Below are 57,550 nucleotides of genomic sequence, written 5' to 3'. Positions count from 1 at the left end.
GAGGCGAAGACGGGTCCAGATGACGGGGCGGCGGCTCCCTTAGCGCAAGGCCCCACCTCCGCCCAGGAGCTTCCGTCTCATCAACAGGAGCCGTCAAACCAGCAAGAACCTTCGTCAAACCAAACAACGAAGGCGGACGGCAATCCGATTTTAGGGATTTCGCTCAAGGATCTCCCGGCGACGCGCGAAAGACCGGTTTTCTCGCCGTCCCGGCGTCCGCCCGCTGTGGCCGCGCCTCAGGTTTACGTCCCGGAACCGCCGCCCGTCGAAAAACCGGCTGATCCCGAACGCCCGTCGCTTTCCCTGATAGGCACCGTCAAGGGAGGCGAGCACCAGATCGGAATCTTTTTGAGCCAGACCAACAACGAAATCATCCGGCTCCACATTGGCGAGGAATCGGCCGGCTGGAAATTGCTCTCGATCAATCGCCGGCAGTCGATCCTCGAGAAGGACAAACAGGCTATCACCCTCGAAATTCCCGCGCCCGGAACCGCCGCACCGGACGCCGCACCGCCCGGCGTTCCCGGCATGGGCGTCAATATGCCGCCCCCCGTTCAAAGGCCGCCGCCGGCGCCGCCGCCGTCCCAAATGCCCGGAACGCAAAGATTTCGCGGACGACATTCGGGGTGATCGGATCAGACGGCGCGACGTGCGCGAGCTTCAGTGCGCCAGACGCTCCAGGAGATCGCGCACGTGAACCTGGTCCGATTTATAATTTCCGGTCAGCGTGTAGATGACGAGGTTGACGCCGCCGCGCAGGGCGAGTTCGTGCTGGCGCCGGCCGCCCGGCGAAAGCGCGTACAGGCTTTCGCCGTCCGCATCGCTCGCCCAGCCCGCCGCCAGATCATTGGAGGTGATGATGATCGGCGAGACGGCGTCGCCCGAGCGGACAGGACGGGATTCGGCCTCGGCCGGATTTGGGGGCAGAGCTTCGATCCAAGTGGCGCCGGTTGTGTAGCGGCCGATGAAACCGCTGATCAGATAGAACGTCTTCGTGACGACGTGATCGGCCGGAACAGATTCCAGTTCTGGAACGTCGACCCCGGCCAGCATCTCGCGCAACCATTTCGCCTCGGGCGTCGGCCCGGCTCCCGCGCGAGCATCGGGCGCATCGCGGGTGTCGAAGATAATCGTTCCGCCCTGTTTCATGAAAGCGCTGATCTTTTCGATCGCGGCCTGGGGCGGAATCGGGCGATTTGCGACAATCGGCCAATAGAGCAGCGGATAGAAGGCGAGTTCGTCGCGGCCCGGATCGACGCCGACCGGTTCGCCCGGCGTCAACGACGTCCGCCGCGCCAGAACCCGCGAGAGACTGGCGAGCCCCTGGCGACTGACTTCGTCCACCTTGGCGTCGCCGCTCGCGACATAGGCGAGGCGGGTCGTCAGCGCCGAACTGAAATCCTTCTTCGAAACAGCAGCCTGCGCGTCCACCTTCTGCGGCGCCGCGGCCATCGCCCCCACAAAGGCGGCGAGAACGACCGCCGCGGCGGCGCGCCGCGAAAGTCGCGAAAACCCTCCCGAGAACCATAAGGACGCCAGCGCGTCGGCGCAAAAAAGCATCAGGGCCGCAGCGATAAGCCACGGTTTCAGGTCGACCGGCTCGACCCCGCGCAAAGGTTCGAGCGCCGCGCCTAGCCCCGAATAGTCAGCGGCGTCGAGTCCTTCCTGCGGACCAAGCGTGTTGACCGCAATCAGGGCGTCCGGTTGACCATACAGGCCGGGAGGGTGCTCGGCGTCGGCGATTCCAGCGAATTGAAGGGAAATCGGCTTCGCGTTGGGCGGGGGCGGGCCGAGGACGCCAAATCCGTCGAGCGTGCGCAGCGGCGGAATCGACGCATTCTGCGTCCCGCCCGAAGGTTCAGTCTCCCCGGAGATTGACGCCTGTCCCGAAAGGGTCACGATCTTTCGCAGCATTTCGACGAACAGGCCCGAGAGCGGAAGATTGGACCAGGTTGTGTCGGCCGTCACATGAAACAGGATATTGAGCCCTTTTCCCTCTCTTGCGGCGGTCACGAGCGGCGTCCCGTCGGACAGTTGCGCCCATGTCTTCGCCGGCAGTCCGGGATCGGGCTCGGCCAGAACCTGGCGCGTGACCGTCACTTCGGCGGGAACGTTCAGTCCGAAAAACGGACTTTGCCGTTCGAAGGGAGCCAGGTTTTTCGGCTTGTCCCATGACATCGCGCCGCCAAGGACGCGCCCGCCCCGGCGCAGACGGACAGGCGCGAGATCGTCGGACGACGCCGCGAGCCGCGAGCCGGCGAAACGGACGAGCACGCCGCCCTCATCGACGAACCGGCGCAAGCCGTCGCGCGCCGCGGGAGACACCGCGCCGACGTCGGCGAGGATCAGGATTGTGACGCGCTCATCGAGCAGGCCTTGAACGGGATCGGCGGCGCCTGGCCTTGGTTCAAGGACATCGGCGAAGGGCGCCAGGGCCTTCATCAGATAATATTTCGGCGAAAGCAGCGGTTGCGCCACATCCGCCGTTTCTCCGCTGAACAATCCGATCCGGCGACGGCGCCACCGTTCGTCGAGCAACGACACGGCTCCGGCGGAATGCTCGCCCACGATTTCGAGCCGCGACACCTCGTTGCGCAATTCGACCGGCAGTTCAAATCTGACTTTCGTCTCGATCGCTCCGGAAAAATCGAAAGGCGCAGACCCGATGGCGAGGCCCTTTGCATCGAGCGCCCTGACAGCCCCCTGTTCCGGTCCGTCCGGCGAGGACCGGAGCAGCCGCGCCTCGAGGCCGCCGGACTGATTGTCGGGACCGGCGAGAGCCCGCGCCGGGTCGGCGTCGACGATGATCGCAAGGTTGCCCGACGCCTGTTTCAGCCCTTCGGCGAAACTGCGGGCGTTCCCCCGTTCGACGCCATCGGCCAGCCAGAGGATCGACGTCCCGGACCGTTTCTCGCAAAACCGCGCAATCGCCCCGAGCACGGGCGTCCGGTCGGCGACATAAGGGGCGGGCTTCAGGGCGTGCAGACGCTCCAGCGCCTTTTCCGGATCCATCGGCGCGATGTCCCGGCCCGCGTCCGAGGCGGCGACGAGCGCCACAGGTTGCGAACGCCGCGCCGCCGCGTCGATGCGCTGCGCCGCGATCTTGACCCGCTGATCCCACGTCGGCGCGGCCGGCCATCCATCGTCCAGCACGATGACCAATGGCCCTCCGCCCGCTTGCGCCTCCGGCGCCGGGCGCCAGACCGGCCCGGCCATGGCGAATATGATGAGCGCCGCGATCGCGAGGCGCAACAGCAGCAGCGGCCAGGGCGTGCGCGAGGGCGTTTCCTCGGTCGGGCGCAAATCGAGAATGAGCCGCAGCGGCGGGAACGGCGTCCGGCGCGGCGGGGGCGGCGTGATCCGCAACAGAAAATACAGAGCCGGCAGAAGGGCGAGAGCGCCGAGGGCGAGGGGAACCGTGAACGCAAGCGGGAGGCCGAGCATCAGAAGGTGCCTCCCCGGGATTCCAATTCCTGGGCGGGCGCAGCCGGGTCGACGGCGAGGCCCGAAGGCGCCGGTTCGAAGACGGCTTCGACCTGCGTTCGCAGCTTCAGCAGGGCTTCCGACGCCGGCCGGTCGGTGCGATGCACGAGGCAACTCCAGCCCCGCGCCTTCGCCGCCGTCCGGATCGTTTCCCGATGAGCGGCGAGGCGGCTGATATATTCGCCCCGGATCGATTGCGCGTTGCCGACCCGCAATCTCGCAGGGGAGTCGACGTCGATCAGTTCGGTCCCTCCGGCAAACGGAAAGGATTCCTCGACCGGGTCGGCGATCATGACGATATGGCCGCGCGCGCCGCGTCCGCCGATCGTCTCGATCATCGAGCCGATGTCCGCCGGATCGCTCAGAAAATCCCCGATCAGGATCGCCTGGGTATGCCTCGCAAGGCTCGTCCCGGCAGGCAGTTCCTCCGGTTTGAAGCCGGCGGCTTTTTCCTGCGCGAGAAGGACCTCGGCGAAGCGTTCGACGATATTGCGAACCGCCAGGGGACGCGTCAGGCCAAGAAGGCCGACCCGCTCGCCGCCCCGCGTCAGCAGGTCGGCGGCGGCGAGACCAAGCACCAGGGCGCGGTCGATCTTGGATTGGAGCGCGAGGCTCGAGACGAAACGCATCGACGCGGACCGGTCGATCCAGATCATCACCGTATGGGCGGCCTCCCATTCGCGCTCTCGCACGTAAAGGCGATCGTCCCGGGCGGAGCGGCGCCAGTCGATCCTGCTTGCGGATTCGCCGTCGACGAACGGGCGGAACTGCCAGAACGTCTCGCCGACGCCCGCGCGGCGGCGCCCGTGCAGACCGTGAACGACGCTGGCCGCGACTTCGCGCGCGGCGACGAGGAGGCCAGGGAACCGGCGCGCCAAAAGGAGAGCGTCGTCCTCGCGGTTGACGCTGACGCGGCCTTCATGCGGATCAAGGAGCCTGACCTCCGGCATTCTCAGCCAAGCCGCCCGGCGATTTTCGCCACGAGACCGCTCACAGTCTCGCCTTCGGCGCGGGCCGAGAACGTCAAGGCCATGCGATGCTTCAGGACAGGCGCGGCGAGCGCGACGACATCTTCGATCGAGGGCGAAAGCCTTTCATCGAGCAGCGCGCGCGCGCGGGTCGCGAGCATCAGGGCCTGGGCGGCGCGCGGACCAGGGCCCCAGGCGATATGCTGCGTGATCTCCGGATCGCCTTCGCCCGGACGCGCGGAGCGGACGACGTCGAGGATAGCCTCGACGACGCTTTCGCCGACCGGCAGCCGCCGAACAAGGCGCTGAATTCCCATAAGTTCATCGGCGCTCATCGCCGGCCTCGCCTCGGGCGCCGCCTCGCCGGTGGTCTCGATCAAAATCCTGCGCTCGGCGACGCGGTCGGGATAGGCGACGTCGATCTGCATCAGGAAGCGATCGAGCTGCGCCTCGGGAAGCGGATAGGTTCCCTCCTGTTCCAGCGGATTCTGGGTGGCGAGAACATGAAACGGCTTAGGCAGGTCGTGGCGCGCGCCGGCGACCGAGACATGATATTCCTGCATCGCCTGAAGCAGCGCCGACTGGGTTCGCGGACTCGCCCTGTTGATTTCATCGGCCATCAGCAATTGCGCGAAAACCGGCCCCGGAACGAAGCGGAAGCTGCGCCGGCGGTCCGCCGCCTCCTCGAGCACTTCGGAGCCAAGAATATCCGCCGGCATGAGGTCCGGCGTGAACTGGACGCGGCGCGCATTGAGGCCAAGAACGGTCCCCAACGTCTCGACGAGTTTGGTCTTGGCGAGGCCAGGCACGCCGACAAGCAGGCCGTGCCCTCCGGACAGGAGCGTGACGAGGGCGCGCTCGACGACGTCGTTCTGGCCGAAGATGATCGTCTCGATCGAGGTTCTTGCCGCCGCGATCCGCTCCAGCGCTGTCTCTGCGCTGCGCGCCATGGCGGTTTCGAGGGAGGCCGCGATCGCTTCGGGCATGCAGGAGCCTTTCTGGGCTTGTAGGGCGAAGCAGCCGGTTTCACCCCGGTATGACGTTTATATTATGACGTATTAGATGAGGATCAGGTATCAATTTGTCGATCATCGCGTGGAACGAAACGCGGCGGGCGCCGGGACCATAGCCTGCCGCGAGACGATTGAGGAATAATCTCACGAGAATGCGGCGCGGACTATGGCTTATCATCACGCGCTTTGTCGCGGGTCCGAAGGTTCGGCAATGGCATGACCAATACGGCTTCACCCATCGAGACCTTGACCGAGCGCCTTGCGCCGCCGCGAAGCGCGCCTCCGGTCGAGTCGTGGACTCCTCCTTTTTGCGGCGACATCGATATGCGGATCTGCCGCGACGGCTCCTGGCGCTATCTTGGATCGCCCATTCAGCGTCCGGCGCTGGTCAGACTGTTCTCCTCGATCTTGCGCAAGGATCCCGAGCGCTTCGTTCTCGTGACGCCGGCCGAATGCGTGGGAATCATCGTCGAGGATGCGCCGTTCCTCGCCGTCGAACTTCTCGTCGAGGGAGGAGGTCCGCAGAAAATCCTGAGGTTCAGGACCAATGTCGACGAATGGGTCTCTGCTGACGCCGAACATCCCTTGAGGTTCGAAACGGCGGAAGCAGACGGCGTCAAACCCTATGTTCTGGTTCGCGGCGGGCTATGGGCGCTCGTCAAACGTTCGGTGGCCATCGATCTCATCGCGCTTGCGGAAGTCCAGGATCGCAACGACGGCCGCTTTTTCGGCGTATCCTCGGCAGGACAATTCTTTCCGATCTCTCCCGCGCCAATCTCTCCCGCTGGAGAGATCGAAAGTTCAAATTGAGATGAAAACGATGCAGGCTGCGGCGACGTCTGAGGAAAAGTTTTCGCCGCTGGCGGTGTTCGACCATGTCCGGGCGCGGCTGGAACGCGCGGCGGATCGTCAAGGAAACCGGCGGTCGTCGTCAGGCGCAGGCCTCTTCACGATGATGGACGGCTCGGTCGAGACCGTGGCTGAACCCGAGCGGTCGATGGCGGCGGCTGTGCTTGTCGGATTGATAGCCTATCCGGACGAGATCAAAATTCTACTCACCCAAAGAGCCGCCGCGTTGCGCGTCCATGCGGGGCAGATCGCATTCCCGGGCGGGAAGATCGAGCAGCGCGACGAAAGCCCGCTGGGGGCGGCGCTGCGCGAAGCGCAAGAAGAAATCGGCCTCGACGCCCGCCAGGTCGAGCCGCTCGGTTATCTTGAACCCTATTTTACCGGAACCGGCTTCCGTATCGTTCCAGCCGTCGTCAAGATCACGCCGCCCGTGGCGCTCACGATCAACCCGGACGAAGTCGAAGACATTTTCGAGGTTCCGTTCGCGTTTTTGATGGATCAGGCCAATCATGCGCTCCACACCAGGGAATTTGAGGGCGTCAGCCGCCAATTCTATGCAATGCCGTACGGTGAGCGCCATATTTGGGGCGTGACCGCGGGAATCCTGCGCAACCTTTATGAAAGGCTGTATTCCTGATGTGGAGAGTCCTCCTCGAACCGGCGCTTTTGTTCGGCTCGCCCTTCGCCGCCTACGCCGTCTACCTCGCCCTGCGCCGCACTTATCCTTTCGCTCTGGACCATTGGACCAGGGGCGCCGTCTCGACACTGACCCTGGCCGGGCTGATCATCGCCGCGACCGGAATGCTGGCCTTCGGTATTTTCGCGGAACGTCATCAGGGCGCTTATGCGCCGGCCCACATAGAAAATGGGACGCTCGTTCCCGGACGTCTCCAATGAGCGTCGCGGACGCCCCTCCGAAAAACAACCAATCGGGCGTCGCGCTGGCGCTGCAAAAATCATCGCTGATCCTGCAAAAAGCGTCACTGATCCGCGTCTTCGACGCTCTTGAACATCAAGGAGACGAGACCCGGGTCGTTGGCGGCGCCATCCGCAACGCCCTGCTCGACCGGCCGGTTCACGAAATCGACCTCGCCACCACGGCCGAGCCCGACGCCGTGATGGCGCGGGCGCGGAAGGCCGGGCTGCGCTGCATCCCGACCGGCCTTGAGCATGGGACGGTGACGCTGATCTCGGACGGCGAAACGTTCGAGGTCACGACCTTGCGCGAGGACCTCGACACCGACGGGCGCCGGGCCAAGGTCCGGTTTGGCCACGACTTCGAAGCAGACGCCGTGCGCCGGGATTTCACCATGAATGCGCTGTTCCTGGCGCGGGACGGCGAACTTTTCGACTATGTCGGGTCGCTCGAGGATATCAGACAGAAACGCGTGCGGTTCATTGGCGATCCCGCTCAACGGATCCGCGAGGACTATCTGCGCATCCTGCGCTTTTTCCGGTTCTCCGCTGATTTCGGCGAGGGGCCGATCGACGCCGCGGGGCTCCTCGCTTCGCTGCGGGAGCGCGCCGGCCTCGCGCGGCTTTCGCGCGAACGGGTGCGCGCCGAAATGTTCAAGCTCTTTTGCGCCCGCCGCGCCGCGGAGGCGACACGGGAGATGAGCGACGCCGGACTGCTCGGGCCGCTGCTCGCCTCGGCCCCGAACCCGGCCCGCCTGCGCCGGCTCGCCGCCGATCCGGAGGCGGCGAAGGATCCGCTGCTGGCCCTCGCAGCGTTATGTCTCGAACTGCCCGAAGACGCCGAACGTTTGCAGGAGCGCCTGCGGCTGTCGAACGCCGAATTCAAACGCCTCGACGCCGCCGCCTGCGCACGGATCGGCTTTCATGGCCGCGACCGCCCACCGAGCTTCGACGAATTGCGCATCGGGCTGTTCCGGCGCGGTCGTCAGGCGATGCTCGACGCGCTTGCCCTCGCCAAGGCTGGAGCCCGTGAAGAATATGGCTGCGAATGGGAGGCGGCGCGGGACGTCCTGCGCGCCGAACCCGAGCCGCGCCTGCCCTTTTCTGGCTCGGATCTCGTCGCGCGCGGCGCGCCTCCCGGGCCAGCGATCGGCAAGGCGCTGGAGCAGCTGCGCGAGCATTGGGTCGGCGCGGGATTTCCAGATGACGCGGCGGCGCTTTCACGCCTGCTGGATCAGGTGGCGAAAGAGGTCGTGAAAGACCCCAAATCCTGAAAGATTCCAGATGCTGAAAGATTTTTAAGGTGAGCACGGATCACAGGTCGCCAGCCGATGTCGCGCGGCGTCTTGGCCAGCGCGCAAAACAGCAATCGCACGGAGCGTGGCGGCGCGAGACCTACACCCTGCCCCGCGAGGACGCGCGGGAAAAGGCGCGCGAATGGTTCAATGCGTTTCCGAAAGCCGCCTATATGACCGAGATCGAATCATGGCGCGAGATGCCGGACGGGCAAATCGAATTCACCATCAGGCGCCTCCCCACCGCGGACTGATCCCATTCCTACCGCACGATATCCGGGGTCAACCAGCCAAGGTGCTGTCCGGCGTCGACCGCGATCATTTGCCCGGTCACGTTGCGCGCGCCCGCAAGATACAGAACCGCGTCGGCGATATCGTCCGGAGCTATCGACCTCCGCAGAGGCAAGCCCTCCACCTCGCGCGCGAAGCCGGCCTCGCCCTGTCTCTCGTTCGGAAGCGCCGGACCCGGACCGACCGCATTGACCCGGATCTTTTGGGGCGCGAAGGCCTGCGCCATGGTGCGCGTCGCGGTCCAGAGCGCGGCTTTACTCAACGTGTATGAAAAGTACTGGGGCGTCAGGCGGAATACCCGCTGGTCGATGATGTTGACGATCGCCGCCTCCATCCCGGGCGGCAGCTCGCGGGCGAAATCCCTGGAAAGCACCGCGGGCGCGCGCAGGTTGACGCCGAAATGGCGGTCCCAAAGTTCGAGATCGAACGAGGCGGCGGCGTCGTCCTCGAACACAGAAGCGTTGTTGACCAGCAATGTCAGCGGGCCGAAAATGGCGCGCGCCTCGGCGATGACCCGTGAAAGCTCGCTCTCCACCGATAGATCGTGCGCCAGCGCGGCCGCCCGGCCGCCTTGTCCAATGATCTTGTCGGCGGCCTCCCGCGCCGAGTGCAGCGAACACGGACTGCATTCGAGCACGACGGCGTAACCCGCCGAGGCGAGCCGCTCGGCGATGCGCAATCCGATCCGCCTCGCAGCCCCGGTGACGACCGCCGCGCCGTTCATGGCAACGATTGGTCGAGAGCGCCGCGCCAAAGGCGCCCTTTCACAAAATTGAGCCCAAGCTTGAGCGGCGAGAAAAACAAAGAGTCTTTTCCTTTTTTGGCGTGTTGGACGCTTTGCCGATCCAGCGTCGGGAAAGCATCATATAACGCCAATGGGCGTTTCCCACTTTATTTGCTAATGTCCGCGTCGGCCTGGGAGCGGGGCGTTTCGAAGGTTAAATCCCGAAATCCGCACCGAAGGCAAGTTTCGGCGTCAAAGCGAAACAGGAGTCCAAGGACATGGGTCTATTAAGCTTTGCCAAATCGGTAGGCGCGAAAATTTTCGGCGGGAGCGAAGCGGCTCCGGCGCCTCCAGATGAATTGAAGAAAGAAGCCGAGAAACACGGTCTCGACCTCTCCAAAGCCGACATCAAGGTCGAGGGCGACAAGGTTATTCTTTCCGGCAGCGCTCTCTCGACGGAAGAAGCGGAAAAAATCGCCCTTGCGATCGGCAATTCCGTCGGCGTCTCGAAGGTGCAAAACGACCTTGTCGCGGCGAATGCGATCACGGAATCAAAATTTTACACAGTGGTCTCGGGCGACACCCTCTGGAAGATCGCCGAAACCGAATATGGCAAGGGTCATGGCGCCAAATATACTTTGATCTTCGAAGCCAACAAACCTCTGCTGTCCGACCCGGACAAGATCTATCCGGGGCAGGTGTTGCGGGTTCCGCCGCTCACAGCCACGGTCTGACCGGAAAGCCGAAGCGCCGCGTTTCTGAAATTGGCGAGCGCTTGATTGTCTCGGGGGCCGGCCACTCCGGCCCCTTCGCCCCGTGATCTCTTCCTCGTCCTGCCCGCGCCACGGTTAAATTAGCGCCCTCCAAAAAAGACACGCCATGGAGGCGCCGCCGTCTCATTGACGTCCGCGTTGCGGCGGCCAAGGCGTCGGCGCAACGCGTTCGCCTTGACAGTCGGGCCTCCGAGGCCTATTTCCCACAGGCCGTTAGCACTCACCTCGCGAGACTGCTAACAGGATCCTTATCAATCCACATCCGTGGAGGTTCCGGCATGGCCGGACGCCTGCCGTGGAGGCCGACCAGGGAATCAGGAAACATGAGCTTTCGTCCTTTGCACGACCGCGTCGTGGTCAAACGTCTAGAGGGTGAGGAAAAGACAAAAGGGGGAATCATCATTCCCGACACCGTCAAGGAGAAACCGCAGGAAGGCGAGATCATCGCCGTTGGTCCCGGCGGACGCGATGACAGCGGCAAGCTTACGCCGCTCGACGTCAAGGCCGGCGACAAGGTCCTGTTCGGCAAATGGTCGGGCACCGAGGTCAAGATTGACGGGCAGGATCTGCTCATCATGAAGGAAAGCGACATTCTCGGAATCGTCGCCTGATCGGCCGGTTCTCACTTAGATTTTCAGACTGATTCAGGAGTTTCCAATCATGGCAGCTAAAGACGTCCGCTTTTCGTCGGATGCTCGCGACCGCCTGCTTCGCGGCATCGAGATTCTCAACAACGCGGTCAAGGTCACGCTCGGCCCCAAGGGCCGCAACGTCGTTATCGAAAAATCCTTCGGCGCCCCCCGGATCACCAAGGACGGCGTGACGGTCGCGAAGGAGATCGAGCTTTCCGACAAGTTCGAGAACCTCGGCGCGCAGCTGATCCGCGAAGTCGCCTCCAAGCAGAATGACGCCGCGGGCGACGGCACCACCACGGCGACCATTCTCGCCGCCTCGATCGTGCGCGAAGGCACCAAGGCGGTCGCCGCCGGCCTCAACCCGATGGATCTGAAGCGCGGCATCGACCTCGCCGTCACCGCCGTCGTCGGCGATCTCAAGGCCAATTCGAAGAAGGTCACCTCGAACGAGGAGATCGCCCAGGTCGGCACGATTTCCGCCAACGGCGACAAATCGGTTGGCGAAATGATCTCGACCGCGATGCAGAAGGTCGGCAACGAGGGCGTCATCACGGTTGAGGAGGCCAAGAGCCTCGAGACCGAACTCGACGTCGTCGAAGGCATGCAGTTCGACCGCGGCTATCTCTCGCCCTATTTCATCACCAACGCCGAGAAGATGATCGCCGAACTCGAGGATCCCTACATTCTCGTCCACGAGAAGAAGCTGTCCTCGCTGCAGGCGCTGCTGCCGGTGCTTGAAGCCGTCGTCCAGTCCGGCAAGCCGCTTGTCATCATCGCCGAGGACGTCGAAGGCGAAGCCCTCGCGACTCTCGTCGTCAACAAGCTGCGCGGCGGACTGAAGGTCGCGGCCGTGAAGGCGCCGGGCTTCGGCGATCGCCGCAAGGCCATGCTCGAAGATATCGCGATCCTGACCAACGGGACCCTGATCTCCGAGGAAATCGGCATCAAGCTCGAAAACGTCACCCTCCAGATGCTCGGCCGCGCCAAGCGCATCCGCATCGACAAGGAATCGACGACAATCATCGACGGTGCCGGCGCCAAGACCGACATCGAGGCCCGGATCAGCCAGATCAAGGCCCAGATCGCCGAGACGACCTCCGACTACGACCGTGAGAAGCTGCAAGAGCGTCTCGCCAAGCTCGCTGGCGGCGTTGCGGTGATCCGCGTCGGCGGCGCGTCGGAAGTCGAAGTGAAGGAAAAGAAGGACCGCGTCGACGACGCTCTCAATGCGACCCGCGCGGCCGTTGAAGAAGGCGTGCTGCCGGGCGGCGGCGTCGCTCTGCTTCGCGCTATCAAGGCCCTCGACAATATTCAGGTCGAGAATTCCGATCAGAAGACCGGCGTCGATATCGTCCGCAAGGCGATCCAGACCCCGGCCCGCCAGATCATCGACAATTCGGGCGGCGACGGCGCCGTCGTGGTCGGAAAGCTGATCGAGAACGCTTCCTACGCCTACGGCTACAACGCGCAGACCGATGAGTACGGCGATCTCGTCAAGCTCGGCATCATCGATCCGACCAAGGTCGTTCGCACCGCCATTCAGGACGCGGCGTCTGTCGGCGGCCTGCTCATCACCACCGAGGCGATCATCACCGAACAGCCGAAGAAAGACGCTCCGGCGATGCCGGGCGGCGGCGGCATGGGCGGCATGGGCGGCATGGATTTCTAATCTCTCGCCGGAGAGCGGTTCGCCGCTCTCTTCCGTCCGGGCGCATGAGCTCGATTCTGAAGGCCCCGGTTCGCTCCGGGGCCTTTTTTTTGCCCTGTCCGTTCTCCAGTCATGTCCGCGCGGACCTTGGGAGGCCGCGAGCGCCGGCGAGGGATCAGGTTTTCACCCGCCGCGAAAAATGCTCTATGATCGTCCTTAATGAAAACAAGGGGGGGGTCGAAGTCGGTGCGTCATGCGTCTGAAACGCGATCGAACGCGGGCCTTGTTCGAAGGACCGCCACCAGAGCTGATCTCCTCGACGCCGTTTATGGCGCCTGCCCCACCCTCTCCCGCGTCCAGGCGAGGGAGATTTTCGAAATGGCGCTCGACGAAATCACCGACGCGCTGGTTCAGGGCGAGGCCGTCAAGCTCCGCTCATTCGGGCTTTTTTCCGTTCGCGAGAAACGCGAACGCATCGGGCGCAATCCCCGGACCGGCGTCGAGGCGACGATCAAATCCCGGCGGGTCCTGACCTTCAAGCCCTCCCCTGTGCTCGCGGCCTGCGTCAATGGCGTGGCGCCGGCGCCTGTAGACGACCAGTAACGATAGGCCGGCGCGCAACCTTACCACTTTTCCTCGCCGCTTTGTTCACGGTTTGTTTTTGACAGCCCACGCCCGCTCGCTCACCCTGTCCGTCCATACAGGAGGGGATTTGCGTGGGCGGAATCGATCTGTTGGAGGCGGAGTTTCGGCAGCGTCCCTTGCGCCGCCATCTGGAGATTGCCGAGGCCGGCCTCGTGCTGGGCGCCGGGACGGTCATCGCCCCGCTGCGGCGCGAGGGGCGCGGCGCGAGCCTCGATGTGTCCGGCGAGGATCGCGTGCTGGCGCTGCTGCGCGCGGGTTTTTCCGCGCCGGTCGACGCGCGCATCCTGCCGAAACTGCGCCGCGCCGTGAACTTTTCACAAAGGGCGAAAAGGCGCTGGCGCATATCCATCTGGCGCAGCTCGGCCTGCCGGCCATTGGCGAAGATCAGGCGTTCCGGCTGGCCCTCGCCGACCAGCTGATCGGAAACGGTTTCGATCCCGCCGCCCTGTGCAAAAGCCTCGGGCTCGATCTGCCGGCGGGCCTCAGGAAATACGATCCCGACCAGCCGCGCGACGAGCATGGCCGCTGGACCTCAGGCGGCGGCTCATCAGCGGCCGTTTTGTTGGACGATCTGCGGGAAGGCCGCTCCGTGTCGCCGGGCGGGCCGCATGGCGGCGATGAGAGCGAGGACGACAAGCTCGAAGACTTCAAATCGAAGTTCGAGGAGGACACGCCGCAGGAGGATATGCGGCACGGCCGCCCGATCGATCCGCTCGGCCCGACGCCGGTTCCGATCGGCGGCCCAAGATACACTGCCGCAGGAAACAACTACAGCCTGAAGCAAGGACAGCAGGACAAGCACATTGAAGGGACGAATAATTTCACCGAAGACAAGAGTATTCTCGCCGACCCCAACCCGCAAAGCCTGCTCGACGAGTTTGCGGGTAGGGGACAACCGGCAAACGCGATTCCCGCAGGACAGCCCGGCTACAGGGAACGGGTCGATTTTGGGAGAATAATCGGACAGTTCTTTGATGAAAGAACTAAGAAGCTCTTTCCGACAAGCAAGGGCATCGTTCACTACGGCAAGAACGGCGCGCACATAGTTCCATCAGAACCTTAATTCAAAATCTAGAGGAAAAACATGGCTCGTGTAGCTGACTATCAATCGGTCATCACTTCGACATGCCGCGCCTTACGCGGCGCCGTGTCCAGCCACTTGCGTTCCGTGCAGGTGGAATGGAATGATCACCAGATCGACATCTATTGTTTCTTCGACGGCCCTATCTCCGAGGACGACGAGGAAGACATGGGCGTGGCCGCATCCGAGGTCGCCGCCGACTTTTCCGGCCACATGGTCGACGAGCATTGCATCCGCGCCGACTACCCCGAGCGGATCATCCCGACGAATAACGACCGTCATATCGTCTTCCTGCGAAAGGAAGCGAGCAGCTGATCAACGATCTGAAAGCGCGGCGACCCTGGCGTGACGTCGGCGATATGCCTCATCTCATGCCAACCGGCGCGTTCACCTCCGGCCCAGAGGCCGCGTAGGCGGGATCGCAGCCGCAGCAAGCTCTTGGTCAAACTGCGCCGCACGGTGAGCTTTTCGCGAAGGGCGAAAAGGCTCTCGCGCACATCCACCTCGTGCAACTCGGCCTGCCCCCGCTCAGCGAGGAACACGCATTTCGGCTTGCTCTCGCCGACCGGCTGATCGCGGGCGGCTTCGATCCCGGCGTTCTGTGCAAAAGCCTCGGGCTCGATCTACCGGCGGAAGTGCAAAAATTCGATCCGGGCCAGCCGCGCGACGAACAGGGTAGATGGACCAGCGGCGGCTCTGGCGTCGCCGAAGGCCGCTCCGTCTCGCCCGGCCCGCACGGTGGCGACAAGAGCGAGGACGACAAGCTCTAAGATTTCAAATCGAAATTCGAGGAGGATACCCCGCAGGAGGATTTCTAGCACGGCCGCCCGATCGATCCGCTCGGCCCGACGCCTCTTCTCTTTACTTGGCCGCGGCCGGTTGCGTCTGGACCGAAGCCGTCCGATTTTGTCGGGCAGGATTTTGGGAAATATGGGGTAGGCGTTGAAAAGCCTGATCTAAAGATTCGATATCAGACTCGCCATTCGGTTGAGAAGGAAGACAGGCAGCCTCTATCACGGGAAGAGGTTTATGACGTTATTTCAAATCCGTTGCTCGTGACTCGCCAGTCGAATAGCAGATTTTACTTCTTAAACGACAACGGCGCGGTTGTCGTCGATGATGGCGGAAGGGTTGTTACAAATTACGGATCGTCAGATTTCAAGCAAGGCGTGCTTGATATGCTCACGCGTGTCCATTCAGGAGGGAAATGATGGAAGACACGGCCGAATTCATGTTGATAAGAGCGGTGTTGATTCGCGATTGGGAGCCGATTGTATGCAACGAACTCCTTCCTGACGGCGAGTACGATTCCTATATTCCACGGATTCTCCACCTTCTCTGTTCGGACTGCTCATCCGAGAAATTGGCGGCTTATTTGGCGCATGTCGAGCGCGATTACATGGAAGTCGGGACCGACGCTGAACGTACGGACCGCGTCGCAACCAATCTACTTGCCGCCTGGAAGCAGAGGACGAACTGATCCTTCATTGTCGTCGACGATGTCTACCTGAAGTAAGGAATTAGAGGGCGTGGCGCCGAAACGCAGCCGCCTGTGAACGAGCGTAGGAGCAGGCGTTCTCGGCTCGCTCTGGAACGACCAACCGGGCGGCAGAGCAGAAGCGGAAGCGCTGTTCGAGCAACTCGCTGGGGGAATGAAGTCCGTTCGACATGTTAGCCTCCCTCAACGCATCTGGACTGAGGATCGCTCCGTCCAGCTTCGGATCAAGGCCAATGGCGACATCCGGATTGAACGTCAAATCGACATTGGCGGACAACGATTCGACACTCCCGCTCGCTTGCCATGAGCACGAGAGTCGGGTCCTTGTCTTCCGATTACTTCACGAACTTCGCCGATATTTCAACCGGCTACTCGGTCGAGCCGGATCCCGCCATCATCGCCACTCCCGCCTTCAAGGCGGCTCTGCTGGCTCTCGCCGAGAGTTTCGACGCGACCTATTGCCGCGCCTATCCAGCGAAGATCATGGATGCGTGGGATAAAAACCGCCCTCTCCGCCTCGCCTGGATGCATTATATTGGCCCGCGCTTCGCGCCGCTGATCACGCCGCCGCCTTCCGCGATCGTGGAGCGCAGCGCGCGCGGCGCCTTGCTGCTGTCCGCCGTCGATCAAACCTTTTGCGTCGACAACCCCGCGCACATGGCCGCCGCCAGAGAGATTCTCGAAGCGCTTGCGCCTTTCGAGGCGCTGCCCTGGCCGCCCGACGCCCAGCCGGAATAGACGGAAAAGACGCGGCAGCCTGCGCCTGACCGCGAGCAACCTGGCGGAGTTCATTTCGACAGTTCTGAGCGCATCCGGGGGCGGCGCAAAACCTTCTCAAAGCCCCCCTCTTTGAGCCCTTGCCCTGACCGCACGACAAGAACCGGCGTGAGGCGCGGGCTCCCTACGCACATTTAAGATGCGCCGGGGCTACAAATGACGATAGGAAGACCGGCGGCGGACATTGCTGTTTCGCGGCTGTTTCGCGGCTGTTTCGCGGCTGTCTCGCGCGGAAATCTGATATCCAATAATTTGACCGAATTATCCGCGAGAGAGAGCGTCAAACCTGTTAAGTCGCCGGATGTCGTCGCGACCCCCAAATGGCCATCGCGGTTCCCGCCCCGAGTAAAGGCAAAACATGAAGATTCTCGCCGCTCTCGTCGCTCTCGTTTCCGTAGCCGCCGCGATCATCGGCGTCGTCAAAGGCGACAATACGCTGCACCTTGTCGCCGCGGCGGGTCTGCTGTGCGCATACACGACCTTCCGTTCTCCGGACATCTCACGTTTTCTGCAGATTTTCGTCTCGATCTTCGCCACCGAGACGATCCTCTTCGGCGTCCTGTTCCTTGTCGCGCAAATCGGCTTCTGGCCCGACTCGCTGGACGATTACGTTCTGCCCGAGAGCCTTCCGCTGACCGTCGCGATCTTCGCGATCCTGGTCTATGCGCTGTCCTTCGTTCCCGTCGTGCGCTCCATGACCGCCATCGCCGATCGTTATTTCAATGCGGGCGATCCGACCCGCGCGCGGGTCTGGCCCTTCCCGTCGTATTCCGGGACGGAACGCGGCGTCGCCGTCGCGATGGTCGTGCTTCTCGTCCTCATCAACCAGGCGCAGGTCGGCGTGCAGGTGCGCCTCTCCTTCTTCTCGCGCGACTGGTTCAACGCCGTGCAGAACAAGGATGAGGCCGCCTTCTGGGCGCAACTGATCTCGGTCTTCCTCCCTTGGGCGTTTTTGTACATCGGGATGGCGGTCGTCGAATATGTCGTGCAATCGACGCTCATCATCCGCTGGCGGCGATGGCTCACCGACAATTACGTCGGCCGATGGCTCGACCGCCACACGCATTACCGGATCTCGCTGGAAGGCGGACTCGCTGACAATCCGGATCAGCGCATCGCCGAGGACGTCAACCGATTCATCGACGGCGGCCAGACAGGTTATGGGATTTATTCCTTCTCGATCCTGCTGATTTCGACCCTCAGTTCGCTCGTCTCCTTTGCGATCGTTTTATGGGATTTGTCCCGAAACTTCACTCTGCCGGGCACCAGCATCGCCGTGCCGGGCTTCCTTTTCTGGGTCGCTTTGATCTATGCGGGCGTCGGCACGCTCATCACCCATCTGATCGGCCGCCCGCTGGTCGCGCTCGCTTTCGCCCAGCAGCGCTATGAAGCCGATTTCCGCTTTTCGCTCGCGCGGCTGCGCGAATACGCCGAACAGGTGGCCCTGCTCGCGGGCGAGCCCACCGAAAAAGTTACGCTGAAATCGAGGTTCGGCGCGATCGTCACGAACTACTTCAGAATCGTCGGCGTGCGGAAAAATCTGACGGCGTTCACGGCCTTCTACGGCCAGCTCAGCCCGTTCATTCCGTACATCGTGGCGGCGCCATTCTATTTCGCCGGCAAGATCACGCTCGGCGTGATGACGCAGACGGCGCGGGCCTTCAGCTCCGTCGAAGGCGCCTTGACCTTCTTCATCACCTACTATGTTTCGCTGGCCGAATTCAAAGCCGTGCTCGACCGCTTGACCTCCTTCGACACCTCGATCGAAGCGGGCAAGAGACTCGGCGAGCCCTCCGCCCGCGCCGCCGGCGCCGGCGCCGATCTCACCCTTGACGATTTGAGTCTGCGTCTTCCAAACGGGCGTCAGATCGTCAAGGACGCGAGCCTTAGCCTCGCGCGGGGCGAATCGGCCCTGCTCACCGGCCCGTCAGGCTCAGGCAAATCGACCTTATTCCGGGCGATCTCGGGGATCTGGCCTTTTGGCGAAGGCCAGATCGACCTGCCGGCCGGGGCGCGGGTGATGCTCCTGCCGCAAAAACCCTATGTCCCGATCGGCTCCCTGCTCGCCGCGGTGACTTATCCTGCGGAGCCGGAAAGCTTCAGCGAAGATAAAATCAAGGACGCCCTCGCCGAGGCGAAATTGAGCGCCCTGATCAGTCAGCTTCATGTCGAGGACAATTGGGCGCAGCGGCTCTCGGGAGGCGAGCAGCAGCGGCTCGCGATCGCGCGGGCCCTTCTCGCCAAACCCGACTGGCTGTTTCTCGACGAGGCGACCGCCGCCATGGACGAGGCGATGGAAGCGGAGATTTACGAAATCCTGTTCAAGGCGCTGCCCGAGACGACCATCGTGTCGATCGGTCATCGCGCCAGTCTGATGCAGTTCCACCACCGTCGCCTGCAGATGAAGCCCGCCGGTGATGGAATCTTTACGCCCGTGGCGGATGTGAAGGCGGCCGAATGAGCCCCCCGATCGCGGGTTCTCCCGGGTCAGAGGTTAGCCTTTCTCCCATGTCAGCTTCACCTTGAACTCGGCCGGTCCGCCGGCCGGAACGATCCAGAGGTCGCAATCCCTGCTGAGGGTTGCGCCGAATTCAAGTTCGAGCTTCCCCGGCCCGTTGGGCAACGCGGAGATCGAATCCTCGAACATTTTGGCCACCAGGCCGAGCGAGGCGAACGCCGCCTGAAACGTTTCCGCCGTCGACCGCGAGAAATCGTCGCTCAAGCCGACATCAGGGGCTCCCGTGACCGGGCCGCCGCCGAAAAGAATGATATTTCCGTCCGCGAGTTCGACGAGCATGCGCGCTGACATCCGCTTTCTCCCTAAATCAAATGAATTATAACGATAATCAACAATCAATTCGATCTTTTGTCATGCGGCGGCGCAATTGTCCCGCGCGTGCATTCAGGCGCGGTTTTTGGGCAGGCGCTCGATCAGCTTTCTGTAAAGCGGGTTGGCCGCCGTGAAGACATAATCGAGCGCGGCCACGGCGACAAAATCGGCGCCGCGCACCGTCAGCCAGTCGGCCAGCGCCGCGACCTTTCCCGCAGGGCAATTGAAGGTGATGCGGGCTTCGCCAGCGCCGGAGCGCGGCTGAACCGCGAACAGCGCGCGAGCCTCATCGAGCAAGGCACCGTTCCAGCCAGGGAGAACCGTCGTCACCTCGCGCGTGGTTCGGGCGGTTTCCTCGGCGGCGATCCGCGACAGGATGATCCTTGCGTTTTCCCGCGCCGCCGGACCCCATTTTGCGCCAAGGGACGCGACAAGGTTCGCCTGCGAGCGCAAGATCACGCCGTCGTCGAGAATTTTGAGCGCATTGGCGTCGAGCGTCGCGCCGGTGGTCGTGATGTCGACGATCAGTTCGGCCTGCCCCGCCGCCGGGGCGCCTTCGGTCGCGCCGGAACTCTCGACGATGCGGTAATCGCCAACGTGGCGCTCGGCGAAAAAACGCCTTGTGAGATTGACGTATTTGGTGGTGACGCGCATCCGCTCGCCGCGCCTCGCGCGGAACGCCGCCGCGACGTCCTCGAGGTCCGCCATGGTCTTGACGTCGATCCAGGCCCGGGGGACAGCGACGACGACATTGGCGCCGCCGAATCCGAGCGGCGTCAACAGCGCGACGCGTGCGTCCGCGCCGGGTATGGTTTCGCGGACAAGATCCTCTCCCGTGACGCCCATATGCGCCGCGCCGCTTGCGAGCTGCGCCACAATGTCGGCGGCCGAGAGAAAGGCGACCTCGACGCCCTTCAGTCCGGAAAGTTCGCCGCGATAGTCCCGCGAGCCGCGTCCCTTGACGATATCGAGTCCCGCCCGCGCGAAGAAGGCCGCCGCATTTTCCTGCAGCCGTCCCTTCGAGGGGACGGCGAGCACTAGCGGATCTTCCGTTGCGGCCGTCATGACCGCACCCCGCCAGAGGCCGGGCTCAGCCGGTCGATCCACAGCGCCGCGCCGACGGCCGGGATCGCTCGCCCCGCGCCGAGCGTTTGCAGCAGCTGGTCATAGCGCCCGCCTCCGGCGAGCGGCCTTCCGGCGGGATCCGCAGCGTCAAAGGCCTCGAACACAAAGCCGGTGTAATAATCGAGATTGCGGGTGAACGCCGTCGCGAAGGACAGGCTGGCGACGTCGAGTCCGAGCGCGGCGATGAACCCCAGCCGCAGGTCGAAACTGTCGAGGATGGCGGCAAGGTCGAGACCCGCGTCCCGCGCCAGAATGCGCAGCGCCTTCGCCGCTTCGTCGGGATCGCCCTCGACGCCGAGGAACGCCTCGAGGATCGCGGCCTTTTCCTCGGAGAGGCCCGCGCCGGTCCGGATCGCCGCCTGTTCCAGGAAGCGGTCCGCGATCTCGGCCGGCGTGCGCCCGCCGACCGCCGCGATTCCCGCGATCGAGAGCAGATCCTCGACCAGAGCGCGCGCGCCCTTTTTGTCGGCGCCGTCGAGCAGGGCGAGAACACCGGAATGGTCGCGGCCCTGATCGTTCAGGGGCGCATTCAGGATCGCGGAAAGCGACTTGCCCTGAATGTGCCCGCGCGTGATCCGCCGTCGCCATTGCGGCGCGAGATCGAGCGCTTCGAGAAGGCCGGAGAAGAGCGCCGTGTCGCCGATCCGGATCGTTAGCTTTGGGACTGGCGCGAGCCGCGCCGCCTCGAGGGCGAGGGTCAGGATTTCAGCGTCCGCGGCCTCTCGGTCGAGCCGACCGAAACTTTCGATACCGGCCTGGATGAATTCGTTCTTGTCTCCGGCGCGAAAGCGGAACACCGGGCCGAGATAGGAAAACGCGGCGCGCTCGCCCGCCTGCGGGGAGGCGAGATAATGGCGCGACACCGGAATCGTATATTCGGGCCGCAGGCAATAATCCGCGCCCGACTCGTCCGCCGTGAGATAAAGCCGCCCGCGCAATTCCTCGCCCGAATCGAAAAAGATCGCGGCCGGCTGAAGGATCGGCGGCTCGACGCGCGCATAGCCCGCAGCCGAGAGGCGCGCGAGGAGAGCTTCCGTATATTCGCTGACAAGAAACAAGGGCGGCGCTCGGTTTGGCTTCTTCAGGAGTCTTTAGCAACCCGTGAGCGGGGCCGCGACAGGTTTCGCGCAACAGCGTGAACGCGCGCGGAGGGAAACCTTGGCGCGACCCGTCAGCGCGAGAGGTTAGCGATGGCGGCCGAGAACCTCCTTGACCGCCGCGATGAGCCCCGTCTCGGGAACGGTGAACTGCGCCCTTGCGCGCAATTCGAGATAATCGGCGCGGTCCTTGGTCGAGGCGGCAAGTTCCGCGCCAAGGATCAGATCGCGGATCGCGACCTCGCCTTTCTCGCGCTCGTTGGAGCCCTGGATCACCGCACAGACCGAACCGCGCTTGTCGGCGTATTTCATCTGCGCGTTCATGCCGGAGGAGCCGAGATAGAGTTCGGTGGCGACATTTTCCGCGCGAAGTTTTGCGACGAAGCTTTGATAGCGGGCCAGCGCAGCCGGGTCCTTGTCGAGGACGAGGACCACCACGGGGCCGCGATGGACCGCGCCCGCGACGATCCGTGAATTGATCGCCTTCAGCGCCGAATAGAGCCGCGAGACGCCGATGGAGAAGCCGGTCGCGGGCACATTCTCGCCGCGAAAGCGGCCGACGAGGCCGTCATAGCGCCCTCCCCCGCCGACGGAGCCGAAGCGGATGGGACGGCCCTGCTCGTCGTTGACTTCGAAGGTCAGTTCGGCCTCGAAGACCGGGCCGGTGTAATATTCGAGGCCACGCACGACGGAGGGGTCGATGCGGATGCGGTCCGGACCGTAACCGGCTCCTCGCACGATTGTTTGGATCGCAGAAAGCTCGATCAATCCCTCGAGTTCGATCTGATGGCCCTCTGGTAAATTTCCGTCCTTGGCATTCGCGACAATCATCACCCCGGCGGGTGGACCTCCAATATCTCCGGCGACATCCGATGTTATGCGGTCCATCAAGCGTCGGATTTGACCGTCGCCCAGCCCCGCGCCCCTCGTGAAATCACCGCTCTCATCCTTACGTCCCGGCCCCAACAAAAGCGCGACGCCTTCAGGCCCCAGCCGGTCCAGCTTGTCGATCGCCCTCAATACCGTCAGCCGCCGCCCGGCGTTTTCCTCGCCGCCGAGCCCGATCGCCTCCATCACGCCGTCGAGCACCTTGCGGTTGTTGACCTTGATGACGTAATCGCCGCGCTTGATCCCGAGCTTTTCCAGCGTGTCGGCCGCCATCATGCACATCTCGGCGTCGGCGGCGACGGAGGCCGACCCAACAGTGTCGGCGTCGAACTGCATGAACTGGCGGAAGCGCCCCGGCCCCGGCTTCTCGTTGCGAAATACATAGCCGGCGCGATACGAGCGGTAGGGCTTCGGAAGCTTGTCGAAATTCTCCGCCACATAGCGGGCGAGCGGCGCGGTCAGATCATAGCGCAGGGACAGCCAGCTCTCGTCGTCGTCGCGAAACGAGAACACGCCCTCATTGGGCCGGTCCTGATCGGGCAGGAACTTGCCGAGCGTGTCGGTGAACTCGAAAAACGGCGTCTCGACCGCCTCGAACCCGTAAAGTTCGTAGCTTTCGCGGATCGCGGCGAGCATTTTCTCGGTCGCTGCGATGTCGGCCGGGCCGCGGTCCTGAAGCCCGCGCGGCAGTCTCGCCGCGCGCAGCGCATCTTTTTGAATTTCGGTCATATCCTGGGAAACGCCTCGCGTGAGTTCAGGCTTCTTAAGGGGGCCGGCGAGGCCCGGCAAGCGCCGCCCGCTGAAACAAGCCGGGTCAACGGCCTTGGCGTGCGGCAAAAAGCCCCTATATTTCGCGCGGCGGGACAAACCGCCGATTTCTGGGAGGGTCCGATGCCGTTGTCACCCGAAGAACGCCAGTTGCTGACAGGCCTGTTCGACCGCATCCGCACGGCGGGCGTCAATCCGCGCGACAAGGAAGCCGAGGCGCTTATCGAGGACGCGGTGAGAGCCATGCCCTATGCGCCTTATCTCCTCGCGCAGACCGTCATCGTTCAGGATCAGGCGCTGCAGGCGGCGAACGCCCGCCTTCAGGAGCTTGAAGCGCGGGCGGAAGAGCTTGAGCGGCAAGCAGCCAGCCAACCGCAGCAGGGCGGCTTCCTCAGCGGACTCGGCTCGCTGTTCGGCGGCCCCTCTCCACGCCCGCAGGCCCCGCCCACCGACCGCTGGGGACAGCAATCGGCGCCGCCGCCGGGTTGGCGACCGCCGCCGCAGCAGGGCTATGGCCAGCCGCCGCAGCAGCCTTATCCGCCCCAGCAGGCGGGGGGACCCTGGGGCGGCCAGCCCCAGGCGCAGCAGGGCGGTTTCCTGAAAGGCGCGCTCGGCGCGGCGGCGGGGGTCGCGGGCGGCGTCCTTCTGGCGGATTCGATCCGGGGCCTCTTCGGCGGCCACAACAACGCCCTTGGCATCGGCACAGGCTTCAGCCCGGGGCTTGGCGGCGGAGGTCTTGGAAGCGGTCTTGGCGGGTTCGGAGGCGAGACAACGACCATCAATAATTACTACGGGTCCGACGACCGCAACCTCGCCCAGCAGGATGCGCAACAGGACGCGGATCAGGACCAGGACGATATCCAGGACGCCAGCGATTACGACCAGGACTTCAGCTCGGGGGACGACGGCAGCTACGACACCTGATTAACGGGGCGCATGCGCCAAAAGAACGTCGACATACGCGTCGGCGCTGTGTTTGCGCGCGAATTCGGGAGCAAGTTTCATTGCGCGGCTTCGGCTCTCGGGGAACCGCGAGGCTACGCGCAGGATCGCGGCGGAGAGGTTGCCCGCGTCATAGGGGGAAAAAATCTCTCCCTCCGCCTGTCCCGCTTCGATGCTGGCGGCTGCGAATGTTCCGGCCGAAGCAACAAGCGGGCGCCCTGCCGCTACCGACTGGGTGAATATGCCCGATCCGCGCATGCCGAACAGGGCGGGATCGTAGGGCAAAAGCATCACGTCGATCTGGCTCGTCTCCTCGATGTAGGCGTCTTCATCGAGCACGCCTTCGATGAGCCGGACGCCGCTGACCTTGCGGAGAGCCTCCTCGGCGGCGACCGTCTCAGGCTCCCATCCGCTGTGCTGGAGCTGGATCGTGAAATTGGCGGCGATCCCTGCCTTGCGGCAATTCTCGATCGCCCGCGGCAGGAGGTGAAATCCTTTGTCGCGTTTTGAATAACCGAAAAAACCGAACGTCGGCGCATCGCGGGAGCTAGCGGCAGGCGGAGCGTCGCCGAACGGCACCGGTAAAATCTTGGCGTCGACCCCGAACTCGGTCTGATAAAGGCGCCCGAGCGCTGCATTTTCGGTCATGAAAAAGAGCGTCTTTCCGATCAGCGGCTGGGCCAGCGCAAAGGATTTCCTGTAGAACTCCTTTCCAAGTCGCGCCGGAAGGCCCCATGAGGTCCAGGTCGGCGGAAACATCAATTGGCAAATGACGCGCGGGCGCCGCGCTTCCGGCTTCGCGAGCAGAAAACGGATGAGTCCGAAAAGCTCGTTTTGGGACAGTCCGGGAATAACGACGAGGTTGCCTGCGCACCAGACGTCGGCGGGCAAGGCGTCCAAATCCCGTTCAAATGACCGATTCAAGATCTGCCACGTCGCGCGCTCCGCCGAACGAACCGGCTCCCATTCCAACCGCGCTATTCTAGAAAGGAGCCGGCGAGACTGTTTCGAATAAAGAGTAAAGTTGAAATGAGGCTCAGCGCCGAGTTCAGCGGCGACTGACGGAGCCATGGATTTCGCTCCAAATGTCCGGAACCGCAAACCGCGGCCGGCCAGTGAGGAACCGGTCCGTTTCAGCAAACTGTAGCTGTGCTCTCCTCTGCCGATCAGCCCGTTGTCCAAAAAAATAACGTCCATTGGTCGTCCGAGTTCGTAATAGTCACGCTTGGCGAGTGCGTCGTCCGCAATCTCAAGAATTGTGCTTTGTGATCTTGTTCATAGCCCCGGATCGAGTCTCGAGCCTTTTCTTGTTCAGACGCTGCTTCAATCCGGATGGGCGGCGCCGATGTCGATGTAAAAGCCGCGGCGCGCTTCGTCGAAAAGTCGCGCAATCATGACGTCTTCGAAGTTCTGGGCGTATGATATCATTTCTTCCTCGATTGAGCGTCGCTGCGTCAGAGCCTGTAGACGAAAGAGCGTCTTGGTCCCTCGTTAATCTATGCTTTGCACCACAAAGGGACGGGCGCACAACCGCCCGGCAAGCGATCGGACGTGAGCCGCGAGCTTCGCGCCTGTCAAAGGACCATTGATCCGGCAGGCGCTCATTAGTTGAAGGGACCGAGGAAGCTGATGCGCCAATGTTCCGCCCAGAACGCCCTGGCCCCAAGAAATGGCAATGCGCACATCGGCCAGCGCTCGCAGATCCAGGGACCGTCATAATGACGCCGCAAGATGCGATATGAGAAGCCCGCCTTCGCGTATCTCGTTGATGCTCTCGAGCGCGTTTCCTTCTCTCTCGGCGACAGGGACGAATCTATTTCCTCGCGATAACGCGTCATGTCGCTGCTGAGTTGACCAGACCGGAATCGAAAACATCCCAAAATGGCGTTGACGACAACAAGGTCGCTGCGCGCCGCAAAACGCCGCCACAGATCGAAGTCTCCGGCGAACCGGAAATTGGCGTCGAGGCCCCCTGTCTTTTTCCATAATTCGGGCCGCCAGAAGGTGCCTTCCTGCTGAATGAACGGCCGAGCGAACCGCCCGTCGAAAATCCCGGCGGCTATGCATTCTCTCGGGAAAGCGGTGAGCGGCGAAATATCCAGCATTTCACCGCCTTCGTTAATGGTCGTCGGACGTCCCATCACCCAGTCAATGTCCGGATGACCCTTGAAAATCTGAGCCACCGTCGCAAAAGCGCCAGCCTCGTATCGATCGTCAGCGTTGATCCAGGCCATCGCATCCGCGTCGCCGCAGGCTGCAAATCCACGATTCACGCCATCATAGAGTCCGCGATCAGGCGCGCTGGCGAAAGAAAATTCAATCCCAGCGCAATTGAGAGGAAAGTCGTTTGCAAGGCGATGTTGCCAGGCGGCCAAAAGCTTCAACGTTGAATCCGTGGATCCGGCGTCCTGAACATGGTAGCGAATCGTGAAGTCGCCGGCCTGGCCTACAACGCTCAAAATGGTTTCGTTAATAAATCTTTCCCCGTTGAGAACCGGTGTTACGATGGTAAATCTCATCTTCATCCAGCCATATCGTCCTGAAGTTAGTCGCTGACTCCCAGACACAAAATGTTTCGGGGAAAAAGGCAAGTTTTTTCTACTTGCGGCCAGATCAGTAAACGGGCTCCTTTCCCATTCTGTAGAAGCGTCGCTCAAAAGGCTCGCGGAACGAATAGATAGACTTTAAACATCTGCGGATGCGGCTTGACTTTTTTGAAGCGCTGCGATAGTTCTCTGGTGCGGATGCTAATGCCTCGGTTGCATGCAGAACACTCATTCCTCTTTGTCGCGTTAGCGTAATTTGTTCTCTGGCCCAGACACGCATGGCGCCGCCCTTCTATCACGCCGCCGCAATATGATGCTGCGCGTGATCGCTCAACGAAAGATCCACGAATTGCAAGACTTTCCCGGACTCGGCCTCGCCGCGCCCCTTCTTATCGCCTTGAAAAAACAAGGCTATTCCAAGCCGACGCCGATCCAGGCGCAGGCCATCCCCAGCATTATGGCGGGCCGCGATCTCCTCGGCGTCGCCCAGACCGGCACCGGCAAGACCGCCGCCTTCGCCCTTCCGATCCTACATTTCCTCGCGACCAATCCGCGGGAGGCCCCAAGGGGCGGCTGCCGCGTTCTGGTCCTCAGCCCCACCCGTGAACTTGCGAGCCAGATCGCTGAAAGCTTCCGCGCCCTCGCGTCGGAACTGCCGCTCTCCGTCGCGGTCGTCTTTGGCGGCGTCCCGCATGGCGCGCAGATCAAGGCGCTCGCGCGTGGCCTCGACGTCCTTGTCGCGACGCCGGGGCGCCTCGTCGATCATCTCGATTCGCGCGTCGCGCATTTGAACAAGACCGAGTTTTTCGTCCTCGACGAGGTCGACCAGATGCTTGATCTGGGCTTCGCCAAAGCCATCCGCCGCGTCGTCGGCGCATTGCCGAAGCAGCGCCAGAATCTCTTCTTCTCGGCGACGATGCCAAGCGAGATCGCCAAACTCGCCAATGACCTGTTGAACAATCCGGCGCAGGTGTCCGTCACCCCCGTCGCCAAGACGGCGGATCGGGTGGAGCATCAGGTTCTGTTCGTCGAGACCCATCGCAAACGCGATATTCTCGTCGAGCTTTTCGCCGACGTCGCGATGACCCGCGCGATCGTCTTCACGCGGACCAAGCGCGGCGCGGACAAGGTCATGCAGCATCTCGACAATACCGGGATCGCGGCTCTGGCGATCCATGGCAACAAGAGCCAGGGGCAACGCGAGCGATCGCTCGAAGCGTTTCGCGCGGGCCGCGTTCGCGCACTTGTCGCAACGGATATCGCCGCGCGGGGAATCGACATCGACGGCGTGACGCATGTCGTGAATTTCGATCTGCCGGAGGTGGCGGAAGCCTATGTTCACCGGATCGGGCGCACCGCGCGCGCGGGCGCCGAGGGTATCGCCATCTCGCTCTGCGACGGCGCGGAGCGCGAACTTTTGCGCAACATCGAAAAGCTGACCCGCCTCAGCCTTCCCGCGACAGACCGGCGTGATCCCAACTCTCCGGTTCCCGCGACGCGCGCCTCGCGCCCCCCGCAGCGCGCCGAAACGCGCCCGGGCGCCGAGGCCCAGAACCGGCGCCCCGGCGCTCCGGGGGCAAGCCGTCGCCCCAACAACGGATCTGGACCGCCACAGGGGCGCGGACGGTTCAGCGGCGCAAGACCAAATCGCGACGGCGCCCGGAGCGGCAGAGACGGCGCCCGGACCAATTAGGGCGCGGCCTTTCTAGGCGCTTCCTGAAGATCAAGGACTGGGCCGCCAATCCTTGAAATTCCCCCGTCAAATCCCCCGCCCGGCCCGCGCCCGGCGGGGGATTTTGTGAGGGGATGCAGGCGCCCATTGAACGTCGCGCGATCATTCTGGCCCGCACTGTCGCTAGCCGGGCAAGGTTGCTATAGTAAATTTATGACGACGCATCGATCCTCCCGCGAAGAACCGGTCCAGCACGGGCCTTCGCCAGACAGGGCGGGCCCGTGCGGTCCGGCGGCGAGGCTTCCTTCCGGGGTCGCGTTGACACCGGGCCGGCGCCGCATCCTCGAGATCCTCGCCCGCGAAGGCCGCCCCCTCGGTGCCTATGAAATGATCGACCGCGTGGCGCAGGACACCGGCAAGCGCCCTGCTCCGATTTCGATCTACCGCGCGCTCGACTTTCTCCTTGAAAACAACCTCGTGCACAGGCTCGCCTCGTGCAATTCCTATCTCGCCTGCGCGCATGCTCACGCCGCCCGCGACCCGATCGTCTTTCTCATTTGCGAGACTTGCGGCGACGTCATCGAGGCGACGTCGGAGGCGATACAGACGAGCCTCGCCGAACTCGCCCACAACGCTCGCTTCGCGCCGCGGGCGCAAGTGCTCGAACTGGCCGGCGTCTGCCGGAGTTGCGCCGGCGCCTCTGAACGCTCCCCCTAGCGCTTTCCGATCGCATGAAGTCATGCGATCGATCAGAATCTGCTCCAGGGTCAAAGACTTGAGCATAGTCTTCTCGATCGGATTGATTCAATCCGATCGGAATATGCTCTTGGCCACACCATGCCGCGCACGCCTTGAAATCCGGAGAGGTCATCACCATCCATGATTGGGCTGCGCATCACCGGGAGGCCGCGAATGGAACTCTACCAGATCAGACATTTCGTCGCCGTTGTAGAGACCGGAAGTTTCACTCGGGGCGCGCAACGCGCAGCGGTCTCCCAGCCCGCGATCTCCGCAAGCATTGCAAGGCTGGAGAGCGAGTTCGACGTCAAACTGCTCGACCGGCGCCATTCTTCTGTGGCGCCGACGCCGGCGGGAATGCGGCTGCTGGAATCGGCGAAGGCCATTCTCTTTGAATGCAACGCCGTCAAAGCCGACCTCCAGGCTCTGGGGGCGCCTAGTCTTTTGAGAGTAGGCGTTCTGCAATCCCTCTCGAGCTGGCAGATCTCGAAGCTGATGAGCGCGTACCGGCGCACCAATCCCACCGTCGAGATCGAGGTGACCGACGGCTCATGCGACGTCCTCATCCGGCTGCTTCAGGAACAACGTCTCGATACGCTTCTCACAATCCTTGACGATCAGGCGGAGAAATTCGGCAACCGTGTTCTGTTCACTGAGCCCTATGTTCTCGCCGTACCGAAAGATCATCGCTTCGGGCAAAGACAATCCGTGCATCTCGCCGATCTACACGACGAACCATTCATCGTCAGGTCAAAATGCGATTTCTACCAGGACGCTACGGATGCGCTGAACGCCCGAGGCATCAGGATCCGCGTCGTGTATCGCACCGATCAGGACGACCGCGCGTTCGCTCTGGTCGCCGCGGGACTTGGCGTCGCGTTCATTCCCGGCCATTTCGACGTGCCTGCGGTGAAACAGGTGCCGGTCTCGGATCTTGGACTCGAACGCACGATAGGTTTGCTCTGGATCAGCGAGCAGGCCAATGAAAATCTGTATGAATTTTCGCGATTTGCCGAAAGCCATAGCTGGAGGCTTTAAACGCGCCCGCGCGCAAATGATTCCCCCCAGAGAATCCGCTGGCGAAACCGACGGTTTCTACTCCTGACAACATTCTCCGCGCCTTCAAATGAGCGCAGGAAAAGTATCTATTTTGAGGCGGCACGGAGCTCTACCAAATCACATATTGATAGTTGTTGTTACAGTATCGCTGACTGGAAGCTTCACTCAAGCTGATCGCGCAAGCGTCTCGCAACCGGCGATTTTCGTGAAAACGTCGGGCGCTCAAAAACAATTCCCCGCCGGAGCCAAAGCTCCAGCGGGGAAAAGAGACGCCGTCGACCAATGTTGAAGCCTTGTGACGAGGCGTCCGCCCCACCGGACCCTTGCGCCGGATTACAGGGGCGTATTTCGAGTTGTTGTTCTCTTCAAAATCTGAGCAAACCGAAACCGTCCGCCTGTTCTTTTCGTCGGTAAAAAAAAGCGAACATTCTCGGTCATCGAAGGCGGGTAAGGAGGGATGCTCGCCCGCCTTCATCGTTGTGAGACTATTCCGCCGGAATGGGGGCGCCTTCGGTCAATTCCTTGACGCGGCCAAGGATCTGAAGCGACACGCCGAACACGGCGAGAGCGAACCAGCCGAAGAACACGAACATCCAGTGCAGCGGCGCGACGAACAGCTCTTCCATGAACCAGAACGTATGGCCCCATTCATTGAGCGCGACATTGGGGAAGATCATGAACGGGCCGACGAAGAGCAGCACGTAGGCGACCGACCAGCCCTTTTTGGCGAAGGTCGGCAGACGGGTGCGGGCATAGATGAAGCCGCCGACGCCGACGATGATGTACATCGGGTAGCTCATGTAGAACTCGATGATGTGGCTGGGCGTGAAATCGTTATCGCGGATAACGGTCTGATGCCAGGTGCCGTCCTGCTCCGTGAAGAAGCTGGCGCCCCAGTAGATTGCGACGCCATAGACCAAAATCCATGACAACAGATTGAAGATGCGGCGCAATTCTTCACGCGGCGCGACATTGCCGACGTCTTTGTCGCGGGTCTTCCAGAGATAGCCGACGAGGGCGAGGAAGGAGATCAGTTCGACCGGCTCCTCGATGTAGAGAATCGTCATCCAGTAGGTCTGGAATTCGGGGGTAAACGAGTCGAGACCCGCGTACCAGCCGAAATATTGCTCATAAATACGAACGAGCACGTACCAGATGCAGATGGCGGCGGAGCCAATCGCGAGCGGCACGGGATTGAAAATAGGCCGCTCGGCGGAGGAGGCTTCGGCCCCCGCGCGTGCGGCTGATGTATCGGTGACTGAACTCATGAGCGTTGCCTCATCTGTTGTATAACCCAACGGACGGACGTCTTATCCGTCTTCGAGCGGCCAAACGCTACGAAAGCGGCTATGCAATTGAAAATCGTTTGTTTTTATCATCTCGATAACCGCCGCTTATAGAAAACGTCGAATTCCTCAAAGAGGCTGATAAAGAACGGAGATTTCTTCGCTGCTGTTCGCTGCGAGCGGCTGGTTTCTCGCAATTCTGCGTTGATTTGACACAGCTGCGATTGTTGAGTCCGAGGCGGTGCTCGCGACCGGAGTCTGTAGGAGCTTGACCACTTGTGGCCGGGGAAGCGGCGCAGCTTCAACTCCTCCACTTGCTTCAACTCTTTCACTGGCTTCTGCGGGCATTTGCTTCTGCGTGGTCCGCGTCAGCTCTCCGGCGCACGACAAGTTGACGCCGCTCAAGATTTTGAAATCCGATCAAGGTTTTGGAGATGGCCGTCTAGGATTCTTGCTTTCCTACTCGAAGATTTTTGACTTCGATCTTTACGATATTCGCGACAAAGCCGCCTTGCTTGTCGCCCGGAGCGACGATGCGCCATCATCGGATTCAATATCTATATCAATATAGGTACAGCTGAATACGCCATGAATAATATCTATTTACTCACAATAGTTGTTATAATTTGTTCATCATGATATTTTGATTTGTCGTGTCACAAGTCAAAGGCAAGTCGCCAAGGGCCTGCAAGACGGGCGCGTAAGTTCGGCAGGCGGTCGGCGGCGAAATTCAAACGCGCTTGATTTGAGCAAGCGTGCTCCCGATTTTGTCGCCCGTCCGGCCATCTTCGCGGGCCGCCGCGCTTGCGTGAACTTGAGCGAACTCGGGCGGAACTTGACGGCAAATTTTTTTTGAGCCTCCTTGACCGCCGGCGCCCTCGGAGGCGATGTACAAAAGTCGGCTTCCTTTCTGCGCTCCAGGACATTCCGCCTATGACCAAGGCCTCAAACGCTCCGTCCTCCTCCGATCCGGTGCCCGCCGAGGAGGGTCAGCCATTGGTTCGGCGGCGCTCTGTCGGCGTCCTCATCGGCGCCGGCAAAGGCTCGGTTCAGGTTGGCGGCGGCGCCCCCGTCGTCGTCCAGTCCATGACCAATACCGACACCGCCGACATCGAGGCGACGGTCGCCCAGGTCGCGGCGCTGGCGAAGGCCGGCTCGGAACTCGTGCGAATCACCGTCGATCGCGACGAGGCCGCCGCGGCCGTCCCGCATATCCGCGACCGGCTCAGGAAGATCGGGTGTTTCGCGCCTCTCGTAGGTGATTTTCACTATATCGGACACAAGCTCCTTGCCGATCACCCGGCCTGCGCCGACGCGCTCGACAAATACCGCATCAACCCCGGCAACGTCGGCTTCAAGGACAAGAAGGACCGGCAATTCTCGGCGATTGTCGAGATGGCGCTCCGGCACAATAAGGCGGTGCGGATCGGAGCCAATTGGGGCTCGCTCGACCAGGAGCTTCTGACGTCGCTGATGGACGCCAACGCCCGTGCGGCGGCTCCCGCCACGGCGGGCGCAGTGATGCGCGAGGCCATGGTGCAATCCGCCCTTTTATCCGCGGCCCGCGCCGAGGAAATAGGACTGCCGCGGGACAGGATCGTCCTCTCCGCGAAAGTCTCGAACGTGCAGCATCTCATCGCGGTCTACCGCACGCTGGCGCGCCGGGCCGATTACGCGCTGCATCTTGGCCTCACCGAAGCGGGCATGGGTTCAAAGGGAGTCGTCGCCTCGTCGGCCGCGATGGGCATTCTCCTGCAGGAAGGCGTCGGCGACACGATCCGCGTCTCGCTCACGCCCGAGCCGGGCGGAGACCGCACCCTCGAAGTGCAGGTCGCCCAGGAGCTTCTCCAGACCATGGGCTTTCGCACCTTCGTGCCGCTCGTCGCCGCCTGCCCCGGCTGCGGACGCACGACGTCGACCGTGTTTCAGGAGCTCGCGCGCGACATCCAGACCTATATCCGGGATGAAATGCCGCTCTGGCGGATCCGTTATCCCGGGGTCGAGACGCTGAACGTCGCGGTCATGGGCTGCATCGTCAACGGGCCCGGAGAATCGAAACACGCCGATATCGGGATCTCGCTCCCCGGAACTGGAGAAACGCCGTCGGCTCCCGTCTTCATCGACGGCGAAAAGGCGATGACCTTGCGCGGCGAGGGCATAGCCGCCGAATTCAAAACCATCGTCGAGGATTATATCGAGCGCCGGTTTGGAGAGAAAAACGCGGCCGCATGAGGTCAGGGTTCAGACGATCGGGCAGAACCCGCCCTGATTTGAGCCCACTCAGGTTCGCTCGCGCAGGTTCGGCCCATCATCGCGGCGAACCAGCCCCAGCCGGAATGCTCTCGATCATTTCGCCAGCGCGCAACGATGGTCGAGCATATCCTCCGCGTGGGCGAGAGCGCCGCGGCCCGCGCGGCCTACCAGAAGAACGAAGCCTTCTTTTCCGTCCCGAAAGCGCGCCCCGATCACGCCGATCGTCACCTCCCCCATCGGCGTCGATGACGCCCGGGCGTCCTCTCGGACGAGATCGAACGGGTCCTGTTTCAGCTCTTCGCCATCGAGACGCCGCGCCTTGTAGACCTGGCCTGCGAGGCGAACGGGAAGCACCGACCATTGCGCCGTGATGGCGCGGGCATGGCGCGAAAGCTTGTCGCTCACGTCCGGACGAACGCAGTCGACATGGATATGCAGCTGGTCTTGGCTGCGCGTCACGGAGGAATTGATCGCCATGCCGAACGTCTCGCGCGGGAGATCCTTCCCGCCGTCGAGGGCGATCCGCGTCCGCGCGTTCCAGGCGTCCGCCCAGTAGTTCGGCAGGCCACCCGTTCCCACCAGCGGATCCTCGACCCCGCTGAGGCGGCGGGTGGGAATGAGCAGAAGATGCGACCTGCTGCGAATATCCCTGAAAATCGCAAATCCGGCATCCTCTCCGCCGGAAAGGTCGACCTCCGAACAGGGGAACGCGAGGCCGGTCGCCTTCTTGTCGCGAACGCAGAGGTCGTGAACCATCGTCCACAAGGCGTCGCGGTCGCCCGCATAGCCAATGCCTTCGACGGCGATCGCGGCGAAAACGATGGCCGCGGCGGCGCGCAAAATCCGCCATCGGCCCCGCGCCGCCAGCGCAGGGCGGCTCGCCGCGATGTTCAGATTCGGCATGTTGGCGCGTTCATCCGTGGGGCGTCGTTCCAAAAATGAGCGGCGTGGGCACGGCTTGCTGCGATGCACTATAGACCTAGATAATCGCTTGATCGCTGCTTTTCCAATAACAATCGATCACAAAACAATTCGGATGCTGGAAAAAGCGGCGATCGAGCGCTAATCGGAAGCTGTAGCGCTGATTCGCGCGCCGCAAGTCAACCCAAGGAAGAACGTCAAATGAAAGCATCGCTCGCGCGTCCCGGCGTCCTGCTCGCCGCCGCCCTTCTCACTCTCCCGGCGGGCGCCGCCTCGGCAAGGTCCATCAAGGCCGGCCTTCTGACCTGCAATGTCTCTGGGGGAGCGGGATTTATCGTGTTTCAGGACCAGTCGCTGAGCTGCGTGTTCAGGAACAAGGCGGGCGGCCCGCCCGACCGTTACACCGGCTCGTTCCGCACTTACGGCGTGGCCCTTGGCGGCGTCGCGCAGGGACGTCTCGGCTGGGCGGTGTTTTCCGCCATCGGCGGCGTGCCGCGGGGCGCTCTTGCGGGCAATTTCGCCGGCGTCGGCGGCCAGGCGACGGTCGGCGCGGGCCTCGGGGCCAATGTCCTCGTCGGCGGCTCCAACCGGGCGTTCTCGCTTCAGCCGCTTTCGATGTCGGCGCAGACGGGACTCAATGTCGCCGGCGGAATCACCGCGGTGACGCTCGTTCCGGCGCCCTGAGGCCAAGGGCGTCACTCACGTCCTGAGGGAAAACGCACGGACTGAAGGAAAACGCACGGCGGGGAAACGGCTCGGCCGCCCCCCCGCCTGACGTTTAGAGCGCTTTCCGATCGCATGTAGTCATGCGATCGATCAGAAATCGCACCAGAATCAAAAGCTTGAGCATATTCTTCTGAATATGCTCTAAGGTCCGAGAGCGCCGCCGCCTTCGCGCCGAGACCTGCACAACGACCTTACTCGGGCCGAGCGTGAGGCGGAAACTGTCGCCGCCTCCGAAACACCTGCCAGAAGGCGCCAGGTTCCAGCGTGGGCGCGGATTAATCCGCGCCGCGCTCACCGAGGCTGGCGCCGCGCAAAGGATCGACGCGCTGGTGGCGCGGTTGCTCGACGGAACCTGAGCGCTCCGCAGGAACGTTTCACGCCGTGAGATATACGCAATATTTTGACGCCGTTCGTTCCCGTCCCGACCGCTCGATCATCAAGGACGAATGGATCGAACGCGTTATCGCCTGTCCGGAACGAGAACAAATCCAGACGGACGGCCGGGTCCGGCTTTGGGGAGCCATTGGCGAGAACGAAGGCCGGTGGTTGCGGGTGGTCCTTTTGCCGGACCGCGAGACGGTCCATAATGCGTTCTTCGACCGGGGTTTCAAACCATGAAAGTTCAATACTTCGCCGAGACCGACACCTTGTACATCGAGTTTCAAGATCTAAAAATCGTCGAGACCAAGGATCTCGACGAGAATACAGCGCTTGATCTCGACGCAAATGGCCGCGTCTGCGCGATCACGGTCGAACATGCCAGCGAGCGCACCGATGTCCATCGGCTGACGGTCGAAGGGATCGCCGCCTGATCGCGGATTGGCTCCGCCCCCTACCTCGAAAATTTCTTGTACTTCATCCGGTGCGGCGTCAGGCTGTCCTGGCCGAGCCGGCGCTTCTTGTCCTCTTCGTAATCGGCGAAATTGCCCTCGAACCATTCGACATGGCTGTCGCCCTCGAAGGCGAGCATGTGGGTCGCGATGCGGTCGAGGAAGAATCGGTCGTGCGAGATGATCACCGCGCAGCCGGCGAAATCGGTCAGCGCCTCCTCCAGCGCCCGGAGCGTGTCGACGTCGAGATCGTTGGTCGGCTCGTCGAGCAGCAGGACATTGGCGCCCTTTTTCAGCATTTTGGCGAGATGAACCCGGTTGCGCTCGCCGCCTGACAGCTGGCCGACTTTCTTTTGCTGGTCCGAGCCCTTGAAGTTGAATGCTCCCGTATAGGCGCGCGAATTGATCTCGCGTTTGCCGAGATAGATCACTTCATTGCCGCCGGAGATTTCCTCCCAGACGTTTTTCTTGCCGTCGAGCGCGTCGCGCGACTGATCGACATAGCCAAGCTCGACCGACTCGCCGATCTCGATGGTTCCGGAATCGGGCTTGTCCTGGCCGGTGATCATACGGAACAAGGTGGTCTTGCCGGCGCCGTTCGGACCGATGACGCCAACGATGCCGCCCGGCGGCAGTTTGAACGACAGATCCTCGATCAAAAGCTTGTCGCCGAACGCCTTGGTGAGATGATTGAACTCGATGACATTGTTGCCGAGGCGTTCGGCGACGGGAATGACGATCTGGGCCGTCGTCGGCGCCTTGTCGTTCTGCTTCTGCAGCAGGTCCTCATAGCGCTGGATGCGCGCCTTGGATTTCGCCTGGCGCGCCTTCGGGCTCGAGGCGATCCATTCCGATTCGGCCTCGAGCGCGCGCTGCCGGGCCTCGTCCTCGCGGCCCTCCTGCTGGAGCCGTTTCTGCTTCTGCTTCAGCCACGAGGAATAATTGCCCTCGTAGGGAATGCCGCGGCCCCGGTCGAGTTCGAGAATCCAGCCCGTCACATTGTCGAGAAAATAGCGGTCATGGGTGACGATCAGGATCGCGCCCGGATAGGCGCGCAAATGGCCTTCGAGCCAGTTCACTGTCTCCGCGTCGAGATGGTTTGTGGGTTCGTCGAGAAGGAGGAGTTCGGGCTGTTCGAGCAGCAGGCGGCAGAGCGCGACCCGGCGGCGTTCGCCTCCCGAAAGCTTGGTCACCGGCCAATCGTCGGGCGGGCAGCCGAGAGCGTCCATCGCGAGGTCGACCTTCGCGTCAAGATCCCAGAGGCCGAGCGCCTCGATCTCGTCCTGGAGCTTCGTCATTTCGTCGGCGGTCTCGTCCGAATAATTCATGGCGAGATCGTTGTAACGGTCGAGAACCGCCTTTTTCGACGCGACGCCCAGCATCACATTGCCGCGCACGTCGAGCGTTTCGTCGAGCGGCGGCTCCTGCGGGAGGTAGCCGACCTTCGCGCCCTCGGCGACGAATCCCTCCCCGGTGAATTCCTTGTCGATCCCGGCCATGATCCGCAAGAGCGTCGATTTACCGGCGCCGTTCACGCCGAGGACGCCGATCTTGGCGTCGGGATAGAAGGAGAGATTGACGTTTTCGAGAACCTTCTTTCCGCCCGGATAGGTCTTCGTCAGCCCTTGCATATGATAGATGAATTGGCGCGCCATGAGTTTTCAGGTCTTATGGTCAGAGGAGATGTTTTATTTCAATAAGTCAGGCGTTGTTTTCGAGTTTTGACGCCGCGCTGGGCTAGATTGCCCTTGGCTTCGCCGCCTGGCCGGATTCACCGCACAGAAAAGCGTCTGACGTCAAGCCGATCCGGAGGCGAGGTTGAAATTTTCGGGGGGCGGCCGGGTTCGCCGCGCCCCGCGCCGGTCGATCTCCGCACGGTCCATCGGCCACGGCAAGGATTGATCTTAAGAGCGCTTTGATCGCATGGAGTCATGCGATCGATCAGAAATCGCTCCAGAGTCAAAAGCTTGAGCATATTCTTGTCGATTGGATTGATTCAATCCCATCGGAATATGCCAAGGGCCCGCTTAAGGCCGTCGCCGAGAGCCGGCGCAGCGCGCGCACTTCTCGAGAATGGCCTCGCCTGCGTCAGAGGCGCACGAAACGCGCTCATCTCGTTTTTGGCGCAGAGAGATGAAATTCGACGCGCGGCCTAGACGTCCATGGGATGCGCGGCGGCGGGCTTGACCGGCGGATCGGACCGCGCGCTGGTTTACGCTACTCAAGGCGAGAGGGGCAGAGCGACGCCGACGATCATTCGGCCATAAGCGCTCTTGACCGACATAAACGTCCGCCCCTCCTGATCATTGTTGTAAAACTGGCTTACCTGCCGGTAACGTTCGCTGGGAACTCAGCGCCGCCCGCCGGCTTGGCTGAGTGATTGACGGTCGAAAACGCAGTTACGCCAGTCGGAGAGGCGCATGCTGGGTCGGATGAGGCGAGCCGCGCAACCTGCACGGTGAAGTCGGCGTAAATGGAGCTGCCGTTAAAACTCGACAACCTCAGAATATGCCAGCCGCGTTTGGTCGTTATCGCCTTGATCAGCGGCCGGAGCGAGCCGTTGCCGTCGTCATCCTGCCAGACGCGGCCGTCAGGAGCGACAAGGGTCCCTTCAAGATCGCCGCCCTGCGCCGTGACTGCAATTCGCAGGCATTCGTTGCCGGTGGAAAACAGCTCCACCGTAAACGGATCGACGTTGTTGCTGGGATTGTCTACCGTTCCGTTGAACGTAATGGTCTGCCCGAGATACGCGAAGATCTTTGGGCCCGCCTGAGCTGTTCCGCTAAGACCGAATGCGGTTCCAAGAATTGCCGCCCCGTACAACGCGCAGCGCGCGAAAGAATTCGACTTCGGGGATAAGTTTAGATGCTTCATGATTTCCTCCATTTAGACAGAACGCTCTTTTCAAAACGCGAAATGCGTCTGATCAGCGCGACAGAGGCTAGATCGCGCTCGACTCTTGGTCTTTAGGAGATTGTTAATAAGTTCTTATTTTCGATGATGTAAAAAAAGTAAACACTTCTTGAGAGAGGCTTAACGACAGAAAGCTCCCCGGCGGATACAGATCGGTTGTGGAGGTGGTTGTGGGGGCGCGCGTGATTCGGACAGTGTTTCATGAGGCAATCCAACATCAGTCAGTTTCGTCAGTTCATCAAAGGTGAAAGAAATGAAAAAGGTTCCGTTTTTTTGTGCTCTCGCGGTCGCGGGATTGTTTCCGGAAACCTACATCTGGTCGCAAACGGCGTCGCAATCTCACGTCGCGCACGCCCGCATGTTTGCGCCGGGAACCATCGTGAGTCCTTCCTCGAACGCGCGAATTCGGAATGAAGACGGCGGCAAAGCGAGTACAAACCTGAAGATTTTGTCTCTCGCCGATAACGCCGCCCCGCCTCATTTGAAAGCCGCCGCAGTCTCTGTTCCGCCTGTAGCCGGGTATTTTTTTGAAACCCCCGCCTCGCTCGCCTGCGTCTACCAATTGGTTCCCGTCACGCAACCGGGATGCAACCCGAACCTTGTGGCCACGAACGTGACGGGCGGTTCGAGAGCAATCGCTATTGTCGACGCCTTCGACTATCCCGCCGCGATGTCTGATCTTGCGAGGTTTTCCAGCCAGTTTGGCTTGCCTGCGCCTACATCCTCCAATTTCCAGGTCGTCTTCGCGGCGGGAACGAGGCCGCCGGACGGAAGTGGATCGGGTTGGGATATCGAGGCCGCCCTGGATATCGAATACGCTCACGGGTTGGCGCCAAAGGCGAAACTTTATCTTGTCGAAGCCGCTTCGGACGCTTTCAGCGATATGTTTGCGGCGGTCAAAAAGGCTTCACAACTGGTGGCCGCCGCCGGAGGCGGAGAAGTCTCCATGAGTTGGGGAGGCGCTGAATTCGCCTCTGAAAAAACGCTCGATTCGCATATGACAACCCAAAACGTGGTCTATTTCGCCTCATCTGGAGATTCGCCCGGGACCAGCTATCCTTGCGTTTCTCCGAACGTCGTATGTGTGGGCGGCACAGGCAACAGCCGCAATCAAGTCACCGGAAAACTCGGGGGAGAAGTCGCCTGGAATGATACCGGAGGCGGCACCAGTCTCTATGAGTCCCGACCGGAATATCAAAATCCTATAAGCTCCATCATCGGGTCCAAGCGCGCCGTCCCTGACGTTGCGGCCGTCGCCGATCCGCGCACTGGCGTGTGGGTTTATAATTCAACGTATGACGGCGCCGGCGCGTGGTTCACCGTGGGCGGCACGAGCGTCGCATCGCCAGTCATGGCGGGAATCGTCAATTCATCGGGACATTTTCACCAATCCAGCATCGCCGCTCTTACCAGCATCTATTCGACAGTGGGGGCGGTTGGGGCTGGTTGGAACGATGTAACGAGCGGGGCATGCGGATATTATGACGGCCTGCTCGCAAAACAGGGATGGGATGCCTGCACTGGTGTAGGCACCCCGCGAGGAACCTCATTCAAACTCGCGTTCTGACCCGTTATGATGAGCGGAGTCCGCCGGAGCGATCTGAGAGGGAGGATCTGACAATCTCAGGGGGAGGACCTGATTTTTTTGACTTATGATCAGAGATCGATTGGCCACTCTATAGCGGCGCGCGCCGCACGGGTCGAGACAAACCGCGCGATCCTCCCGGGCGGTTTGAACCCCATGGTCTTGTCGAAGTCATAATCCAATGCCTATCTGACCGCGCGCGACGGACTTGACGGTTCGAAATTAAGCGCGGCCCGAGCATATTTTGGAGAATTCATTTGGCTGAGATCGGTTTTCGCGATTCCGGAAAGATGTTCCCGGGGCCCCGCGTCCCGGACCGCAATGCAGCGCCCCCTTCGACCCCGCCTTTGCCGGACCCGGCCGCCGAGCCCGCTTCCGATTTGCCCCAGGCCTCGGTTTTCGCGTCCGACCATCCCGGATCGGCCGACGCGCTAGGATTTGAGGCCGCCTTGCGGCCGCTTGCGGAAATGATCGCGCATTCGGGCGCTGAGACCCCGATCTCGGCCGGCCTCCTTGGCCGTGCGGGCGCGGGCAAAACGGCCGCCGCGCATATTCTGGCCGGATCACTCGCCGCACTCGGCACAGCCGCGCGCGCGATCACGGGTTCGCCCTTTCTCGGCAAAATCCTCTTCCTCCATATTGACGCGGCCCAGCTCGACGGCGATCCCGCGACGGCGCTGGCCGGCGCGCTTTACACGGGCCTCGCCGCCGAATTCCCGGCGGCGGCGGCCGAAGCGATGCAATCGTCCCGCGATCCAAGGATCGAGGCGCGTGAGGCGTTCGAGCGGCTCGACGCGGGGCGTCGCAAGCTCGAAGCGGAGCGGTCCGCTCTCGAAGAGGCGGACGCCCGCCGCGCCCGATTGACGGATACAATCCTTTACGAGGCCGCAGGGTCGCAAATCGACGCTTACGCCAACGCCAAACGCCAGCGCATCAAAAATAGCCTTGCGGCGTTCGGCGTTCAGGATGATCCCGTCCTTCGTTACAAGGACATGGTGCGTTCCGTGGCGGAAACGGGCGACAGCGGCCGCTTCGGCTTCGTACTCCGGGCTTTTTCGGCGCTGAAAGGGCAAACCGGGCTGCTGGTGACGGCGGCGCTTCTTCTCCTCGCCGGCATCGGCCTCGGGACGGCTGTCACGGAGCAGACGACCTGGCTCGGCTGGATGCGCGCCAACGATGGCCTTGGCGCCGCTGCGGCCTGGCTTGAGACGCATATGAACTGGCTTTTGACGCTGCGCCAGGTCATGTTCGTCGGCGCGGCGTTCGCCGTCGCCGTGAACATCTGGCGCGCCTTGCGGCTCATCCAGCTCGTGCTGCGCGGCGACAGCCTGCTCCGGGCCGACCTCTCCGCCCGTCGCCGCGACGTGGACGGCCGCTACGCGCACCATGTGCGCCGGATGGAGGCGCTTGCGGCGGAATGCGACGCGCTCGCCCGGCGCGCGGCCCAGGCCGAGCAACGCGCGGGCGGCCTGCCCGCCCTCGACGCGGCGACCGCCGACGCATCGGCCTTTTCCGGCGACCCGGCGAGACAGCAGGCGCAGCGATTCATCGCAAGCGTCGGGGCCGCGGCGAACAAAGCCGCACGGCTTCCCGCCGGCGCCGTCAAGGCGCCCCAACGAATCGTCATTTCGATCGACAATCTCGACGCCGCGCCGCAGGCCCGCGCGCGGGCCATCCTTCACAGCGCCCGCGGAATGTTCGCGCAAGGGTACGCCGTGCTCATCGCGGCGGATCCTGAGCGTTACGCCGAAGACTCGGAAACCAAGGACTCCTGCCTCGATTGGATTCAGATTCCGGTTCAGGTCGGGGAGATCGCGGCGCAGGTCGACATGGCGGCGCTGGTTCGCTCGGCGCTTGGCGGGCGCGACGGTCCGGAGCCGCCGGCTTCAGCCGCGGACGCTCGTCTGTCCCGGCTCGACGAGCCGTTATCGGAAGCCGAAAAACTGCTTCTGGAGGATCTCGCGCCCATCGCCGGCCATTCGGCGCGGTCGTTGAAGCGCTTCGTCAATCTCTACCGGCTCGCCCGATGCCGGCGCGAGAGCGACCGTGGAGCGCTCGCCCTCCTCCTCGCCCTCGACGCGGGTGGAACCCCGGCGGAGAAAGCGGCGGTTGAGGACACCCTTTCGCCGTTGAAAACGTCGAGCCCGCTCGATCTGTCCCGCGGCGGGCCGCGCCTCGCGAGCGCCTTGTCGGCGGTCAAATCGGCGCAGGGCGATATCGGCGCCGATACCTTGTACAAGGCGGCGGCGGCGGCAAGGATGTTCACGTTCAAGCCCTGACGGAATGCTCCCATGGCCGCGCCGGCTCCAACCGACTTCCAGAAGGACCGCTGCATGGACGCCCCCGCGATTAGCCGAGATCCTTTAAGCCACGCGGATCTGAACCTCATCGACCGGTACTGGAGAGCCGCCAATTATTTATCCGTCGGACAAATCTACCTGCTCGACAATCCGCTGCTGCGGGAGCCCTTGCAGCCCCGCCACATCAAGCCGCGGCTGTTGGGACACTGGGGCACGACGCCTGGCCTGAACTTCATCTACGCCCATCTCAACCGGATGATCCGCGCCCGCGACCTCAGCATGATCTACATCTGCGGACCTGGCCACGGCGGTCCCGGAATGGTCGCGAACACCTATCTGGAAGGCGCCTACAGCGAGATCTACCCGGAGATCGGCCAGAATTTCGACGGCCTGAAAAAGCTGTTCCGCCAGTTCTCGTTTCCCGGCGGCGTCCCCAGTCACGCCTCGCCGGAGACGCCCGGATCGATCCATGAAGGCGGCGAACTTGGCTACGCCGTCGCTCACGCCTATGGCTCGGCGCTGGACAATCCGGATCTCATCGTCGCCTGCGTCGTCGGCGACGGCGAGGCCGAGACGGGGCCGCTGGCGACGGCGTGGCATTCGAACAAGTTTCTCGATCCCGTCCGCGACGGCGCGGTGCTGCCGATCCTGCATCTCAATGGCTACAAGATCGCAAATCCGACCCTTCTCGCCCGGATCGATAAAGAAGAGCTCCGCAGCCTGTTCGTCGGTTATGGCTACGATCCGATCTTCGTCGAGGGCGACGATCCAAAACTCATGCACCAGCTCATGGCCGCGGCGATGGACGGCGCATTCGATAAAATCCACGAGATCCAGACGGCGGCTCGCGCGGCCGGGATCGCCGCCCGCCGACCGCGCTGGCCGATGCTCGTTCTGCGCAGTCCGAAGGGCTGGACCGGCCCCAAGGAAGTCGACGGCAAAAAGGTCGAGGGCTTCTGGCGCTCGCATCAGGTGCCGATCGCCAATCCGCGCGGAAATCCGGAGCATCTCAGGCTGCTCGACGAATGGATGAAAAGCTATGAACCGCAGGCTTTGTTCGACGAAAGCGGCGCCCTGCTCCCCGAAATCAAAGCTCTGGCGCCTTCCGGCGAGCGCCGGATGGGAGCAAATCCGCACGCCAACGGCGGCCTCCTCAAGCGCGATCTGAAGCTGCCCGATTACCGCGCCTATGCGGTTTCCGCGCCTCAACCCGGCGGCGCCGTCGCCGAGGCGACCCGGGTGATGGGCGCCTATCTCCGGGACGTGATGCATCTCAACGCGGACGCCAAAAATTTCCGCATCATGGGCCCGGACGAGACCGCCTCGAACCGCCTCGACGCTGTTTTCGACGAAACCGACCGCGTCTGGATGGAAGAGATCGAACCCTTTGATGTTCATCTTTCCCGCAACGGCCGGGTCATGGAGGTGTTGAGCGAACATCTCTGCCAGGGCTGGCTTGAAGGTTATCTGCTCACCGGCCGGCATGGGTTGTTTTCATGCTATGAGGCCTTCATCCACATTGTCGACTCGATGTTCAACCAGCACGCCAAATGGCTGAAGGTCTCCCGGCATCTGCCCTGGCGGGCTCCGGTCGCGTCGCTGAACTATCTTCTGACCTCGCATGTGTGGCGGCAGGACCATAATGGCTTCAGCCATCAGGATCCCGGCTTCATCGACCTCGTGTCCAACAAGAAAGCCGATATTATCCGGGTCTATCTGCCGCCCGACGCCAACACGCTGTTGTGGATCACCGATCATTGCCTGCGGACCTATGACAGGATCAATGTGATCGTCGCCGGCAAACAGCCGGCGCCGCAATGGCTCAACATCGCCGAGGCGGCGAACCATTGCGCCGCCGGAGTCGGGATCTGGGCCTTTGCCGGCAACGAAACCGACGGCGAGGAGCCGGATGTCGTCATGGCCTGCGCCGGCGACGTTCCGACGCTCGAGACCCTCGCGGCGGTCGCCCTGCTGCGCGACAGCCTGCCGGACCTCAAGGTCCGCGTCGTAAACGTCGTCGATCTGATGACGCTACAACCGGCCGAGCAGCATCCTCACGGTCTCAGCGACGGCGCCTTCGACGCTTTGTTCACGCGCGACAAGCCGGTGATTTTCGCCTACCATGGATATCCCTATCTGATCCACAGGCTGACCTACAAACGCGCCAATCACCACAACATACACGTGCATGGATTCCAGGAGGAAGGCGCGACCACGACGCCCTTCGATATGGTGGTGATCAATGCGCTCGACCGTTATCACCTCGCGATTGACGCGATAGAGCGCGCGTCAAGCCGAAGCGATGCGGCGATCGAAACGATACGACGTTTCGAAGCAAATCTGAAGGAACACCGGCGTTACATCTGCGAGCATGGCGAGGACATGCCTGACATCTGCGAATGGAAATGGTCCTGTGCGTCAGCCTAGAGAAACAGAACTGAAATTTCTCGCCGCGCCCGAAGATCTCGAACGGATTGCGAAGGCCGAGTTTCTCGCCTCGGCGGAGCATCTTTGTTCCGCCAGCATCAGGACGAGCTATTTCGACACGCCGGACCGCGATTTCAGGAAGCACGGACTGCTCGTGCGGGTCCGCAATTTTGGAGATCACTGGATTCAATCGGTCAAGCAGGCGTCCGGCGTGGAGCGGTTCGAATCCGAGCGGGAGATTGACGAACCCTCGCCCAGCTTGCGTCTGCCGGGCGATCTGCCTCCATCCTGCGGCGTGACCTGCGCCGATAATCTCAAGGAACAATTCGCATCGCAGGTCCAGCGCAAGACGTTTCTCCTCGCCGCGAGCGGCGCGGTGATCGAAATTGCATTCGATCGCGGCGACATCGTCACGCCCGATGGGAAGATTCAGCAGATCAGTGAAATTGAACTGGAGCTGAAGGACGGCGACCCTGCCGGCCTGTTCGGCCTCGCGCGCCAATTGGCCGAAAACGCGCCGGTTTCATTCAGCCTTTTGAGCAAGGGCGAGCGAGGATTTCTCTTGGCGGAGAAGCAATCGGGCCTTCCGCACAAGGCCTCGAAGGTTCATTTGTCTCGAGAACTGAGCGTCGCCCAGTCCTTCGCCGCGATCGGCCGGATGTTGCTTCACGACTTCATGCTGAACCTTTCCCCGCCGCCGCCGGCCTCGGTTCGCGTTTCCGATCAGATCCTCGACGTCGAAACCGTTCATCAGACCCGCGTCGCCATACGCCGTCTGCGGGCCGCGATGAATTTCTTTCGCCCCTGCGTCGAGGACCAGGAATTCGCGCAGCTCAAAGATGGTCTCCGCTGGATATCGGGCCTCCTTGGCGCCGCGCGGAACTTCGATGTCTGGCAGGAGGAAACGCTCGGACGTAAGGTCGCCTCGCTGAAGGTCGCAGAAGGCTATCGCGAGCTTTCCGCCGCGATGGAGGAAAAGAGACTTCATTCACACCAGGAATTGACCGAGGCTATCGGATCCTTGCGCTTGCGTCTTCTGATACTCGATCTCGCGATCTGGCTGGAGGCGGGCGAATGGCGTTCGACCGGCAAGCCCGCTGACATGACGCCGCTCATCGATTTTGTAAAACCTCGCATGAGAGCGGCCGCCCGAAAGCTCAGGCGGCAGGGCCGCAATTTTGCGACGCTCGGCAAGGAGCAACAACATGCGCTCCGCATTCGGGCAAAGAAATTGCGCTATTGCATCGAATTTTTTTTGGATCTGTTTGAAACCTCGCGAGGCCGGCGCCGCGCGAAAAAACTCCTGCGGGCGCTTGAAGACTTGCAGGCCTCGATCGGCAAGATGCACGACGACGACAGCCTTGGCGACTTTCTCGCTGACGCCTTCGTCGGTGGTCGCCATGATCGCGAGCGCCGCCTCAGCCCGACAGCGGCGTTTGCGGCGGGCAGACTCTGCGCCTCGCATCCGCGCCGAAAAAAACTCGAGAGAAAAGCCGCAAAGGGTTTCGCGAAATTCGCCGGAACCCGCATATCCGTTTAGGCGTCTTGAGTTGGATCCCGGCGCAGGTTAGATTTGCGCCGGGAGAAACGAATTGCGGACAATTCCTACATTTACGAAGATGACTTCCAGCGTCCCTGATATTTGAATTCCGGAGCGCCCTTCAACTGGTCCTTCGTCGCGTTCATGCGAGCGGCCCATTTGCCTTTCGCGGCATCGTAGCCGACGGCGACCGAGGACGGCTCGACCGCGACATAATGCTCTCCCATTCCGAGCCATCCGCCAACAGAGAGGATGTATCCGTCGAGCTTGTCTTTAGAGATGATGATGTCCTTGATTTCTCCAACATTCTCGTCGGCGCTGTTGTAGACGTTGAGGCCCACCAGATTGTAGCTCAAAGCGGCGTCGGCGGGCACGTTGGTGAAGCGGGCGCCCGGCGACGGAATAGTCGTTTGAGCAAAAGCGGTGGCGGTGAACATGGCGCCCGCCAACAACCCAAGGCTTGCTTGTCCAAGGCTTGCACGTGACAACATCGATTTCCTCCAGTGTTGCTTTGTTCAGACGCTCGTAAATGCGGCGTTTTCCATTTCGTTCCTTCGCGAGGGCTGCGCCATTCCGGCGAGGCGGGGCCTCGGCCGGCGTTTCCCGGATTGACCGAGGGGCTTGATCTTGTCGACAGCACAGGCCTCCCGGGCTATCTTCGATGCAAATGAGATTCACCTTCATTCACGCCGCCGATCTCCATGTCGGCAGCCCGCTTGCCGCGCTGGGCGTCAAGGACCCTGCGATAGCCGAGCGATTCGCGCATGCCGGGCGGCGCGCGCTTGACCGGCTGATCGACGAAACCATCGCAGCGAGGGCCGCCTTCCTGCTGATCTCAGGCGATATTTTCGACGGCGACTGGACCGACGTTTCGACGGGGCATTTTTTTGTCCGGGCGCTAGGACGCCTCGACAGGGAGGGCATCCGAACCTTCATCGTGAAAGGCAATCACGACGCCGTGAGCCTCATGTCGAGGTCGCTGCCCTACCCCCAGTCCGTCACGGTTTTTCCCCACGAGGAAGCGCTTAGCATCGAACTCGCCGAGCTTGGCGCGGTCCTGCATGGGCGCAGCTTCGGCGAGCGGACCGTCGCCGCGGATTTCGTCGCAAGTTATCCCGCGAGACGCGAGGGCGCGCTGAACATCGGCCTCCTCCACACTTCTCTCGAAGCCGTGAAAGGCGCTTCATCCTACGCGCCGTGCACGGCGGATGATCTGCGCCGGTTCGGCTATGATTATTGGGCTCTGGGTCACATCCATACGGCGGAGATCGTTCACCGGAATCCCTGGATCGTCTATCCGGGAAATATTCAGGGCCGCAGCGTGCGCGAGCCCGGAGCCAAGGGCGCCATGCGCGTCAGCGTTGAGGGCGGCGCGATCGCTTCGGTGGAGCCGATCATTCTCGACTCCGCCCGCTGGGCGCACGAACGCGTCGATCTTGCGGGCTGCGATGACGAAACGGAGCTTCATCGACGTGTCGGCGCCTGCCTCGATCGCCTGAGCCCCCAGATCGCAGGCCTACCGTCGGCCGTCCGGCTGACCCTGACCGGAACGACGCGGCTTCACGCCCGGCTCGCCGCAAGGCGCGAGGAGATCGAGGCCGACGTGCGGGCGATCGCGTTCCGCTTCGCTGACGATTGCTGGGTGGAGCGCGTCATTCTCGAAACCGTCGCGCCGGAAAAGGCCGGCGGACCTCGGCAGGAGTCCGACGCCATCGACGTCGAGGCGCTCCTCGCGGCGGCGGCGCAAGACCCGGAGTTCAGGGCGAGCGCCCATGAACTTCTCGGGGCGATCCTCGCCAAACTGCCGCAAGATCTGAAGGAGCGCCTTCCCTTCAAGGAAACGTCTCTCGACAGGCTTGCGGAACTGGCCCACGATCAGATGACCGGCTCGCTGTTCACGGAAAGCGAACCGTGAGGTTCGAGTCGCTTGTCCTTGAACGCTACGGGCCCTTCACGGATCGCGCGATCACGTTCCGGCCGGACGCCAGGCTTCATGTCGTTTATGGACCAAACGAGGCGGGCAAGACGTCGATGCTGGCGGCGTTCGCCGACCTCCTGTTCGGTTTCCCGACGCGCAAGGCCAATGATTTTCTCCATGATAGCGGAGCGTTGCGCATCGGCGCCGCCGTACGTCTGGCCGACGGGTCGGCGCTCTCGTTCCGGCGCCGCAGGGGCGCCAAGAACACAATTCTCGGCGAGGACAATCAGGCCCTGCGCGAGGACATCCTCTCCTCTATCCTCGGGCATGTCACGCGCGAAACATTCCTGACCGAGTTCGGTCTGACGGCGGACACGCTGCGCAAGGGGGGGAACGAGCTCTTAAGCGCCGGAGGGCGCCTCGCCGAAACGCTGGCGGCGGCTTCGGCCGGAGTGTCCTCCCTCGCGCGCGCCGGAGCGCGGCTTCAAACCGACTCAGAGGCATTGTTCAGTCCGAGGAAGGTCGCGAGCAAGGAATTCTATATCGCCGACGTTCGGTACCAGGACGCGCAGCGCCGGATGCGCGAGGCGATCGTCACCGCCGACGCGCTGAAGGACGCCGCCAGGACGATCAAGGACGCTCAGGACAATTTCGAAAACATCAAGCTGCACCATGAAGAAATCGGCCGCGGCCTCGCCCTGCGCAGGCGCGCCCAGCGAACCAGATCGAAGCTTTTGCGAATCGATATCGCGCGCGCCCAACTCAAGACGTTCGAAGATCTGCCCCTCGTCGGCGCGGACAAGGTGAAGGCCTGGCGATCCGCGCATCGGGAACTGGCCGAAATCGACAAAGCCCTCGCCGATCTCGATTTCGCCGATACCAGAGGCGCCGCCGCGATCGCCGCTTTGGCGGTGGACGAAACATTATTGGCGATGGCCCCCGATATTGACGCATTGCGCGAGCGCATCAGCGCGATCCGCAAGGCCGAGGACGATCTGCCGAGGCGCCGGGAGGCGCAGCGCGCAGCGCGCGAGGCGCTCGACGAGGCGGCCCGCCGCCTCGATCTTTCGTCCCATCGCGAATTGCTTGCGCTCCAGCCCGGCGATCCGGCTTTGGCGCGGGTGCGCGAACTGGCGGACGCGCTCCGGCGCGGCGAGGAGCGTTTGGAGGAAGCGAACACACAGGCCTTCGAGGCGGGCCGCGAGCTCGAACGGCTTGAGGCCGGCGCCGAGCCGGGAGTTATTTTGATCGATCCTGGACCTTTGCGCCGCCGGCTCGAACTCTTCGTCGAAATTCCGGCTGACGCCGAGACCTTGCGCCGCAATCGGGCCGCGAGCGAAGCGCTCGCACGCCGGCTTGCCGAAGACGCCGCGGCGCTGGACCCTCAGCCGGGGAATGTGGACGGCCTCGCCCGGCTTCCTCTTCCGCAGCGCGCCGAGATTGAAGCCGCGGCCCGCGAGGCGGAGGAATTGGCCAGGATCAAGGGCGGCCTCGACGCCGGGTTGGAGGCGGCGAACCGCAAGCGCGCGGAGATCGAGAACGAGATCGCGCGCCTCGCCCGTTCGGGAGCAATCGCGACCCGCGAGGACGTAGCGCTCGCCCGCGCGCGCCGCGACGAGGCCTTGAGGACGCTGGAACACTCTCTCGATGCGGGCGGCGACGTTGCGCGCCCACTGTTGAACCTGTTGGACAAGGCCATCAAAACCGCCGATGGGTCCGCCGATCTCCTGCTGTCCGACACGGAGCGGGCGACGCTCCTTGAGGCGGCGAATCATCACCTGCGCGAGGCGAGCGCCGAATGCGAACGGATCAACCGCGATCAGGAGATTGCCGCCCGGCGACGCGATGAAGCCGGCGCGGCCTGGCGCGGGCTCTGGGCGAAGTGCGGACTTGCTCCAAAAAGCCCCGCGCTGATGACGCGATGGCGCGAGCGGGCCGCCGATCTTCTCGACCACCGCCGCCGCTTCGAGGAGCAATCGGTCGAAACCGAAGCGCTGTCGGTCAAACTCGCGTCCCGGCGGGAGGCGCTCGCCCCGCTGCTCGCGGATCTCGGCCTCGATCCGCTTTCCGATCTGCCGGTCGAACTGCTCCACCGGGAGGCCTGCGCCGCCATCGAGCGCATCCAATCCGTCTGGACAGGACACCGCGAGCGCGAGGTCGCCCGGCTGAAAGCGATCACGGACCGGGACCGGGCGCAAGCCGTCCTGGCGGACCGCGAGCTGGCTCTGCGCCGGTTGCGCGCCGATTGGCCGAAGGCGGCCGCGGCCATCGGCCTCGCGACGGGCGCGACGCCGCGGGAAGCCGAGGCGGCGCTGGCCGTCTGGCGCGACGTTCCCGTCCACAGGGGCTCGTTCGAACGCGAAAGCCGCAGCGTCGAGGGAATCGAACGCGATCTCCAGGGCTTCGCGCAGGAGGTGACGGCGCTCGCCGGACGGGCGGGTTCGGCCCTCGCTGGAGGCTCCCCCCCTCATACGCTCGCTGAACTGACGCGCGGACTGGCGGCGACGCGGGCTGCAGGTCACGAGCGGGACGCTCTTGGCAAAGCCGCGGCCGAGCGGGCGCTGCAACGCCGCGACTATAACGAGCGCCGGGAACGCCTCGGAGCCGTCGTCCGCGACGCGCGGCGGCAATCGCGTCTGCCGGACGAAGCGGACATCGCCCCGGCCCTCGCCCGGCTCGACGAGCGGGCGGCTCTGGACATTCAGCTCTCGGACCATAACCGGGATCTCAGCGAAAGCTCGGACGGCCAGAACGAAGCCGCCCTGCGCTGCGAGCAGGAGGGCGTCGATTGGGATGCTCTTGCCGCGGAAATCGAACGATTCGAAATGATGGATCGTCAGCTCATCGCCGACATGAACGAAGCCGCGACGCGCCTGCATGATGCGAAAAGAACTTACGAGACCCTCGCGCTAGGCCGCGACGCCGAGGGAGCGGCGCGCGAACGAGCCGAGGCCGGCGCGGCGCTGGTCGCGATCGCCGAACGCTGGCTCGTGAAGGCGGCGGCGGCCCGCCTCGCAGCGCGCGCGATTGAACTGCACCGGTCGAGCGTCGAGGAACCGCTGGTGACGCGCGCATCCCACCTCTTCAACGTCGCGACCAATTCGGCGTTCAAAGGCCTCGCCGCAAGCTATGACGAAGCCGACCAGCCGGTCCTTGTCGGGATTCGGATGAATTCGGAGACCGTCCCTGTGGCAGGCATGAGCGAGGGCGCGCGCGACCAGCTTTTTCTCTCGTTAAGGCTGGCGCTCCTTGAACTGCGGAGCGCGGAGCCGCTTCCCTTCATAGGAGACGATCTGCTTTCGAGCTTCGATGAAGACCGCGTTGCGGCGACCGCGGACCTGCTTTCGGACTTTGGCCGCTCGCGGCAGACCATCCTTTTTACGCATCACCGGCACGTCGCTGACATCGCAGGGAAACGGCTCGGTGCGGCGGCGGACGTCATTACATTGTGAGCTTCGTCAGCAAGCCGGAAAAAGATCGGGCCCGCCAAATCAGGCCTTGGCGTTCGTCCCGTATTGAATAATCTTCACTTTTTCGAGGGTGACAAGGCCGCTCGCCATCATCCCATCCAGAATCGGGAGGAAGGCGTTGATTTTATCTTCTGCGTCCACGATTTCGATCACGAAGGGCAAATCGTTTGATAGGTCGAGAATCTTCGCCGTATGAAGCCGGCTTGATTGGCCAAATCCCATGGGACCACGCAGAACGGTGGCGCCCGCAAGATTCAGCTCGCGGGCTTTGAGGACGATGGCCTGGTAAAGCGGCTGACTACCGCACCGGTCGCTCTCTCCAACTAAAATCCGCAACAATATGGCGTCGGAAGGAATCTGCATGGTCTGAATTCCTTTCATTTGCGTGGAGATGGCGGCGTTCTGGATTTTGTAGCGGGTTCACCGGGCTTAAGGTTTCTTGGGCGCGGCGGAGGGAGCGGCGGAGGGAGCGGAACTTCTGCGCCTCTTGGCGCATATTCCGACGCGGGAGCTTTCTCGTCACGACTGGCGCCGGTCTGCGGAGGATTCACCCCTGCATCGGGCGCGTGAGGCCTTGGCGCAGAGGCGCCTTCCTCGGTCGCATCGGCTGGCGGAGCCTGCATCACATGACCTGCGCCTGAACCTGGCTCAGTCTCGCGCCGGGGAGCGGTCTGAGGAGCGCGTTCCGGGGGAAATCTGAAGCGCGGCTCGAAGCCGCCTTCCAATTGATTCAGGGTCGCGGCCGCGACATGACCGAGCCACACCGCGAAAAAGCAAAACGCAAGCGAAACCGCGACATTCGCTCCCGCTCGAAGCCAGTCGCCGTCGCGCACCAGGTTGAGCGTCTGGATGCTGAAAGAAGAAAAGGTCGTGTAGCCGCCGCAAAGACCGATCATCACGAACTGCCGCGCCGTCGTGCTCACGAGCAGGACTCCGTCCGGACCGGTCAGCGTCGCGAAAAAGCCGATGACCAGGGAGCCGCTGATGTTGACGAGGATCGTTCCCCAGGGAAACGTCTCGCCAAAATGAGTGTTCACAAAATTGGAGACCCAGAAGCGGGCTCCCCCCCCAAGCGCGCTTCCGACCATGATCCAGACATAGAGCATTTCAAGATATATCCGGTCGCGTCGCAGCCTTGGAAACAGGCCCGTCGCGCGCCCGCTTGAGCCCGGCTTGTATTTTTTGAAGCAAACAGACGGCGCTCGGCCTCTGGACCTCGGGCCCGGCCGGTCGGCTCCAGAATCTACCTGATCATGTCGTAATCGATGTAGGCCACCTTATCGCCAGCGGCAATTCTGGTGACGTCTTCGCCCAGTTCGACAAAGCCGTGCGTCCTTGTGAGTGAAGTCAACACGCCTGCCCCCTCGACCGGGTGTTTCTCGGCGATCGCTTCGCCGGCGGCGCCCGCGCGCAGCGTCACCCGGACATATTCGCGCCGGCCGGTCTTTTTCCTGTACTCAAAACCGGACGTCACCGGGAGCGGGCGCGCCGGTTCGTGCTGAGCGCCGGAGAGCGCGGCGATCAGGGGGCGGACCACATAGACGAACGTGACGAAAACCGCGACGGGGTTGCCGGGCAAACCGACGAACGGCGTCCCCTCGATCACACCCATGGCGACAGGGCGCCCGGGCTTGATCCCAAGGCGCCAGAAGACCAGCGAGCCGCTGTTCGAAATCGCCGCCTTGACGTGATCCTCCTCTCCCGCCGAGACCCCGCCCGAGGTGAGCACGAGGTCATGATCGGCCGCCGCCGAACGAAGCGCTGCGGCGATCTCGCCTTGATTGTCGGCGAGGACGCCAAGATCCGTGACCTCGACGCCCTGGCGCTTCAGCAGGCCATGCAGAACGAAGCGGTTGGCGTCGTAGACGCCCGCCGGGCGCATCGGCGTCCCCGGCTCAAGAATTTCGTCGCCGGTCGAGAAAATCGCCGCCTTCAGCCGGCGCCTCACCGTCAGCCGATCGACGCCCAAAGCCGCGGCGAGACCAAGATCCTCGGGCCGCAGCCTGCGCCCCGCCGCCAACGCCTGCGCGCCCGCCGAAATATCCTCGCCGCGCAACCGCCGGTTGGCGCCCTTGGCGAGACCCGGCGGCAGCGACGCCAAATCGCCGGGCAGGAGGCGGCAATCCTCCTGCATGAACACCGTATCGAGCCCCTCCGGCATCGCGGCCCCGGTGAAAATGCGGACGGCCTTGCCGGCGCCGCCGCCCTCGGTCGCGTGTCCCGCCGCCGCCCTGCCCTCGACGGGAAGACATGTTTCAACGCCGGGCGAAAGGTCGCAAAACCGCACAGCGTAACCATCGACCGCCGAATTGTCGAAAGCCGGAAGATCGATCGGCGCCGTCAGCGCCCGCGCGAGGATGCGTCCTTCCGCCTCGTTGAGACGAAGGGCCTCGACACCCTCGACGCACGACACGCGATCGAACAGAAGAGCGACAGCGGCGCCGACCGGCATCAGGGCGTCGCCAGCCGAAAAACTATCCTTACTCAGTTGCGCCATAGACTATCCCGTCTCCCGTTCTAACGATCAGCCGTCCCAGCCGTTGGCGCGAGGCTCAGCAGCGTGTCCTCCAACGGCCGGGAGAGCTCAAGACATAAATCCGCGACGCTCTCGGCGTCATCGAGATGCGCGCGGGGCAGAGCCAGGCCACCGAAATCGGCGTCGCTGACGAACGCCGCGATGGACGGATCATCGGGAAAGAGCGGCGGCTTGCCGTTGGCCGCGCGGTGAATCTCGATCTTGGCGTGGGCGTCGAGCTTATAGCCCTCCACCAGAACGAGATCGACGGGGCTCATTCGCGCGAGCAGGCTGGCGAGAACCGGCTCGCTCTCGTCGCGCATTTCATGCATCAGCGCCCAGCGCCGGCTTGAGGCGACGAGCACTTCGGCCGCGCCCGCCTCACGATGGCGGTAGGAATCCTTGCCGGGCATATCGACGTCGAAGGCGTGATGCGCGTGTTTGAGCGTGGAGACGCTGAAGCCGCGGGCGCGCAGGACCGGAATCAGCCTGACGATCAGCGTTGTTTTGCCAGCGCCGCTCCAGCCCGTAAGGCCAATCACTCGCATGACGCGGCGCCTGTTTGGTCCGGCGCAGAGGCCGGAGCAAATCCTGCGTCCCGCAGCCTTCGCAGAACGTCCCCGGCGCGAAGCGCCGCCAAGAACTCGCGAACGGGCTTGGCCTCAAGCGCCCTGCGCGCAATCGCGAAATCATAATGCTCCTCCCGGAGCGGCAGAAATCCGAGGCCATAGGCTTGCGCCACCGGGCCGATCGCGACGCCCCAGTCGGCGCGGCCCTGCGCGACCGCGGCGGCGGCGGCGTTGTGGGACTTCGGCTGGTTCCAGTAGCCGCCGGGACGCGCGTCGCCGAGCAGATTGTCGATCAGGAGGCGTGTCCCGGCGCCCGAATTGCGGTTGACCATGAGGCAGCCCGGGTCGGCCAGCGCGGCGGCGACCGCCGCAACCGGCGAACGGCCCTCGAACCGGGAATCTCCGGGCCGGTAGACGAGTCCCTGCATCCGCCGCCAGCCTTCGATCAGGATCAGGTCGTCGCTCAGGAAGGGCGCATTGTAGATGTCCGTCCGGGGGTCCAGCAGATGAATGGGCGCGATGTCGCATTCGCCGCGCTTCAAGGCCGACAAACCGCCCTGGCTCCCGATCGCGATGCTGCGGACGCTGACGCCGCGGGCCGAGAGGAAGTCAAGCACGGCCTCAAGCCCGACGCAGTGCGAGCCCATGATGACAAGATCGGAAATCTTGACGTCCGGATCGAACAGCGTGACCTTCGTCCTGGCGCCTTGCGCGAGGCCGTCGGCGAGGGCGTCAATGGTGACGAAGCCGTCCGCCTGCGCGAATGATGTGACGGACCCCGAGCCTTTGCCGAGCGGAAACGCGTTGAGGCCATTTTCGCCCCGCGTCAGGGCGACCATGACAAATTCCGTGCGGCCGATATCCGACAGCAGGCGCACCGCCGCCGTCGCCTCGACAGCAACCTCGTCGCGAGCGGTGAGGCCGCTCATCGCGCGGAGGACAGGAACGACGAAATCATGGAAGGTGAACATGGCGGAGGTCGGAAAACCGGGCAGGATCACCACAGGCTTCCCGTCCGCCACCGCGAGACAGAGCGGCTTGCCGGGCTTCAAGGCGACGCCATGGGCGATCACGCCAGGCGATCCAAGCCGAGCGATGACCCGATAGGTGAGATCGCCCGCGCTTTTTGAGGTGCCGCCGGACAGGATCACCATGTCGCACCTCGCGAGCGCGTCCCGCAACACGGCCTCCAGAGCGGCCTCGTCGTCGGCGACCGCGCCGAGAACGAGGGCTTCGCCGCCGTTCTCGCTGATCGCCGCGGCGATGATCGGCGCGTTCGAATCGTAGATCGCAGCCGGGCGAAGCGGCTCGCCGGGCTGGACCAGTTCGTCGCCGGTCGAGACGACCGCCACCCTCGGCCGGCGGTAGATGGGGATGCGCGCGATACCACAAGCCGCGAGGATTCCGATCTCGCGGGAGCCGATCACCCCGCCGCGTCGCAATAAGGTTTCGCCCAGGGCGATGTCGGAGCCGGCAAAGCCGATGTTCTGGCCGGGAGCAGCGCTCCGGCGCACCAGAACGCCGTCGCTTCCGTCGGGATCCGTCTGTTCGACCATTGCGACCGCGTCCGCGCCGCGCGGTATCGGGCCGCCTGTCGCGATCAAAGTCGCCGTGCCGCACGCGACCTCAAGCCGGGGGGCGTAACCGCAGGCGATCTGCTCGCCATTGAGGCGAAGGCGCAGCGGCGCGGCCTCGCTCGCCTGTGCCGTGTCGGAGGCGCGAAGGGCGAATCCGTCGACAAGCGAGCGGTCGAACGGAGGAACGTCGACCGGCGATTGCAGGGTTTGCGCGAGAACGCGGCCAAGACTTTCGCCGAGCGGCGCAATGTCTTCGCCGACGGGGCGCATCGACAGGGCGGCCTGAAAGCGTCGAGCGGCCTCGTCCCGGGAGAGAAGATTGAGAAACTGATCTTGCGCGATTGATCGTTGCGCAAGCTCATCGCCCGCTGGCGCAGCCGGACTTCCAGAGTTTGTTGCAATGCTCATGACGGTTCACAAAAATTCGGCGAGGATAGTTTGTCCACTCGCATATCCTTCG

At 62.9% G+C, this 57,550-nt stretch carries 53 protein-coding genes and 1 pseudogene (2 of these 54 only partly in view); 33 read left to right on the top strand and 21 right to left on the bottom strand.

The genetic code is table 11. The features are described 5' to 3' along the window. Positions 1-630 carry the 3' portion of a hypothetical protein gene (locus BM177_RS03690; protein ID WP_091678148.1) on the top strand. It extends 129 nt beyond the left edge of the window, so the window shows 630 of its 759 coding nt (coding positions 130-759); its start codon lies beyond the left edge, outside the window; it ends in the stop codon at positions 628-630. Between the two features lie 30 nt (positions 631-660). On the opposite strand, the gene BM177_RS03685 is transcribed toward BM177_RS03690, so the two are convergent. Genes BM177_RS03685 through BM177_RS03675 form a run of 3 tightly spaced genes read right to left on the bottom strand, consistent with a single transcriptional unit; the run spans position 661 to position 5,437 of the window. Continuing rightward, positions 661-3,444: a DUF4159 domain-containing protein gene (locus BM177_RS03685; RefSeq protein WP_091678145.1), complete on the bottom strand. Its 2,784-nt coding sequence runs from the start codon at positions 3,442-3,444 to the stop codon at positions 661-663. Continuing rightward, on the bottom strand, positions 3,444-4,433 hold the full coding sequence (locus BM177_RS03680) for a DUF58 domain-containing protein (protein ID WP_091678140.1): 990 nt from the start codon (positions 4,431-4,433) through the stop codon (positions 3,444-3,446). Before BM177_RS03680 ends, BM177_RS03685 begins: the two co-directional genes overlap by 1 nt. Before the next feature lie 2 nt (positions 4,434-4,435). Next, a complete protein-coding gene (locus BM177_RS03675; RefSeq protein ID WP_091678136.1) occupies positions 4,436-5,437 on the bottom strand; it encodes an AAA family ATPase in 1,002 nt (333 codons plus the stop codon). 243 nt (positions 5,438-5,680) lie between these two features. On the opposite strand from BM177_RS03675, the gene BM177_RS03670 reads away from it, so the two are divergent. The 5 genes from BM177_RS03670 to BM177_RS03650 are packed head-to-tail and all read left to right on the top strand — an operon-like array spanning position 5,681 to position 8,777. Next, positions 5,681-6,274, top strand: coding sequence for a DUF1285 domain-containing protein (locus BM177_RS03670; protein WP_091678132.1), 594 nt, complete (start codon positions 5,681-5,683; stop codon positions 6,272-6,274). A 1-nt stretch (position 6,275) separates the two neighbouring features. Then, positions 6,276-6,950, top strand: a complete 675-nt coding sequence (locus BM177_RS03665) for a CoA pyrophosphatase (RefSeq protein WP_244532084.1) — start codon at positions 6,276-6,278, stop codon at positions 6,948-6,950. Beyond that, positions 6,950-7,210: a DUF6111 family protein gene (locus BM177_RS03660; RefSeq protein ID WP_091678128.1), complete on the top strand. Its 261-nt coding sequence runs from the start codon at positions 6,950-6,952 to the stop codon at positions 7,208-7,210. Before BM177_RS03665 ends, BM177_RS03660 begins: the two co-directional genes overlap by 1 nt. Then, on the top strand, positions 7,207-8,502 hold the full coding sequence (locus BM177_RS03655) for a CCA tRNA nucleotidyltransferase (RefSeq protein ID WP_091678123.1): 1,296 nt from the start codon (positions 7,207-7,209) through the stop codon (positions 8,500-8,502). Before BM177_RS03660 ends, BM177_RS03655 begins: the two co-directional genes overlap by 4 nt. Before the next feature lie 29 nt (positions 8,503-8,531). Further along, positions 8,532-8,777, top strand: a complete 246-nt coding sequence (locus BM177_RS03650; RefSeq protein WP_091678118.1) for a hypothetical protein — start codon at positions 8,532-8,534, stop codon at positions 8,775-8,777. 8 nt (positions 8,778-8,785) lie between these two features. Here BM177_RS03650 and BM177_RS03645 read toward each other — a convergent pair whose 3' ends face one another. Further along, entirely contained in the window at positions 8,786-9,538 is a 753-nt protein-coding gene (locus tag BM177_RS03645; RefSeq protein ID WP_091678114.1) for an SDR family oxidoreductase, read from the bottom strand. A 278-nt stretch (positions 9,539-9,816) separates the two neighbouring features. On the opposite strand from BM177_RS03645, the gene lysM reads away from it, so the two are divergent. The 11 genes from lysM (at position 9,817) to BM177_RS03585 (ending at position 19,056) form a co-directional block, all read left to right on the top strand. Further along, positions 9,817-10,272: a peptidoglycan-binding protein LysM gene (gene lysM, locus BM177_RS03640; RefSeq protein ID WP_091678109.1), complete on the top strand. Its 456-nt coding sequence runs from the start codon at positions 9,817-9,819 to the stop codon at positions 10,270-10,272. 362 nt (positions 10,273-10,634) lie between these two features. After that, positions 10,635-10,922, top strand: coding sequence for a co-chaperone GroES (gene groES, locus BM177_RS03635; RefSeq protein ID WP_091678760.1), 288 nt, complete (start codon positions 10,635-10,637; stop codon positions 10,920-10,922). Positions 10,923-10,971: 49 nt separating this feature from the next. Beyond that, positions 10,972-12,615 (top strand): chaperonin GroEL, encoded by a 1,644-nt coding sequence (gene groL, locus BM177_RS03630; RefSeq protein ID WP_091678106.1) that lies wholly within the window; start codon positions 10,972-10,974, stop codon positions 12,613-12,615. Between the two features lie 198 nt (positions 12,616-12,813). Further along, entirely contained in the window at positions 12,814-13,197 is a 384-nt protein-coding gene (locus tag BM177_RS03625) for an integration host factor subunit alpha (protein WP_091678103.1), read from the top strand. 113 nt (positions 13,198-13,310) lie between these two features. Next, a complete protein-coding gene (locus BM177_RS20475) occupies positions 13,311-13,658 on the top strand; it encodes a hypothetical protein (RefSeq protein WP_244532083.1) in 348 nt (115 codons plus the stop codon). 143 nt (positions 13,659-13,801) lie between these two features. Next, entirely contained in the window at positions 13,802-14,302 is a 501-nt protein-coding gene (locus BM177_RS20470) for a polymorphic toxin type 50 domain-containing protein (protein WP_244532081.1), read from the top strand. Between the two features lie 21 nt (positions 14,303-14,323). Next, the gene (locus tag BM177_RS03615) at positions 14,324-14,635 is read left to right on the top strand and encodes a MafI2 family immunity protein (protein ID WP_244532080.1); all 312 of its coding nucleotides are present in this window, start codon (positions 14,324-14,326) and stop codon (positions 14,633-14,635) included. Between the two features lie 191 nt (positions 14,636-14,826). After that, the gene (locus BM177_RS19925) at positions 14,827-15,090 is read left to right on the top strand and encodes a hypothetical protein (protein ID WP_175492487.1); all 264 of its coding nucleotides are present in this window, start codon (positions 14,827-14,829) and stop codon (positions 15,088-15,090) included. A 437-nt stretch (positions 15,091-15,527) separates the two neighbouring features. Continuing rightward, positions 15,528-15,800 carry a hypothetical protein gene (locus BM177_RS03600; RefSeq protein WP_139223501.1) on the top strand — a complete coding sequence of 91 codons (273 nt, stop codon included), beginning with the start codon at positions 15,528-15,530 and terminating at the stop codon, positions 15,798-15,800. Positions 15,801-16,121: 321 nt separating this feature from the next. Then, a complete protein-coding gene (locus BM177_RS03590; protein WP_091678085.1) occupies positions 16,122-16,556 on the top strand; it encodes an Imm52 family immunity protein in 435 nt (144 codons plus the stop codon). Positions 16,557-16,953: 397 nt separating this feature from the next. After that, positions 16,954-19,056, top strand: a complete 2,103-nt coding sequence (locus BM177_RS03585) for an ABC transporter ATP-binding protein/permease (RefSeq protein WP_091678080.1) — start codon at positions 16,954-16,956, stop codon at positions 19,054-19,056. A gap of 33 nt (positions 19,057-19,089) precedes the next feature. Here the strand turns inward: BM177_RS03585 and BM177_RS03580 are convergent, their stop codons facing one another. From BM177_RS03580 to hisS, 4 genes are all read right to left on the bottom strand, one after another. Next, a complete protein-coding gene (locus BM177_RS03580; protein ID WP_139223500.1) occupies positions 19,090-19,404 on the bottom strand; it encodes a CU044_2847 family protein in 315 nt (104 codons plus the stop codon). A 93-nt stretch (positions 19,405-19,497) separates the two neighbouring features. Continuing rightward, entirely contained in the window at positions 19,498-20,490 is a 993-nt protein-coding gene (hisG, locus tag BM177_RS03575; RefSeq protein WP_091678073.1) for an ATP phosphoribosyltransferase, read from the bottom strand. After that, positions 20,487-21,608: an ATP phosphoribosyltransferase regulatory subunit gene (locus BM177_RS03570; RefSeq protein WP_091678068.1), complete on the bottom strand. Its 1,122-nt coding sequence runs from the start codon at positions 21,606-21,608 to the stop codon at positions 20,487-20,489. Before BM177_RS03570 ends, hisG begins: the two co-directional genes overlap by 4 nt. 126 nt (positions 21,609-21,734) lie before the next feature. Next, a complete protein-coding gene (gene hisS, locus BM177_RS03565; protein WP_091678064.1) occupies positions 21,735-23,264 on the bottom strand; it encodes a histidine--tRNA ligase in 1,530 nt (509 codons plus the stop codon). Positions 23,265-23,426: 162 nt separating this feature from the next. On the opposite strand from hisS, the gene BM177_RS03560 reads away from it, so the two are divergent. After that, positions 23,427-24,227, top strand: coding sequence for a DUF2076 domain-containing protein (locus BM177_RS03560; RefSeq protein ID WP_425284361.1), 801 nt, complete (start codon positions 23,427-23,429; stop codon positions 24,225-24,227). On the opposite strand, the gene BM177_RS03555 is transcribed toward BM177_RS03560, so the two are convergent. Beyond that, positions 24,228-25,136, bottom strand: coding sequence for a glycosyltransferase (locus BM177_RS03555; protein WP_139223499.1), 909 nt, complete (start codon positions 25,134-25,136; stop codon positions 24,228-24,230). 713 nt (positions 25,137-25,849) lie between these two features. Further along, the gene (locus BM177_RS03550; protein ID WP_091678751.1) at positions 25,850-26,764 is read right to left on the bottom strand and encodes a glycosyltransferase; all 915 of its coding nucleotides are present in this window, start codon (positions 26,762-26,764) and stop codon (positions 25,850-25,852) included. A 376-nt stretch (positions 26,765-27,140) separates the two neighbouring features. Here BM177_RS03550 and BM177_RS03545 point away from each other — a divergent pair, with 376 nt between their 5' ends. The 3 genes from BM177_RS03545 (at position 27,141) to BM177_RS03535 (ending at position 30,239) form a co-directional block, all read left to right on the top strand. Then, a complete protein-coding gene (locus tag BM177_RS03545; protein ID WP_210185882.1) occupies positions 27,141-28,484 on the top strand; it encodes a DEAD/DEAH box helicase in 1,344 nt (447 codons plus the stop codon). A gap of 297 nt (positions 28,485-28,781) precedes the next feature. Further along, on the top strand, positions 28,782-29,180 hold the full coding sequence (locus tag BM177_RS03540; RefSeq protein WP_244532077.1) for a Fur family transcriptional regulator: 399 nt from the start codon (positions 28,782-28,784) through the stop codon (positions 29,178-29,180). 195 nt (positions 29,181-29,375) lie between these two features. Beyond that, positions 29,376-30,239 carry a LysR family transcriptional regulator gene (locus BM177_RS03535; RefSeq protein WP_175492486.1) on the top strand — a complete coding sequence of 288 codons (864 nt, stop codon included), beginning with the start codon at positions 29,376-29,378 and terminating at the stop codon, positions 30,237-30,239. Positions 30,240-30,745: 506 nt separating this feature from the next. Here the strand turns inward: BM177_RS03535 and amoC are convergent. After that, a complete protein-coding gene (gene amoC / locus BM177_RS03525) occupies positions 30,746-31,528 on the bottom strand; it encodes a bacterial ammonia monooxygenase, subunit AmoC (RefSeq protein ID WP_091678745.1) in 783 nt (260 codons plus the stop codon). Between the two features lie 286 nt (positions 31,529-31,814). On the opposite strand from amoC, the gene BM177_RS03520 reads away from it, so the two are divergent. Both BM177_RS03520 and ispG read left to right on the top strand, forming a co-directional pair. Next, a complete protein-coding gene (locus BM177_RS03520; protein ID WP_139223498.1) occupies positions 31,815-32,117 on the top strand; it encodes a hypothetical protein in 303 nt (100 codons plus the stop codon). A gap of 362 nt (positions 32,118-32,479) precedes the next feature. After that, positions 32,480-33,778 (top strand): flavodoxin-dependent (E)-4-hydroxy-3-methylbut-2-enyl-diphosphate synthase, encoded by a 1,299-nt coding sequence (gene ispG, locus BM177_RS03515; RefSeq protein ID WP_091678039.1) that lies wholly within the window; start codon positions 32,480-32,482, stop codon positions 33,776-33,778. Positions 33,779-33,892: 114 nt separating this feature from the next. Here ispG and BM177_RS03510 read toward each other — a convergent pair whose 3' ends face one another. Continuing rightward, positions 33,893-34,702, bottom strand: coding sequence for a CDP-diacylglycerol diphosphatase (locus tag BM177_RS03510; RefSeq protein WP_091678034.1), 810 nt, complete (start codon positions 34,700-34,702; stop codon positions 33,893-33,895). Between the two features lie 219 nt (positions 34,703-34,921). On the opposite strand from BM177_RS03510, the gene BM177_RS03505 reads away from it, so the two are divergent. The 4 genes from BM177_RS03505 (at position 34,922) to BM177_RS03490 (ending at position 36,258) form a co-directional block, all read left to right on the top strand. Then, the gene (locus tag BM177_RS03505) at positions 34,922-35,404 is read left to right on the top strand and encodes a DUF992 domain-containing protein (RefSeq protein WP_091678031.1); all 483 of its coding nucleotides are present in this window, start codon (positions 34,922-34,924) and stop codon (positions 35,402-35,404) included. Between the two features lie 248 nt (positions 35,405-35,652). Further along, on the top strand, positions 35,653-35,802 hold the full coding sequence (locus BM177_RS19920) for a hypothetical protein (RefSeq protein ID WP_175492485.1): 150 nt from the start codon (positions 35,653-35,655) through the stop codon (positions 35,800-35,802). Between the two features lie 25 nt (positions 35,803-35,827). After that, complete coding sequence (locus BM177_RS03495; RefSeq protein WP_091678027.1) at positions 35,828-36,064, top strand: hypothetical protein; 237 nt, start codon at positions 35,828-35,830, stop codon at positions 36,062-36,064. Further along, a complete protein-coding gene (locus tag BM177_RS03490) occupies positions 36,061-36,258 on the top strand; it encodes a DUF2283 domain-containing protein (protein WP_091678022.1) in 198 nt (65 codons plus the stop codon). Before BM177_RS03495 ends, BM177_RS03490 begins: the two co-directional genes overlap by 4 nt. Positions 36,259-36,278: 20 nt before the next feature. Here the strand turns inward: BM177_RS03490 and ettA are convergent, their stop codons facing one another. Next, complete coding sequence (gene ettA / locus BM177_RS03485; RefSeq protein WP_091678019.1) at positions 36,279-37,931, bottom strand: energy-dependent translational throttle protein EttA; 1,653 nt, start codon at positions 37,929-37,931, stop codon at positions 36,279-36,281. A 667-nt stretch (positions 37,932-38,598) separates the two neighbouring features. Continuing rightward, entirely contained in the window at positions 38,599-39,150 is a 552-nt protein-coding gene (locus BM177_RS03475) for a hypothetical protein (RefSeq protein ID WP_139223497.1), read from the bottom strand. Positions 39,151-39,442: 292 nt separating this feature from the next. Between BM177_RS03475 and BM177_RS03470 the strand changes: the two genes are divergently transcribed. The 4 genes from BM177_RS03470 to BM177_RS03455 all read left to right on the top strand — a co-directional run bounded on the left by BM177_RS03470 (position 39,443) and on the right by BM177_RS03455 (position 47,041). Next, positions 39,443-40,756, top strand: a complete 1,314-nt coding sequence (locus BM177_RS03470) for a S53 family peptidase (RefSeq protein ID WP_091678007.1) — start codon at positions 39,443-39,445, stop codon at positions 40,754-40,756. Between the two features lie 275 nt (positions 40,757-41,031). Further along, entirely contained in the window at positions 41,032-43,053 is a 2,022-nt protein-coding gene (locus BM177_RS03465) for a hypothetical protein (protein WP_091678005.1), read from the top strand. 54 nt (positions 43,054-43,107) lie between these two features. Continuing rightward, positions 43,108-45,501, top strand: coding sequence for a phosphoketolase family protein (locus BM177_RS03460; RefSeq protein WP_091678743.1), 2,394 nt, complete (start codon positions 43,108-43,110; stop codon positions 45,499-45,501). Next, complete coding sequence (locus tag BM177_RS03455; RefSeq protein WP_175492484.1) at positions 45,488-47,041, top strand: CYTH and CHAD domain-containing protein; 1,554 nt, start codon at positions 45,488-45,490, stop codon at positions 47,039-47,041. Before BM177_RS03460 ends, BM177_RS03455 begins: the two co-directional genes overlap by 14 nt. 71 nt (positions 47,042-47,112) lie before the next feature. Here BM177_RS03455 and BM177_RS03450 read toward each other — a convergent pair whose 3' ends face one another. Beyond that, a complete protein-coding gene (locus BM177_RS03450) occupies positions 47,113-47,532 on the bottom strand; it encodes a PRC-barrel domain-containing protein (RefSeq protein ID WP_425284360.1) in 420 nt (139 codons plus the stop codon). Positions 47,533-47,702: 170 nt separating this feature from the next. On the opposite strand from BM177_RS03450, the gene BM177_RS03445 reads away from it, so the two are divergent. Both BM177_RS03445 and BM177_RS03440 read left to right on the top strand, forming a co-directional pair. Continuing rightward, complete coding sequence (locus BM177_RS03445; RefSeq protein WP_244532075.1) at positions 47,703-48,956, top strand: metallophosphoesterase family protein; 1,254 nt, start codon at positions 47,703-47,705, stop codon at positions 48,954-48,956. Continuing rightward, a complete protein-coding gene (locus BM177_RS03440) occupies positions 48,953-52,411 on the top strand; it encodes a YhaN family protein (protein ID WP_091677998.1) in 3,459 nt (1,152 codons plus the stop codon). Before BM177_RS03445 ends, BM177_RS03440 begins: the two co-directional genes overlap by 4 nt. Before the next feature lie 39 nt (positions 52,412-52,450). Here BM177_RS03440 and BM177_RS03435 read toward each other — a convergent pair whose 3' ends face one another. The 6 genes and pseudogenes from BM177_RS03435 to BM177_RS03410 form a co-directional block, all read right to left on the bottom strand. Further along, positions 52,451-52,792: a DUF190 domain-containing protein gene (locus tag BM177_RS03435; RefSeq protein WP_091678734.1), complete on the bottom strand. Its 342-nt coding sequence runs from the start codon at positions 52,790-52,792 to the stop codon at positions 52,451-52,453. A 365-nt stretch (positions 52,793-53,157) separates the two neighbouring features. Then, positions 53,158-53,535, bottom strand: a pseudogene (crcB, locus tag BM177_RS21085) (fluoride efflux transporter CrcB); the annotation flags it as partial. A 137-nt stretch (positions 53,536-53,672) separates the two neighbouring features. Next, positions 53,673-54,926, bottom strand: coding sequence for a molybdopterin molybdotransferase MoeA (locus BM177_RS03425; protein WP_091677990.1), 1,254 nt, complete (start codon positions 54,924-54,926; stop codon positions 53,673-53,675). Positions 54,927-54,946: 20 nt separating this feature from the next. Continuing rightward, the gene (gene mobB / locus BM177_RS03420; protein ID WP_091677985.1) at positions 54,947-55,492 is read right to left on the bottom strand and encodes a molybdopterin-guanine dinucleotide biosynthesis protein B; all 546 of its coding nucleotides are present in this window, start codon (positions 55,490-55,492) and stop codon (positions 54,947-54,949) included. Next, positions 55,483-57,498 carry a molybdopterin biosynthesis protein gene (locus BM177_RS03415; RefSeq protein WP_091677980.1) on the bottom strand — a complete coding sequence of 672 codons (2,016 nt, stop codon included), beginning with the start codon at positions 57,496-57,498 and terminating at the stop codon, positions 55,483-55,485. Before BM177_RS03415 ends, mobB begins: the two co-directional genes overlap by 10 nt. 6 nt (positions 57,499-57,504) lie before the next feature. After that, positions 57,505-57,550, bottom strand: partial view of a molybdopterin-binding domain-containing protein gene (locus BM177_RS03410; RefSeq protein WP_091677977.1) — the final stretch only. Its footprint extends 1,079 nt past the window's final position; 46 of the gene's 1,125 nt are visible here — the last part of the coding sequence; the start codon falls outside the window, past its right edge; it ends in the stop codon at positions 57,505-57,507.

Source organism: Methylocapsa palsarum (genome assembly GCF_900114285.1).
GTDB classification, from domain to species: domain Bacteria; phylum Pseudomonadota; class Alphaproteobacteria; order Rhizobiales; family Beijerinckiaceae; genus Methylocapsa; species Methylocapsa palsarum.
The sequence above is the reverse complement of the archived record's forward strand: the minus strand, read 5'-3'. Positions and strand labels throughout refer to the sequence as shown.

What these genes read in the sequence shown, in the direction of transcription:
- BM177_RS03685 (WP_091678145.1), bottom strand. Translation starts at nt 3,444, where the DNA reads ATGCTCGGCCTCCCGCTTGCGTTCACGGTTCCCCTCGCCCTCGGCGCT.
- BM177_RS03680 (WP_091678140.1), bottom strand. Translation starts at nt 4,433, where the DNA reads ATGCCGGAGGTCAGGCTCCTTGATCCGCATGAAGGCCGCGTCAGCGTC.
- BM177_RS03675 (WP_091678136.1), bottom strand. Translation starts at nt 5,437, where the DNA reads ATGCCCGAAGCGATCGCGGCCTCCCTCGAAACCGCCATGGCGCGCAGC.
- BM177_RS03670 (WP_091678132.1), top strand. Translation starts at nt 5,681, where the DNA reads ATGACCAATACGGCTTCACCCATCGAGACCTTGACCGAGCGCCTTGCG.
- BM177_RS03665 (WP_244532084.1), top strand. Translation starts at nt 6,276, where the DNA reads ATGAAAACGATGCAGGCTGCGGCGACGTCTGAGGAAAAGTTTTCGCCG.
- BM177_RS03660 (WP_091678128.1), top strand. Translation starts at nt 6,950, where the DNA reads ATGTGGAGAGTCCTCCTCGAACCGGCGCTTTTGTTCGGCTCGCCCTTC.
- BM177_RS03655 (WP_091678123.1), top strand. Translation starts at nt 7,207, where the DNA reads ATGAGCGTCGCGGACGCCCCTCCGAAAAACAACCAATCGGGCGTCGCG.
- BM177_RS03645 (WP_091678114.1), bottom strand. Translation starts at nt 9,538, where the DNA reads ATGAACGGCGCGGCGGTCGTCACCGGGGCTGCGAGGCGGATCGGATTG.
- lysM (WP_091678109.1), top strand. Translation starts at nt 9,817, where the DNA reads ATGGGTCTATTAAGCTTTGCCAAATCGGTAGGCGCGAAAATTTTCGGC.
- groES (WP_091678760.1), top strand. Translation starts at nt 10,635, where the DNA reads ATGAGCTTTCGTCCTTTGCACGACCGCGTCGTGGTCAAACGTCTAGAG.
- groL (WP_091678106.1), top strand. Translation starts at nt 10,972, where the DNA reads ATGGCAGCTAAAGACGTCCGCTTTTCGTCGGATGCTCGCGACCGCCTG.
- BM177_RS03625 (WP_091678103.1), top strand. Translation starts at nt 12,814, where the DNA reads ATGAAAACAAGGGGGGGGTCGAAGTCGGTGCGTCATGCGTCTGAAACG.
- BM177_RS03615 (WP_244532080.1), top strand. Translation starts at nt 14,324, where the DNA reads ATGGCTCGTGTAGCTGACTATCAATCGGTCATCACTTCGACATGCCGC.
- BM177_RS03600 (WP_139223501.1), top strand. Translation starts at nt 15,528, where the DNA reads ATGATGGAAGACACGGCCGAATTCATGTTGATAAGAGCGGTGTTGATT.
- BM177_RS03590 (WP_091678085.1), top strand. Translation starts at nt 16,122, where the DNA reads ATGAGCACGAGAGTCGGGTCCTTGTCTTCCGATTACTTCACGAACTTC.
- BM177_RS03585 (WP_091678080.1), top strand. Translation starts at nt 16,954, where the DNA reads ATGAAGATTCTCGCCGCTCTCGTCGCTCTCGTTTCCGTAGCCGCCGCG.
- BM177_RS03580 (WP_139223500.1), bottom strand. Translation starts at nt 19,404, where the DNA reads ATGTCAGCGCGCATGCTCGTCGAACTCGCGGACGGAAATATCATTCTT.
- hisG (WP_091678073.1), bottom strand. Translation starts at nt 20,490, where the DNA reads ATGACGGCCGCAACGGAAGATCCGCTAGTGCTCGCCGTCCCCTCGAAG.
- hisS (WP_091678064.1), bottom strand. Translation starts at nt 23,264, where the DNA reads ATGACCGAAATTCAAAAAGATGCGCTGCGCGCGGCGAGACTGCCGCGC.
- BM177_RS03560 (WP_425284361.1), top strand. Translation starts at nt 23,427, where the DNA reads ATGCCGTTGTCACCCGAAGAACGCCAGTTGCTGACAGGCCTGTTCGAC.
- BM177_RS03550 (WP_091678751.1), bottom strand. Translation starts at nt 26,764, where the DNA reads ATGAGATTTACCATCGTAACACCGGTTCTCAACGGGGAAAGATTTATT.
- BM177_RS03535 (WP_175492486.1), top strand. Translation starts at nt 29,376, where the DNA reads ATGGAACTCTACCAGATCAGACATTTCGTCGCCGTTGTAGAGACCGGA.
- amoC (WP_091678745.1), bottom strand. Translation starts at nt 31,528, where the DNA reads ATGAGTTCAGTCACCGATACATCAGCCGCACGCGCGGGGGCCGAAGCC.
- ispG (WP_091678039.1), top strand. Translation starts at nt 32,480, where the DNA reads ATGACCAAGGCCTCAAACGCTCCGTCCTCCTCCGATCCGGTGCCCGCC.
- BM177_RS03510 (WP_091678034.1), bottom strand. Translation starts at nt 34,702, where the DNA reads ATGCCGAATCTGAACATCGCGGCGAGCCGCCCTGCGCTGGCGGCGCGG.
- BM177_RS03505 (WP_091678031.1), top strand. Translation starts at nt 34,922, where the DNA reads ATGAAAGCATCGCTCGCGCGTCCCGGCGTCCTGCTCGCCGCCGCCCTT.
- BM177_RS03490 (WP_091678022.1), top strand. Translation starts at nt 36,061, where the DNA reads ATGAAAGTTCAATACTTCGCCGAGACCGACACCTTGTACATCGAGTTT.
- ettA (WP_091678019.1), bottom strand. Translation starts at nt 37,931, where the DNA reads ATGGCGCGCCAATTCATCTATCATATGCAAGGGCTGACGAAGACCTAT.
- BM177_RS03475 (WP_139223497.1), bottom strand. Translation starts at nt 39,150, where the DNA reads ATGAAGCATCTAAACTTATCCCCGAAGTCGAATTCTTTCGCGCGCTGC.
- BM177_RS03470 (WP_091678007.1), top strand. Translation starts at nt 39,443, where the DNA reads ATGAAAAAGGTTCCGTTTTTTTGTGCTCTCGCGGTCGCGGGATTGTTT.
- BM177_RS03460 (WP_091678743.1), top strand. Translation starts at nt 43,108, where the DNA reads ATGGACGCCCCCGCGATTAGCCGAGATCCTTTAAGCCACGCGGATCTG.
- BM177_RS03450 (WP_425284360.1), bottom strand. Translation starts at nt 47,532, where the DNA reads ATGTTGTCACGTGCAAGCCTTGGACAAGCAAGCCTTGGGTTGTTGGCG.
- BM177_RS03445 (WP_244532075.1), top strand. Translation starts at nt 47,703, where the DNA reads ATGCAAATGAGATTCACCTTCATTCACGCCGCCGATCTCCATGTCGGC.
- BM177_RS03435 (WP_091678734.1), bottom strand. Translation starts at nt 52,792, where the DNA reads ATGCAGATTCCTTCCGACGCCATATTGTTGCGGATTTTAGTTGGAGAG.
- BM177_RS03425 (WP_091677990.1), bottom strand. Translation starts at nt 54,926, where the DNA reads ATGGCGCAACTGAGTAAGGATAGTTTTTCGGCTGGCGACGCCCTGATG.
- mobB (WP_091677985.1), bottom strand. Translation starts at nt 55,492, where the DNA reads ATGCGAGTGATTGGCCTTACGGGCTGGAGCGGCGCTGGCAAAACAACG.
- BM177_RS03415 (WP_091677980.1), bottom strand. Translation starts at nt 57,498, where the DNA reads ATGAGCATTGCAACAAACTCTGGAAGTCCGGCTGCGCCAGCGGGCGAT.